Origin of the sequence: Haloarchaeobius marinus (assembly GCF_051207415.1) — an archaeon.
In the GTDB taxonomy this organism is placed as follows: Archaea; Halobacteriota; Halobacteria; order Halobacteriales; family Natrialbaceae; genus Haloarchaeobius.
This window is the reverse complement of record NZ_JBPKGD010000001.1, coordinates 327,234-381,182: the sequence shown is the minus strand read 5'-3', so window position 1 is coordinate 381,182 and position 53,949 is coordinate 327,234. Positions and strand designations below refer to the sequence as shown.

General features: G+C 65.2%; 60 protein-coding genes and 2 pseudogenes (2 of these 62 running past the window's edge). 28 read left to right on the top strand and 34 right to left on the bottom strand.

The window, feature by feature from the left end; genetic code table 11:
* A protein-coding gene (gene lonB / locus ACSC1W_RS02050) for an ATP-dependent protease LonB (protein WP_435344965.1) crosses the window boundary here: on the bottom strand, positions 1-1,870 show its 5' portion. 269 nt of this gene lie to the left of the window's left edge; 1,870 of the gene's 2,139 nt are visible here — the first part of the coding sequence; its start codon is at positions 1,868-1,870; the stop codon falls past the left edge of the window.
* A gap of 269 nt (positions 1,871-2,139) precedes the next feature.
* On the opposite strand from lonB, the gene ACSC1W_RS02045 reads away from it, so the two are divergent.
* From ACSC1W_RS02045 to ACSC1W_RS02035, 3 genes are read left to right on the top strand one after another with little or no spacing between them, the layout of a single operon-like run.
* Positions 2,140-2,661 (top strand): nicotinamide-nucleotide adenylyltransferase, encoded by a 522-nt coding sequence (locus ACSC1W_RS02045; RefSeq protein ID WP_435344963.1) that lies wholly within the window; start codon positions 2,140-2,142, stop codon positions 2,659-2,661.
* A 23-nt stretch (positions 2,662-2,684) separates the two neighbouring features.
* On the top strand, positions 2,685-3,494 hold the full coding sequence (locus ACSC1W_RS02040; protein ID WP_435344961.1) for an SAM hydrolase/SAM-dependent halogenase family protein: 810 nt from the start codon (positions 2,685-2,687) through the stop codon (positions 3,492-3,494).
* Positions 3,488-3,745: a TRIC cation channel family protein gene (locus ACSC1W_RS02035; RefSeq protein WP_435344959.1), complete on the top strand. Its 258-nt coding sequence runs from the start codon at positions 3,488-3,490 to the stop codon at positions 3,743-3,745. Before ACSC1W_RS02040 ends, ACSC1W_RS02035 begins: the two co-directional genes overlap by 7 nt.
* 74 nt (positions 3,746-3,819) lie before the next feature.
* On the opposite strand, the gene thsA is transcribed toward ACSC1W_RS02035, so the two are convergent.
* On the bottom strand, positions 3,820-5,367 hold the full coding sequence (gene thsA, locus ACSC1W_RS02030; RefSeq protein WP_435345993.1) for a thermosome subunit alpha: 1,548 nt from the start codon (positions 5,365-5,367) through the stop codon (positions 3,820-3,822).
* Between the two features lie 266 nt (positions 5,368-5,633).
* On the opposite strand from thsA, the gene ACSC1W_RS02025 reads away from it, so the two are divergent.
* Positions 5,634-6,461 (top strand): amidohydrolase family protein, encoded by an 828-nt coding sequence (locus ACSC1W_RS02025; RefSeq protein WP_435344957.1) that lies wholly within the window; start codon positions 5,634-5,636, stop codon positions 6,459-6,461.
* 67 nt (positions 6,462-6,528) lie between these two features.
* Here the strand turns inward: ACSC1W_RS02025 and tnpA (ACSC1W_RS02020) are convergent.
* Positions 6,529-6,925, bottom strand: a pseudogene (gene tnpA / locus ACSC1W_RS02020) (IS200/IS605 family transposase).
* 55 nt (positions 6,926-6,980) lie between these two features.
* Between tnpA (ACSC1W_RS02020) and ACSC1W_RS02015 the strand changes: the two are divergent.
* The gene (locus ACSC1W_RS02015) at positions 6,981-7,118 is read left to right on the top strand and encodes a plasmid partition protein ParG (protein ID WP_435344955.1); all 138 of its coding nucleotides are present in this window, start codon (positions 6,981-6,983) and stop codon (positions 7,116-7,118) included.
* Positions 7,115-8,389: an RNA-guided endonuclease TnpB family protein gene (locus tag ACSC1W_RS02010; RefSeq protein WP_435344953.1), complete on the top strand. Its 1,275-nt coding sequence runs from the start codon at positions 7,115-7,117 to the stop codon at positions 8,387-8,389. The genes ACSC1W_RS02015 and ACSC1W_RS02010 overlap by 4 nt, the downstream gene beginning before the upstream one ends.
* 36 nt (positions 8,390-8,425) lie before the next feature.
* Here ACSC1W_RS02010 and ACSC1W_RS02005 read toward each other — a convergent pair whose 3' ends face one another.
* Positions 8,426-9,334 carry a glycosyltransferase family 2 protein gene (locus ACSC1W_RS02005; RefSeq protein ID WP_435344951.1) on the bottom strand — a complete coding sequence of 303 codons (909 nt, stop codon included), beginning with the start codon at positions 9,332-9,334 and terminating at the stop codon, positions 8,426-8,428.
* 59 nt (positions 9,335-9,393) lie between these two features.
* Complete coding sequence (locus tag ACSC1W_RS02000; protein WP_435344949.1) at positions 9,394-10,101, bottom strand: class I SAM-dependent methyltransferase; 708 nt, start codon at positions 10,099-10,101, stop codon at positions 9,394-9,396.
* A gap of 93 nt (positions 10,102-10,194) precedes the next feature.
* Between ACSC1W_RS02000 and ACSC1W_RS01995 the strand changes: the two genes are divergently transcribed.
* Positions 10,195-10,353, top strand: a complete 159-nt coding sequence (locus tag ACSC1W_RS01995; protein ID WP_435344947.1) for a hypothetical protein — start codon at positions 10,195-10,197, stop codon at positions 10,351-10,353.
* A 15-nt stretch (positions 10,354-10,368) separates the two neighbouring features.
* On the opposite strand, the gene ACSC1W_RS01990 is transcribed toward ACSC1W_RS01995, so the two are convergent.
* Positions 10,369-10,770: a PPOX class F420-dependent oxidoreductase gene (locus ACSC1W_RS01990; protein WP_435344946.1), complete on the bottom strand. Its 402-nt coding sequence runs from the start codon at positions 10,768-10,770 to the stop codon at positions 10,369-10,371.
* Positions 10,771-10,904: 134 nt separating this feature from the next.
* Here ACSC1W_RS01990 and ACSC1W_RS01985 point away from each other — a divergent pair, with 134 nt between their 5' ends.
* From ACSC1W_RS01985 to ACSC1W_RS01970, 4 genes are all read left to right on the top strand, one after another.
* Entirely contained in the window at positions 10,905-11,186 is a 282-nt protein-coding gene (locus tag ACSC1W_RS01985; protein ID WP_435344944.1) for a helix-turn-helix domain-containing protein, read from the top strand.
* 60 nt (positions 11,187-11,246) lie between these two features.
* The gene (locus tag ACSC1W_RS01980) at positions 11,247-12,032 is read left to right on the top strand and encodes an MBL fold metallo-hydrolase (RefSeq protein ID WP_435344943.1); all 786 of its coding nucleotides are present in this window, start codon (positions 11,247-11,249) and stop codon (positions 12,030-12,032) included.
* Positions 12,033-12,095: 63 nt separating this feature from the next.
* Complete coding sequence (locus ACSC1W_RS01975) at positions 12,096-12,317, top strand: PLDc N-terminal domain-containing protein (protein WP_435344941.1); 222 nt, start codon at positions 12,096-12,098, stop codon at positions 12,315-12,317.
* A gap of 89 nt (positions 12,318-12,406) precedes the next feature.
* On the top strand, positions 12,407-13,069 hold the full coding sequence (locus ACSC1W_RS01970) for a YkgJ family cysteine cluster protein (RefSeq protein ID WP_435344939.1): 663 nt from the start codon (positions 12,407-12,409) through the stop codon (positions 13,067-13,069).
* Positions 13,070-13,074: 5 nt separating this feature from the next.
* On the opposite strand, the gene ACSC1W_RS01965 is transcribed toward ACSC1W_RS01970, so the two are convergent.
* From ACSC1W_RS01965 to ACSC1W_RS01955, 3 genes are all read right to left on the bottom strand, one after another.
* Entirely contained in the window at positions 13,075-13,476 is a 402-nt protein-coding gene (locus ACSC1W_RS01965; RefSeq protein WP_435344937.1) for a TRAM domain-containing protein, read from the bottom strand.
* An 84-nt stretch (positions 13,477-13,560) separates the two neighbouring features.
* On the bottom strand, positions 13,561-15,282 hold the full coding sequence (locus ACSC1W_RS01960; RefSeq protein WP_435344935.1) for a radical SAM protein: 1,722 nt from the start codon (positions 15,280-15,282) through the stop codon (positions 13,561-13,563).
* 120 nt (positions 15,283-15,402) lie between these two features.
* Entirely contained in the window at positions 15,403-17,181 is a 1,779-nt protein-coding gene (locus ACSC1W_RS01955; protein ID WP_435344933.1) for a hypothetical protein, read from the bottom strand.
* Between the two features lie 173 nt (positions 17,182-17,354).
* Between ACSC1W_RS01955 and ACSC1W_RS01950 the strand changes: the two genes are divergently transcribed.
* Both ACSC1W_RS01950 and ACSC1W_RS01945 read left to right on the top strand, forming a co-directional pair.
* Positions 17,355-17,966, top strand: coding sequence for a DUF1326 domain-containing protein (locus ACSC1W_RS01950; protein WP_435344932.1), 612 nt, complete (start codon positions 17,355-17,357; stop codon positions 17,964-17,966).
* A 36-nt stretch (positions 17,967-18,002) separates the two neighbouring features.
* Complete coding sequence (locus ACSC1W_RS01945; protein ID WP_435344930.1) at positions 18,003-18,794, top strand: DUF2182 domain-containing protein; 792 nt, start codon at positions 18,003-18,005, stop codon at positions 18,792-18,794.
* Positions 18,795-18,812: 18 nt separating this feature from the next.
* Here ACSC1W_RS01945 and ACSC1W_RS01940 read toward each other — a convergent pair whose 3' ends face one another.
* Positions 18,813-19,157 (bottom strand): carboxymuconolactone decarboxylase family protein, encoded by a 345-nt coding sequence (locus ACSC1W_RS01940; RefSeq protein ID WP_435344929.1) that lies wholly within the window; start codon positions 19,155-19,157, stop codon positions 18,813-18,815.
* Between the two features lie 121 nt (positions 19,158-19,278).
* Between ACSC1W_RS01940 and ACSC1W_RS01935 the strand changes: the two genes are divergently transcribed.
* Entirely contained in the window at positions 19,279-19,803 is a 525-nt protein-coding gene (locus ACSC1W_RS01935; RefSeq protein WP_435344927.1) for a hypothetical protein, read from the top strand.
* Between the two features lie 19 nt (positions 19,804-19,822).
* On the opposite strand, the gene ACSC1W_RS01930 is transcribed toward ACSC1W_RS01935, so the two are convergent.
* Positions 19,823-21,121, bottom strand: a complete 1,299-nt coding sequence (locus ACSC1W_RS01930; RefSeq protein ID WP_435344925.1) for an MFS transporter — start codon at positions 21,119-21,121, stop codon at positions 19,823-19,825.
* Positions 21,122-21,573: 452 nt separating this feature from the next.
* Between ACSC1W_RS01930 and ACSC1W_RS01925 the strand changes: the two genes are divergently transcribed.
* The 3 genes from ACSC1W_RS01925 (at position 21,574) to phaC (ending at position 25,169) form a co-directional block, all read left to right on the top strand.
* Positions 21,574-22,977: a carotenoid oxygenase family protein gene (locus ACSC1W_RS01925; protein ID WP_435344924.1), complete on the top strand. Its 1,404-nt coding sequence runs from the start codon at positions 21,574-21,576 to the stop codon at positions 22,975-22,977.
* 203 nt (positions 22,978-23,180) lie between these two features.
* Entirely contained in the window at positions 23,181-23,819 is a 639-nt protein-coding gene (locus ACSC1W_RS01920) for a MaoC/PaaZ C-terminal domain-containing protein (RefSeq protein ID WP_435344922.1), read from the top strand.
* 27 nt (positions 23,820-23,846) lie between these two features.
* On the top strand, positions 23,847-25,169 hold the full coding sequence (phaC, locus tag ACSC1W_RS01915) for a class III poly(R)-hydroxyalkanoic acid synthase subunit PhaC (RefSeq protein ID WP_435344921.1): 1,323 nt from the start codon (positions 23,847-23,849) through the stop codon (positions 25,167-25,169).
* 53 nt (positions 25,170-25,222) lie between these two features.
* On the opposite strand, the gene ACSC1W_RS01910 is transcribed toward phaC, so the two are convergent.
* The 9 genes from ACSC1W_RS01910 to ACSC1W_RS01870 all read right to left on the bottom strand — a co-directional run bounded on the left by ACSC1W_RS01910 (position 25,223) and on the right by ACSC1W_RS01870 (position 29,460).
* Complete coding sequence (locus ACSC1W_RS01910; RefSeq protein ID WP_435344919.1) at positions 25,223-25,816, bottom strand: hypothetical protein; 594 nt, start codon at positions 25,814-25,816, stop codon at positions 25,223-25,225.
* A gap of 9 nt (positions 25,817-25,825) precedes the next feature.
* A complete protein-coding gene (locus tag ACSC1W_RS01905; protein WP_435344917.1) occupies positions 25,826-26,197 on the bottom strand; it encodes an SHOCT domain-containing protein in 372 nt (123 codons plus the stop codon).
* 129 nt (positions 26,198-26,326) lie between these two features.
* Positions 26,327-26,554: a hypothetical protein gene (locus ACSC1W_RS01900; RefSeq protein WP_435344916.1), complete on the bottom strand. Its 228-nt coding sequence runs from the start codon at positions 26,552-26,554 to the stop codon at positions 26,327-26,329.
* Between the two features lie 92 nt (positions 26,555-26,646).
* Positions 26,647-26,811, bottom strand: a complete 165-nt coding sequence (locus ACSC1W_RS01895) for a hypothetical protein (RefSeq protein WP_435344914.1) — start codon at positions 26,809-26,811, stop codon at positions 26,647-26,649.
* A 60-nt stretch (positions 26,812-26,871) separates the two neighbouring features.
* Positions 26,872-27,180, bottom strand: coding sequence for a thioredoxin family protein (locus tag ACSC1W_RS01890; protein ID WP_435344913.1), 309 nt, complete (start codon positions 27,178-27,180; stop codon positions 26,872-26,874).
* 132 nt (positions 27,181-27,312) lie between these two features.
* Complete coding sequence (locus tag ACSC1W_RS01885; RefSeq protein WP_435344911.1) at positions 27,313-27,729, bottom strand: DUF302 domain-containing protein; 417 nt, start codon at positions 27,727-27,729, stop codon at positions 27,313-27,315.
* Between the two features lie 87 nt (positions 27,730-27,816).
* Positions 27,817-28,182 (bottom strand): SHOCT domain-containing protein, encoded by a 366-nt coding sequence (locus ACSC1W_RS01880; RefSeq protein WP_435344909.1) that lies wholly within the window; start codon positions 28,180-28,182, stop codon positions 27,817-27,819.
* A gap of 65 nt (positions 28,183-28,247) precedes the next feature.
* Positions 28,248-28,628: a hypothetical protein gene (locus ACSC1W_RS01875; protein WP_435344908.1), complete on the bottom strand. Its 381-nt coding sequence runs from the start codon at positions 28,626-28,628 to the stop codon at positions 28,248-28,250.
* A gap of 223 nt (positions 28,629-28,851) precedes the next feature.
* Positions 28,852-29,460: a DUF7343 domain-containing protein gene (locus ACSC1W_RS01870; protein WP_435344906.1), complete on the bottom strand. Its 609-nt coding sequence runs from the start codon at positions 29,458-29,460 to the stop codon at positions 28,852-28,854.
* A gap of 282 nt (positions 29,461-29,742) precedes the next feature.
* On the opposite strand from ACSC1W_RS01870, the gene ACSC1W_RS01865 reads away from it, so the two are divergent.
* A complete protein-coding gene (locus tag ACSC1W_RS01865) occupies positions 29,743-29,940 on the top strand; it encodes a heavy-metal-associated domain-containing protein (RefSeq protein ID WP_435344904.1) in 198 nt (65 codons plus the stop codon).
* A 34-nt stretch (positions 29,941-29,974) separates the two neighbouring features.
* On the opposite strand, the gene ACSC1W_RS01860 is transcribed toward ACSC1W_RS01865, so the two are convergent.
* Entirely contained in the window at positions 29,975-30,640 is a 666-nt protein-coding gene (locus ACSC1W_RS01860; protein WP_435345992.1) for a protein-L-isoaspartate(D-aspartate) O-methyltransferase, read from the bottom strand.
* 243 nt (positions 30,641-30,883) lie between these two features.
* Between ACSC1W_RS01860 and ACSC1W_RS01855 the strand changes: the two are divergent.
* Together ACSC1W_RS01855 and ACSC1W_RS01850 are read left to right on the top strand one after the other, a co-directional pair.
* Positions 30,884-31,012 (top strand): annotated as a pseudogene (locus ACSC1W_RS01855) (HVO_A0114 family putative DNA-binding protein); the annotation flags it as partial.
* 457 nt (positions 31,013-31,469) lie between these two features.
* Positions 31,470-33,419, top strand: coding sequence for a heavy metal translocating P-type ATPase (locus tag ACSC1W_RS01850; protein ID WP_435345991.1), 1,950 nt, complete (start codon positions 31,470-31,472; stop codon positions 33,417-33,419).
* A gap of 45 nt (positions 33,420-33,464) precedes the next feature.
* On the opposite strand, the gene ACSC1W_RS01845 is transcribed toward ACSC1W_RS01850, so the two are convergent.
* Entirely contained in the window at positions 33,465-34,943 is a 1,479-nt protein-coding gene (locus tag ACSC1W_RS01845) for an AMP phosphorylase (protein ID WP_435344902.1), read from the bottom strand.
* A gap of 145 nt (positions 34,944-35,088) precedes the next feature.
* On the opposite strand from ACSC1W_RS01845, the gene ACSC1W_RS01840 reads away from it, so the two are divergent.
* Complete coding sequence (locus ACSC1W_RS01840) at positions 35,089-35,841, top strand: hypothetical protein (protein WP_435344900.1); 753 nt, start codon at positions 35,089-35,091, stop codon at positions 35,839-35,841.
* Between the two features lie 80 nt (positions 35,842-35,921).
* On the opposite strand, the gene ACSC1W_RS01835 is transcribed toward ACSC1W_RS01840, so the two are convergent.
* Together ACSC1W_RS01835 and ACSC1W_RS01830 are read right to left on the bottom strand one after the other, a co-directional pair.
* On the bottom strand, positions 35,922-36,164 hold the full coding sequence (locus ACSC1W_RS01835; RefSeq protein ID WP_435344898.1) for a HalOD1 output domain-containing protein: 243 nt from the start codon (positions 36,162-36,164) through the stop codon (positions 35,922-35,924).
* Positions 36,165-36,291: 127 nt separating this feature from the next.
* Complete coding sequence (locus ACSC1W_RS01830) at positions 36,292-36,942, bottom strand: helix-turn-helix domain-containing protein (protein ID WP_435344896.1); 651 nt, start codon at positions 36,940-36,942, stop codon at positions 36,292-36,294.
* 238 nt (positions 36,943-37,180) lie between these two features.
* Here ACSC1W_RS01830 and ACSC1W_RS01825 point away from each other — a divergent pair, with 238 nt between their 5' ends.
* Positions 37,181-37,819, top strand: coding sequence for a TMEM175 family protein (locus tag ACSC1W_RS01825; RefSeq protein ID WP_435344894.1), 639 nt, complete (start codon positions 37,181-37,183; stop codon positions 37,817-37,819).
* 227 nt (positions 37,820-38,046) lie between these two features.
* Entirely contained in the window at positions 38,047-39,696 is a 1,650-nt protein-coding gene (locus ACSC1W_RS01820) for an amidohydrolase family protein (protein ID WP_435344893.1), read from the top strand.
* Positions 39,697-39,828: 132 nt separating this feature from the next.
* On the opposite strand, the gene ACSC1W_RS01815 is transcribed toward ACSC1W_RS01820, so the two are convergent.
* The 4 genes from ACSC1W_RS01815 to ACSC1W_RS01800 all read right to left on the bottom strand — a co-directional run bounded on the left by ACSC1W_RS01815 (position 39,829) and on the right by ACSC1W_RS01800 (position 42,852).
* The gene (locus ACSC1W_RS01815) at positions 39,829-40,110 is read right to left on the bottom strand and encodes a hypothetical protein (RefSeq protein ID WP_435344891.1); all 282 of its coding nucleotides are present in this window, start codon (positions 40,108-40,110) and stop codon (positions 39,829-39,831) included.
* A gap of 192 nt (positions 40,111-40,302) precedes the next feature.
* The gene (locus tag ACSC1W_RS01810) at positions 40,303-40,758 is read right to left on the bottom strand and encodes an arsenate-mycothiol transferase ArsC (protein WP_435344889.1); all 456 of its coding nucleotides are present in this window, start codon (positions 40,756-40,758) and stop codon (positions 40,303-40,305) included.
* Between the two features lie 88 nt (positions 40,759-40,846).
* Positions 40,847-41,239, bottom strand: coding sequence for an ArsR/SmtB family transcription factor (locus ACSC1W_RS01805; protein WP_435344887.1), 393 nt, complete (start codon positions 41,237-41,239; stop codon positions 40,847-40,849).
* Positions 41,240-41,511: 272 nt separating this feature from the next.
* Positions 41,512-42,852, bottom strand: coding sequence for a hemolysin family protein (locus ACSC1W_RS01800; protein ID WP_435344885.1), 1,341 nt, complete (start codon positions 42,850-42,852; stop codon positions 41,512-41,514).
* Positions 42,853-43,139: 287 nt separating this feature from the next.
* Here ACSC1W_RS01800 and ACSC1W_RS01795 point away from each other — a divergent pair, with 287 nt between their 5' ends.
* Positions 43,140-44,348, top strand: a complete 1,209-nt coding sequence (locus tag ACSC1W_RS01795; RefSeq protein WP_435344883.1) for a CBS domain-containing protein — start codon at positions 43,140-43,142, stop codon at positions 44,346-44,348.
* 581 nt (positions 44,349-44,929) lie between these two features.
* Here ACSC1W_RS01795 and ACSC1W_RS01790 read toward each other — a convergent pair.
* Positions 44,930-45,262: a DUF5789 family protein gene (locus ACSC1W_RS01790; RefSeq protein WP_435344881.1), complete on the bottom strand. Its 333-nt coding sequence runs from the start codon at positions 45,260-45,262 to the stop codon at positions 44,930-44,932.
* 277 nt (positions 45,263-45,539) lie between these two features.
* Here ACSC1W_RS01790 and ACSC1W_RS01785 point away from each other — a divergent pair, with 277 nt between their 5' ends.
* On the top strand, positions 45,540-46,343 hold the full coding sequence (locus ACSC1W_RS01785) for an HpcH/HpaI aldolase family protein (RefSeq protein ID WP_435344879.1): 804 nt from the start codon (positions 45,540-45,542) through the stop codon (positions 46,341-46,343).
* 199 nt (positions 46,344-46,542) lie between these two features.
* Here the strand turns inward: ACSC1W_RS01785 and ACSC1W_RS01780 are convergent, their stop codons facing one another.
* From ACSC1W_RS01780 to ACSC1W_RS01765, 4 genes are all read right to left on the bottom strand, one after another.
* Entirely contained in the window at positions 46,543-47,523 is a 981-nt protein-coding gene (locus ACSC1W_RS01780; RefSeq protein WP_435344877.1) for a calcium/sodium antiporter, read from the bottom strand.
* A gap of 319 nt (positions 47,524-47,842) precedes the next feature.
* Positions 47,843-49,078: an RNA-guided endonuclease InsQ/TnpB family protein gene (locus ACSC1W_RS01775; RefSeq protein ID WP_435344875.1), complete on the bottom strand. Its 1,236-nt coding sequence runs from the start codon at positions 49,076-49,078 to the stop codon at positions 47,843-47,845.
* 61 nt (positions 49,079-49,139) lie between these two features.
* Complete coding sequence (tnpA, locus tag ACSC1W_RS01770; RefSeq protein ID WP_435344874.1) at positions 49,140-49,523, bottom strand: IS200/IS605 family transposase; 384 nt, start codon at positions 49,521-49,523, stop codon at positions 49,140-49,142.
* Between the two features lie 140 nt (positions 49,524-49,663).
* Positions 49,664-50,914 carry a cation:proton antiporter gene (locus ACSC1W_RS01765; RefSeq protein WP_435344872.1) on the bottom strand — a complete coding sequence of 417 codons (1,251 nt, stop codon included), beginning with the start codon at positions 50,912-50,914 and terminating at the stop codon, positions 49,664-49,666.
* Between the two features lie 348 nt (positions 50,915-51,262).
* On the opposite strand from ACSC1W_RS01765, the gene ACSC1W_RS01760 reads away from it, so the two are divergent.
* Positions 51,263-52,123, top strand: a complete 861-nt coding sequence (locus ACSC1W_RS01760) for an IS5 family transposase (protein ID WP_435344870.1) — start codon at positions 51,263-51,265, stop codon at positions 52,121-52,123.
* A gap of 102 nt (positions 52,124-52,225) precedes the next feature.
* Here the strand turns inward: ACSC1W_RS01760 and ACSC1W_RS01755 are convergent, their stop codons facing one another.
* The gene (locus ACSC1W_RS01755) at positions 52,226-52,513 is read right to left on the bottom strand and encodes a hypothetical protein (protein ID WP_435344868.1); all 288 of its coding nucleotides are present in this window, start codon (positions 52,511-52,513) and stop codon (positions 52,226-52,228) included.
* 26 nt (positions 52,514-52,539) lie between these two features.
* Here ACSC1W_RS01755 and ACSC1W_RS01750 point away from each other — a divergent pair, with 26 nt between their 5' ends.
* On the top strand, positions 52,540-52,968 hold the full coding sequence (locus ACSC1W_RS01750; protein ID WP_435344867.1) for a universal stress protein: 429 nt from the start codon (positions 52,540-52,542) through the stop codon (positions 52,966-52,968).
* Positions 52,969-53,088: 120 nt separating this feature from the next.
* Positions 53,089-53,949: the start of a heavy metal translocating P-type ATPase gene (locus tag ACSC1W_RS01745; RefSeq protein WP_435344865.1), read on the top strand. It continues 1,320 nt past the right edge of the window; only the first 861 of its 2,181 coding nucleotides appear in the window; it begins with the start codon at positions 53,089-53,091; its stop codon lies beyond the right edge, outside the window.

The following is a 53,949-nucleotide window of genomic DNA, read 5'->3' as shown; positions in this document are numbered from 1 at the left end:
CGACGGGGAGCACGTCGCCGCGGACCGACAGCGAGCCGGTCATGGCCATGCTCTGGTCGACGGGGATGTCCTCCAGCGCGCTGATGACGGCGGTCGCGACCGTGATGGACGCGGAGTCGCCGTCGACGCCCTGCTGGCCGGCCTGGACGAACTGGATGTGGATGTCCTTCTCGGAGATGTCCTCGTCCGAGAACTTCTTGATGATGGCGGAGACGTTCTGCACGGCCTCCTCGGCCATCTCCTGAAGCTTCCCGGTGGCGATGACCTGGCCAGGACCTTGCGAGGGTGCGACCTCGGCCATGACGGGCAGGACGATACCGGAGTCCTCGCCCATGACCGCGAGGCCGTTGACGCGGCCGACGACGTCGCCGCTGGCGACGGTCAGCTCGTAGTCCTTGCGGCGCTCGATGTAGTCGTCCGCGAGCTGCTGTTCGATGGAGCGGCTGCGGCGCTTGGCGCGCAGGACGTCCTCGCGGGTGGTGTACTCCTTGTCCTCGGCGCGGGCGATGTCGCCCGAGACGCGGACCAGCCCACCGAGGTTGCGCAGTTCGAGGGTGAGGTGACCCTTGCGACCCGCACGGCGGCGGGCCTCGAGGATGACCTCCTCGACGGCGTCCCGCGTGAAGTGGGGCAGGCGGCCGTCCTTGTCGACCTCCTGTGCGATGAACCGGGCGTACTTCCGGCGCATCTCGGGGGTGTCCTCGATGGTGTCGTCCATGTACACCTCGTACCCGTAGCCCTTGATACGGCTGCGGAGCGCGGGGTGCATGTTCTCCATCGCGTCGAGGTTCCCGGCCGCGACCATGATGAAGTCACAGGGGACCGGTTCGGTCTGGACCATCGCGCCCGAGGAGCGCTCGGACTGGCCGGTGATGCCGAACTCGCCCTCCTGGATGGCCGTCATCAGCTTCTGCTGACTGCGGATGTCGAGCGTGTTTATCTCGTCGATGAACAGCACGCCCTTGTTGGCCTTGTGGATGGCGCCGGGTTCGACGCGGTCGTGGCTCGGCGTCTCCATGCCGCCGGACTGGAACGGGTCGTGGCGGACGTCGCCGAGCAGTGCGCCGGCGTGTGCGCCCGTCGCGTCCTCGAACGGCGCGGTCTGCTGGTCGGAGTTGTTCACGATGAGGTTCGGAATCATCGAGTCGGTCGACCGGCCGGAGTAGCGGAACGCGATGTAGACGATACCGGCCGCGAGGATGCCGAGCAGGAGACTGCGGGTGACGACCGCGTACACGAGGACCACGGCCATGATGATGAGCATCAGGAACGAGCGCATCTGGTTGCGCTTCCGGGCCTCGTCCTTGTACGCCTCGATTATCTGGTCGCCCTTGCCGGCGGGGACGGTCCGGACCTTCGGTTCGTTCCCGTCGTCGGGGTTGTGGTAGACGAGGATGTCCTGGAGGTCCTCCTGGGGGAGGAGTTGCGACATCGCCTTCGCCAGCATCGACTTCCCGGTCCCCGGGGAGCCGATCATCATCACGTGACGGCGCTGTTTGGCCGCCTTCTTGACGATGTCGCGGGCGTCGTCCTGTCCGATGACCTGGTCGACGAGGCGGTCGGGGACCTCTATCTCCTCGGTCGACTCGATCATCAGGCCACCGAGGAGGTCGTCTTCGGCGACGTCCTCGTCTATCTCGGCACCGATGTCGACCTCGACGTCGCTCCCCAGGCGTTCGATGTCGCCACCGCCCGACGCGTCGTCGTCGGCGTCGTCCGGTCCGGAGGGCCCGTCGATGACGGTCGGGTCCGGGTGCTCGTCGTGCGGCACGTCCGGAATCACCGACTCGTTCGACTCGGAATCCCCGTCCTCGACGGTCTCCTCGACCGGCGGGGGGCTTCCGTCGTTGGTATCACTGTCGTTGCTCATAGAACGGTTTGCTACCTGAATTCTGGTGTCTCGCACTGATATACTTTTTCGGTCCCCGCACTCTCTGAGGGCGCGAATTCGCGGGGTTCAACGTTTCTCCTCCATGATAGTTCTCTCGTCACTTCTAGCGGATTCCGTGTGATATACTTTCCCCCCGTTTGCGCACGAGACGTCCAGGCGATGCCGGGATAACCCCGGCGCCTTCCGGCGGTATCCGGGGCGTCGCCGGATTAGCCACCCTTATACGCGACTGGCCCGACGGCTTTCGCATGGTTCGGGGATTCTACATCGGTCGGTTCCAGCCCTACCACGACGGCCATCACAGCATGGTCGAGACCATCGCCGAGGAGGTGGACGAACTCGTCCTGGGCATCGGTAGCGCTGGCAACTCCCACACCAGTCACGACCCCTTCACCGCCGGCGAGCGCATCATGATGATAACGAAGTCGCTCGTCGACTACGACCTGGTCACCTACGCCGTCCCCATCGAGGACCTCGACCGCAACTCCGTCTGGGTGAGTCACGTCCAGAGCATGTCCCCGTCCTTCGACGTGGCCTACTCCAACAACCCGCTGGTCATCCGCCTCTTCGAGGAGGCAGGCATCGAGGTCCGGCAGTCGCCGATGTTCAACCGCGAGGTGCTGGAGGGGACGGAGGTCCGCGAGCGCATGATAGCGGGCGAGGACTGGGAGGCGCTGGTGCCGGACGCCTGCGTCGAGGTCATCCGGGAGATCGACGGTGTCGAACGCATCCAGATGGTCGCCGACAGCGACTCCAACGGCAGCGTCTGAGCCCCCGGAGGTGGAACACCACGATGATAACGCTGGCCTCTGACTTCGGGTCGCCGTACCCGGCGGCGATGCGGGGCGTGATACTCGCCCGGAGCGACGCCCGAATCGTCGACGTGGCCCACGACCTCCCCCGTCACGACGTGCGAGCGGCCGCCTTCTGGCTCCGGGAGGTGCTCCCGTACTTCCCACCGGCCGTCCACTGCGCGGTCGTCGACCCCGGCGTCGGCACGGACCGCGACGCCGTCGTCGTCCGCGTCGGCGAACACGCCCTGGTCGCACCGGACAACGGCGTCGCGCTCCCGGTCGCGCGTCGACTGGCCGGGGTCGACCCCGGTACCGACCTCGGTGCGGCCGGCGACGTCGCCGACGCACCCCCGGTCGCGGCGTTCGTCGTCGACGACGAGGACGCCGCCTCCAGCACGTTCCACGGCCGGGACGTGTTCGCCCCGGCGGCGGCACGCGTCCACGAGGCTGGCGTCGACGCGCTCGCCGGCCTCGACCGACTGGAACCGACCGACGCCGCCTCGCTCGTCGACTGTTCGCTCCCCGAGGCGTCGGTGACGGACGGGGCGGCCGAGGGCGAGGTGCTGGTCGTCGACGACTTCGGGAACGTCGTCACGAACGTGCCCGGTGCGTTCCTCGACGGGGTGGACGAGGTGACCGTCGACGGCGAGCGCGTCCCCGTCGGCGAGACGTTCGCGGCAGTGGCCGAGGGCGACCGTCTCGTCACCGTCGGAAGCCACGGCTACGTCGAGTGCGACGTGAACCGCGGACGGGGCGACGCGGCGTTCGGACTGGACCCGGGAGACGCGGTCGTGATACGTCGATGCTGACGCCCTTCGCGGCGATGAACGCCGTCGGGACCGTCGCGTTCGGCGTCGCCGGCGCGTCGAAGGGCGTCGACAGCGACCTCGACTACCTCGGCGTGACGGTCCTCGGCGTGGTGACGGCGCTGGGCGGCGGCATCACCCGCGACCTGCTCGTCGGTCGCGTCCCCTCGGCGCTCACGTCCGAGACGGACGTGTTGCTCGCGCTCAGGCTGGCGGCGATGCGCTGGAACTGGTCGATTCCGAGCGTCGCCTGACCGGTGCGCCGTCCGGCCCCCTGGCTCCGCGCGTGGTCTCTCATGAAGAAGTGGAAGCAGTCGACCGGCGGGTCTCAGTCCGCGGCGATGATGTCGTCGATGCGGAGGATCATCGTCGCGGCCTCGGTCGCGGACTCGACGGCCTCTCGCTTGACGTCGGCGGGGTCGACCACGCCGTAGGTGAGGGGGTCGTCGACGGTCCCGGTCTCGCCCTCGCTGATGACACCGACGGTCTCGCCGTCCTCGTAGCGCGACCGCAGGGAAACGAGCACGTCGATGGGGTCCATGCCGGTGTTCTCGGCCAGCGTGCGCGGGATGACGTCGACGGCGTCCGCGAACGCCTCGACGGCGAGTTGCTTGCGGCCCTCGATGCCGGACGCGGCGTCGCGGACCGCGTCGGCGATGGCGATCTCTGTCGCGCCGGCGCCGGGGACGACCTCCCCGGATTCGACGGCGACGGTCACGACGTCGAGTGCGTCCTCGAGCGCGCGTTCGAGTTCGTCGACCACGTGTTCGGTGCCGCCACGGACGAAGACGGTGACGGCCTCGGCGGCCGCACCGCCCTCGACGAAGGTGAGTTCTTCGTCGCCGACGCGGCGGACGTCGACGTGCTCGGCGAAGCCGAAGTCGTCGTCCTCCAGGTCGTCGAGCGCGCCTGCGCGACGCGCACCGGTCGCGGTGGCGATGGCGCGGGCGTCGCTGTCGGAGAGGCCGTCGAAGGCGAGGATGCCCTCGTCGGCGAGCATGGCGGCGACCCGCCCGTCGATGTCGTCGGTGGCGAACACCACGTCCACGTCGGCGTCGGCGAGCGTCTTCGCGTAGCCCCGGAGTTCCTCCTCCTCGGCGTCCATCGCGGCGGTCAGTTGCTCGACGGAGTCGATGCGATACTCGGCGGAGACGTCGGCGGTGCGGACGTCGAGTTCCATGTCGAGGACGAGGATGTCGGCGTCCGTGACGTGGCGAGGCATCTCGTCGTGGACCGGTTCCTCGTCGATGACGATGCCCTCGACCAGTTCGGTCGCGTTCGAGGACGCGCCGACCTTCGTGAAGATGCGGACGTCGTCGCGGTTCACGACGCCGGCCTCGGTCTCGACGTGCCGGATGGCCGAGACGACCGTCTGGGCCAGCTGGTCGGCGGTGAGCCCGCCGGTTCCCTTGCCGGTCATGCTGGACTCGGCGACCTGTCCGAGCGTCTCGTCGTCGACCGCGACGTCGAGGACGGCGTCGTCGATGGCGTCGAGCGCGATGGCCGCCGCCTCGTGGTAGCCCTCGACGATGGTGGTCGGGTGGACGTCGTTTTCGAGCATGTCCTCCGCACGTGCGAGCAGGTGCCCGGCGAGGACGGCCGCCGTCGTCGTGCCGTCGCCGACGGCGTCCTCCTGTGTCTCTGCCACCTCGACGAGCATCTGTGCCGCGGGGTGTTCGATGTCCATCTCGGTCAGGATGGTCGCGCCGTCGTTCGTGATGACGACGTCGCCCGTCGAGTCGACGAGCATCTTGTCCATGCCACGCGGCCCGAGCGTCGTCCGTACCGCCTCTGCGACCGCCTTGCCGGCCGATATGTTCGAGGACTGTGCGTCGCTGCCCTGTGTGCGCTGCGTGTCCTCGGAGAGGATGAACATCGGTCGGGAACCCATGCCGCGCTGTCCGAAGTTGGATGATGCCATGCTGTGAAACCTCCCGTATAGATTGTTTCCAGTTCTATATAATAATTGCTTTGCCACACCGTCGCTTGCTTGCGATTCGCTCGGGCGTGGCCGGTCTCTCGGACGACGGGGGCAGGACGGGCACGTGTCCGACCCGGGGACTCCGGGCAGGGCGTCCCGGTCACCGGGACGGTGTGGTGGGACCGGTATCTCGAAATAGGAGGCGAATCAACGGGCACCCGATGCTGGAACTGGAACACCGGTTTCGCGTCGTCGACGTGCACGTCCAGCTCGACACAGTCGAGTACGAGACGACGCGCGGCCGCGCCGTCTCCCCGGAGGACGTAGAGCGGGAGATGCGTCAGGCCGGGGTCGTCCGTTCGGTCGTGTCCCCACCGCCGCGTGCCGACGAGGGTGGCTACCTCACCGCCAACAACGCGGTTGCGCGTCACAGCGTCGGACGGCCGTTCGTCGCGTTCGCACGGCTCTCCGGCCCGCGGGACCCGGGCACGAGCAGGACGGCACGGCTCCGGAACATCGCGTCCTTCCGCGAGGAGTACCACACGGAACCGGCCGACGTCGAACAGTACGCCTACGACGACCGGTTCTACGGGTTCGTCCTCGACCCGCTGGCCGACGGCCTCCCGGGCGACGCCGTCGTCGACGCACTCGCGGACGTCGGGCTTCCGGTCCTCGTCCGGGGTGGCCGGGAGTTCACGCCGGAGATGGCCGAACGGACCATCCTCGGTCGGGGGTTCCCCGTCATCGTCGCACACTTCGGGGGGTACCCGCTCGACCCGGAGACGACCGACCGGACCATCGACATGCTCGACGAGTACGACCGGATGTACGTCGACACGAGTTTCGTCCAGTTCCGCGAACCGATGGAGCGGGCGCTCCTCGAACACCCCGACCGCGTCCTGTTCGGGTCGGGCGCGCCCGACGTCCACCCGAACGTGGGCGTGATGGAGGTGCTGACGCTCGACCTCTCGGAGGACATGCTCCGCCGTGCCTTCTCGAAGAACGCCTGTCGCGTCATCCAGGAACTCTCGCCTGAACGGATCTACTGAGAATCTACAGACGGAGCAGGCCGAGTGCCTCGGGGCTTGACTCCGAGGGTGAAGGCCGTGCGCTCCGCTAAACGTGTTCCGTTCGTTCAATATATTGTTCAATCGTGTCGGTCGAAACGTCGCCTGCCGTCCCGACGTAGTATGACTCTTCCCAGAGCCCACCGCCCCACAGATATTCCTCCAAGTACGGCTCGTGCTGTTCCCACATCTCGTGCCGTGATACTCTTGACGGTCCGCACAATTTCGCCCGGTGCGTGCTTCGGATGGGCGGAGAGAAACAGATGTACGTGGTCGGGAGAGGTGTGCAACGACAGTATCTCGTAGCCGTACTTCTCGCATACGTCGCGGAAACTCTCTTCCAGCGAGTCCTCGATTGGTTCGAGAATCGCCTGGCGGTACTTCGGACACCACACGAAGTGGTAGGTGACGTTGTACACCGTGTGGTTCGACCGCTTCTCGCCCATACAGACAGTACGTGGGCAACAATTAAGTATTTCAGTATCTAAGTAAGGATGTGCGATGACAAAACGACTGTCCGTGGACTTCGAGGACGACGTGTACAAGGAGTTCTCGAAGAAATGCATCGAGGTTGACGAAACCAAGTCCGACGTAGTGCGCGGACTCGTCAACGACTGGCTCACCGAATCCGAAGAATGACCGACTCACAGGCTCTCGTCAAGACGCTGGACCTCCAACTCGACATCCAGAGTGACAACGAGAGTCTGCTGTACAACGCCACGCTCGAAGCCCGCTCGGTGTACAACGAAACCATCCGACTCGCCAAAGAAGGTGTGGACTGGAATACGATTCCCGACCGCGTGGCCGACGACGCCACCCTCGTGAAGAACACGATTCAGCGCGTCGTCGCCAAGGCTCTCGGAGCGATGGAGAACTACTACGAGTACGAAGACTTCGGCCAGCCGAGTCACACCAAGGACGGCGCGTACCCGCTTCGTGCGAACTACGAGGAGGGGTACAACCTGTCGCTCACCGACGACGGTGACGTGGCGTTCCGTATCAGCGCGAAGCCGTACAAGCACGTCAAGGGAGTTCTCAAAGGGAGTGACGCCCACCTCGACATTCTCAAGACTGCTCTCACAAGCGACGAGTGGAAGATTGGGACAGCAGAATCCCTGTTCCACAACGAGAACCCTGAGTTGCACGTCAACGTCACAAACACCGAACAGACCGTTCGAGACAAGCACGACTCACGGACGGTCGTCGGTGTGGATGTGAACGAGGACAACGTGGCTCTCACCGCTCTGTCCGAGAACGGTGTCGAGGACACGTTGGTTATCGACTTCCCCGAAATCAAGTTCGAGCGCCACCGTTACTTCACGATGCGAAAGCGCGTGCAGAACGCGGGGAAGGACAGCATCCACGACACGCTCGAAGGGCGCGAAGAACGGTTTATCCGCGACCGACTCCACAAGGTGAGTCGGCACATCGTGGAGTGGAGCCGTCAGTTCGAGAAGCCGTGCATCGTCTTTGAAGACCTCAACGAGATGCGCGACAGTATCGACTACGGTACGCGGATGAATCGGCGCTTGCACCATCTCCCGTTCCGCGCTCTTCAGTTCTATACGTCGTACAAGGCGTCGTTCGGGGGCATCCCGACCGCGTGGATTGACCCTGCGTACACGAGCCAACGGTGTCCGATGTGTGGACATACGGAGCGTGCGAACCGCACCAAGAAGCGGTTCAAATGTCGGTCGTGTTCCCATCAAGACCACAGCGACCGTGGTGCAAGCGTCAATATCGCCGTGAAAGGCATCAAGAACCTCGATTGGAATGTGCCTGCTCTCAACAGCCTTCCCCAAGTGCGGACGGTGCGACGGCAGGCATCGGTGGCCGTGGACGCCCCGACCGTGACCCACCCGACCGTTCGAGGCTATCAGGCCGATGGTCACGTGGGAGTGTCCGACTAAACTACGGGAAGCCTCGGGGCTCGACCCCGAGGCGGTTCACTGGCCGAGTTCGTACCGGCAGACGGCCCGGTCCTCGCGCGTCGAGATGCCGTTCGGATTCCTGCGCAACGTCCTGTCTTCGGTGCGGGCGGTGATGCCGTCTTTCACGCCGAGCACCATGCCCTTCGCCACCGAGCGACCGCTCCCGAGCCACGACGACGGCTTCCGGGCGCCCGACAGGACGTCGCGGAGCGAACTCGTCCCGTCGGAGAGCGCGTCGAAGAGCGTTCGACGGGCGACCGTCGGTCGGACGCCGTAGTTCTTGACCAGTCGGTACGCCAGCGACCGGTACTTCCACGCCCAGTCCTCGGGCGCCCGACCGCCGTCGGTCTCGTACTCGCCGCGGACGCACATCTCGCCGTTCCAGGTGACGTCGTACTGCATCGCGGCGAGGCGATGTGACGCGTCGCGCGCGCCGCCGGTCTGCAGGAACTCGTCGAACCCGTCGAGGGAGTCCAGCACGCGCCGACGCAGTGCGACGTTGCCGCCGTTGAAGTACGTGACCGAGCGGCCGGCGATGGTCCGCGTCTCCTTCTCTTCGGTCGTCATGCCCGCGGGCACGGTCCGGTGGGTCGGCCCGGTGACGACGTCGGCCCCGTCGTCGAACGCCGTGGCGACGGCGTTGAACCACGACTCCTCGACTGCGAGGTCGTAACTGACGAACGCGACGACGTCGCCGGTCGCGACTTCGGCGCCCGCGTTCCGTGCGACGTTGACGTTGCGCTCGCTGATCTCGACGAGCACGTCGACGTCCGCCCTGTCCCGGACCATACCGGTCGTTCCGTCCGAAGACGGGCCGTTGACGACAATCACCTCCGCCGACGGGGCGACCGCCGCCAGCGCGTCGAGCGAGGTGTGAAGTTCCTCCCGCCCGTTCAGGGTCGGGACGACCACCGAGAGGTCCATACTCCCCTCATATCGTTCTGGTAGTTAAAAACAGGTGTGACGGCGACGTAACCTGTATTCTATTCTACCTTCGCATTCCAGTAAGAAACCGACGCGAGCCCGTCTAGCCCCGGACTTCGGACGATCTTCGTGTCGATAGACCGAAGGGTACCGGCCATGGTCCCCGGAATCTGGCGGTAGAAGCCGTACGGGAGCACGAAGTCGTGTTCGTCGCCGGCGAGGCGGAGGCCGGCCTGCCCGAGGAGCGATTCGACCTCCGACCGGGAGTAGAGCCGCGAACCCATGGGGAGCGCCCAGTTGTAGATGCTCCGCGTCGAGAACCGGTTGAACGTGTCGAAGAACACCTGGTCCTTCGAGACGCGACGCATCTCCGAGAGGAACGACGCCGGCGTGTCCGCGAGGTGGAAGAAGCGCATCGCCACCACCGCGTCGAAGTGGTCGTCGGGGAACGGGAGTCGCGCGGCGTCACCGCGCATGAACTCCAGGTGGTCCTCGACGCCCGCAGCACGGGCCTTCTTCCGACCCTGCTGAAGCATCTCTGCGGAGATGTCCAGTCCGACGATGTCGGCACCACGCTCGGCCAACATGACCGTGAACCGGCCGGTTCCGCAGGCGATCTCGAGCACGTCCTTTCCGTCGACCGGGCCGAGGGCGTCGAGGACGGCCTGCTTCTCTCGGCGGTCGATGAGTCGACCGCCGCGAGAGAAACGCTTTTCCTCGTACTCCTCGGCGACTTCGGCGGTCTGGTACCACTCCTGGCCCTTCACACTGTGCGTTGCTACTCCCTCGGTGGGATAAAACGGTATTGGAGTCGTCTCGTCAGCACAACGCTATTGACCCACGTTACCGTACGACACGGTATGCCGACCTGCAGGCACTGCGGACTCGAGGTTCCGGCGGACGAACTCGTCAGGCACGTCCGCGAGACCCGGACCGTCGTCCACTGCCCGAAGTGCAACTGCGTCCTCGGCCAGTACCGGGACCCCAGCGCGCCCGAGTGGCGGGGCGAGACGGAGTAACCGGGGCCGGCGCCGTCAGGCCGCCACGACGTGGTCCGGCCTGATGCGGACGACGACCCGTTCTCCCTCCTCGTCGCCGAGGTTCGGGTACTCGTCGACGCCCATGTACCGCTTCGCCATCTCGTGGATGTGTTCTATCGCGCCCTCCGTCGTGACCGCGTCGACCCGGCCGCGGACCGAGAGGAACCTGTAGGGGTCGTCGGGGTCCGACAGTTCGATGCCGACCTTCGGGTCGCGCGAGACGTTCCGTTCCTTCACCCGCCCACGGGCAGTGTTGACGAGCAGGTGACCGGTCTCCTCGTCGTAGTCGACCCAGACGGGCGTGACGTGTGGCGTCCCGTCCGGCATCAGCGTCGCGAAGTGTGCGAAGGTCCGCTTCTCGAACAGGTCTCGGTGGGACTCGGGGACTTCGTCCATGGGGGCAGTACGCCCGGGCGTCCGAAAACGATTGTGTCACGGCCACCCGTGGTATATATACACTTAATATTATCTCATCTATACCGAACACCATATAGCCAACCCTTAACACTGGGTCGTGGGTGAGGCTACGTATGAGCATGAGTACCGCGGACGACAACCCGGACGATGCCGAAGACACCCTCTCAGACGCGGAGTACCGCGAGCGCCTCCGCGAACTCCCGCCAAGCGCGAAACTCGTCTCGAAGGTCCTCGAGACCGACTCGCCCCTCTCGCAGGGCCAGCTCGCCGAGGAGTCGCTGCTCCCCGACCGCACGGTCCGGTACGCGCTCAACCGCCTCGAGGACGCGGGCCTCGTGAACTCGCGCTACAGCTTCCAGGACGCCCGGAAGCAGGTCTACTTCCTGAACTGCTGACGGCGAGGGGTCGACCAGCCACCGACTCGACTTTTGTCGCTCCGGCCATAGTGTGAGACCGTGAGCGCCGTCACTCGCATCTCCGTCCCAGTCGCCACGCGCGCACCGACCGGTCAGACGAACGCCTACCTCCTCGGCGACGACCCAGCCGTCCTCGTCGACCCGGCCGCGCGGACCGACGAACTCGACGCCGCCGTCGCCGACCGGTCGGTCCGTCACGTCGTCGTCACCCACACCCACCCCGACCACGTCGGTGCGGTCGCGTCCTACGCCGAGGAGACCGGCGCGACGGTCTGGGCGCGCTACGGCCGCGAGGACCGGTTCGCCGCCGCGACCGGCGTCGCTCCCGACCGAACGTTCCGGGACGGGACCGCTCTCCCGGGCGTCGACGTCGCCGTTCGCGACACGCCGGGGCACGCCCCGGACCACGTCGCGTTCGAGACGCCCGACGGCGTCGTCTGTGGCGACCTCGCCGTCGCGTCGGGGAGCGTCGTCGTCGGGGCACCCGAGGGCGACCTCCGGGCCTACCTCACGAGTCTCCGTCGCGTCCACGCCAGGGACCCGTCCCGACTCTTCCCCGGACACGGTCCCGTCGTGGACGACCCCTGCGCGACCTGCGCGCGCCTGCTCCGGCACCGCCTCGACCGCGAGTCCAGCGTCCTGTCGGCCGTCGAGGACGGCCACGAGACCCTCGACGCTGTCGTCGACGCCGCCTACGACAAGGACCTGACCGGCGTCCGCGACCTCGCTACCGTCACCGTCGAGGCGCACCTCGAGAAACTGGCCGTCGAGGGGCAGGTCCGGTGGGACGGCCGGCGGGCGACGCCCACGGACGGGCGCGAGTGACCCGTCCGACGCGCCGGTAGACAGAACAGAAAACTTATACGTTCGACGGCGCTTGTCGGCACGATGGCAGGAGAAGCAATCGTCGCGGTGTTCGCCCTGTTGTTCGCCCTCGTCATCCTCGTCGTCCCCATCGTCTGGGTGTATCAGGATGCACACACGAACAGTTCGCACAGTCCCGCGCTCTGGGCTCTGATACTCTTCTTCGCCGGGCCACTCATCGGGTTGATCCTCTACTTCATCTTCGGCCGGGACCGGCGAGGCGGTGGCGGTCACCCCCACTACTGACCGGCAGGCGCACCGCCGACCGGCAACCTCACTGCTGAACCGCAGGCGCAAGCGTTTCACGCCTGCGCCCCCGACGTATCGACGACCGGATGGAGTCGCTCGAGACCGAACTCGACCGCGCCCGCGCACTCGACGAGGCCGACCTGGCCGACGCCATCGAGACCATCGGCTTCGAGTGCACGCGCTGTGGCGCCTGTTGTACCGCCGAAGCCGACGACCCGCACACCGCGACCGTGTTCCCTGGCGAGGTCCGCGACCTGCAGGACGCGACCGACTACGACTTCCGCGACGTGGCCCGGCCGATGCCCTACGGCCTCACCGAGACCGACGACGGCGAGACGACGGGCGAGACGTTCGAGTGGGCGCTCCAGACCGACGGCTGTGGGGACTGCACCTTCTACACCGAGGACGCCGACGGCGTCGGCGCCTGTACCGCCCACGAGGACCGGCCGCTGGTCTGTCGGACCTACCCCTTCAGCGTCGCCCTCGGCGGCACGACCCAGCCGATGGGCGAGGCCGTCGACGAGGAGGGCATGGTGCGTGCACACGAGTGCGAGGGCCTCGGGCGCGACATCTCCCGGGCGGACGCCGAGGACCTGGCCGCGGCGCTCAAGACGCGGGCGGTTCGAGAGCTAGAGGAGGCCATCGCGGTCCGGGACGCCTACGAACCGGTCTCGCCCGACGCGGGCGAGGTCGTCGTCCACGACTCCGAGGGCCAGAAACGGCCCGACGGGTCGCCGTACGACGGGTAGCCGGCTCAGAACGTGTCCTCGATTATCTCCCCGACCGCGAAGTTCGACTTGACCTCCGTGACCTCGATCTTGACGCGTTCGCCGACCTCTGCTCCCGGGACGATGATGACGTAGCCACGCTCGACGCGGGCGATGCCGTCGCCCTGCTTGCCGATGTCTTCGATCTCGACGTAGCGCGTCTCGCCGACCTCGACCGGCGGTTGCGGTTCCGACGGCGTCGTCTCGGTCTCCTGGGGGCGCTCCTCCGCCCCCTCGCGCTCCCGTTCGATGAGTGCCACCCTGTACGTGTCCCCCGGTTCCACCGACCCTGTCTCGACCTCCTGTCGCGGTACTTCGACGACGTAGGAACCGTCTTGCACTTCGACTTCCGCACTGAACAGACACAGCAGTTTATCAGATATTTCCACAGTGAGCCTCCACCCGACTACTGGGCTGGCGTCGTCTTAGAATTACCGCCGTCGACCCGGATGAAAGGGCACGGCCCCCGGGGCTCAGTCTGCGCCGGACTCCGACGTCGCCGTCACGTACTTCCCGAGGTCGACGTCGGCGGGGACGTCGGCGTGGGAGGCGTAGGGACGGCCGACGACGATGTCGCCCGCTGTGCCCGTGCCGATGCCCGGGATGGCGGTGAGTTCGTCCATCGACGCCTCGTTGACGTCGAGTGGATACGGGACGCCCGTCACCGACCGGTAGCCGTGCCCGACGATGGCCACGTCGAGGGTCCGGCCGAGTTCGCGCTCGCCGGGGAGGCCGACGAGCAGCGGGTAGGTGCCCAGTTGCCGGCCGAACGTTGTCCCGTTCTCGTGGTACTCCAGGTGGACGTTCGGGAGGACGGTCCCGGGCGGGGCGAGGCGTCGCAACATCGGGTTGTCGATCTCCTCGCGCACCTCCCGCTTGTAGCGCTTGAACAGCGACTTGTGCTCGTGGGCGATGTGTGCGCCCTCGCTGTTCATGTCCGTTCCGGCGAACGTCATCACCTGGCGGATGTTCACCCGACGGAGCATCAGGCCCTCGTCGTAGACGCGCTGGAGGAACGCCCTGTTGTGCTCGTAGGTCTCCTCGCGTTCGTCCTTCAGGCCGTGGAGGAGGTTGATACCGGGGAGCAACTTCGGTAGCCGTCGCGGCGCGTCCGGGCCGGTCGAGGGGCCGGACCCCGGTTCGTCGCCCGGGCGCCAGCCACCCTCCTCGTTGACGATGCGGACCGCCTCGAAGCACTCCTCGGCGGTGACGTTGAGGTTGTTCGCCTCCTGTACGACGGGGTCGGCCGACTCCAGGCCGAACGCGGCGGTGTCACCGGGCGTGTTGTGTTCGGCGATGACGCGGATGCCCTCGCGGGCCAGTTCCGGCCACTCGACGACGGTGATGGGGTTCATGTTGTCGAGGTGGAGCGTGCCGATGTCCGGGGCGACCTCCCGGATACCACCGTAGAGGGCGCGAAGCGCGTCCGGGTTCGGCTTCTCGCCGTCGCCGCCGTAGGCGAGGATGTCCGCCTGCCGGCCCAGTCGGAAGTGACGAGCACCGCGCTCGTAGAGCCGTTCGACCTCGCTCACGACGGACTCCGGCGCACGGAACGACGGGTTGCCGTACAGTGGTTCGGTACAGAACGAGCACCGGTACGGACAGCCTCTCGAGGTCTCCATCTCGCAGATGAGGTACTCGGGGTGGTTCGGGTGCTGTTCTACGACGAACGCGCCCGCCGCCGCCCAGCGGTCTATCTCCTCGTTGTCGCGCATCCGGTTGTCGAACCCCTCGAGGCCGCTCTCGACGAGGTCGTAGGCCGCCGCCTCGACGTCGCCCTTCGCCACGAAGTCGTAGTCCAGGTCGTCGCGCTCGGTCTCGGTCGCGCCGGCGTTCTCGTCGCCCACGCCGAACTTGACGGGGCCGCCCATCAGCGTCGTCCCGTTCGCCGTCCAGGCTATCTCGCGAACTTCGTCGGGTTCGGCGGGGTCGCCACCGACGTAGCTCCCGGGGACGGTCATCCCGCCGAGGTAGCAGACGAGATTGGCCTCGGCGACGTCGCTCCACAGCATCCGGTCGTCACGGAGTTCGTCGATGGTGTGGTAGGTGATGCGTTCGCGGGGGACCCCGGCGTCGACGAGCGCCCCGGCCGTGTACCGGGGGTACGTCGAGATGTACGGCGGCACCCCGAAGTGCGCCGGTTCGTCGACGTAGCCGTCGACGATGGTCACGGAGAGCGTCTCGGGGTCGGTCATGGAGCGAGATTGCGTCTCGACGGCCAAGAACCTGACTACACGCGGTCGGGCGTCGCGGCTCTCCTCGGGTCGAGTCGACGGTACGACCGTGTTCGAGGGGCCACGGCCGTCCCGTCTCGGTCAGGTGCGCCGGGCGGCGACCCACCCGAGCACGAGCACGCCGAGTAGCGCGCCGCCCACGCCGAGGGGGCCGAAGCCGGGCGACGACCGGCCGTCGACCGTCGTCGCCGTCGAGCCGGTCGTCCCGGTCCCTGACTTTGGTTCGTCGGTCGTCGTCGGTGCGGTCGTCGTTCCCTCGACCTCCGCCCCGTCGTCGACGCCGTCGCCGTCCGTGTCGGGGTCCGTCGGGTCGGTGTCGTACTCGGCGACCTCCGAGCCGTCGTCGAGCCCGTCGCCGTCCGTGTCGACCACGGTCGGGTCTGCGCCGACGTCGACCTCGGTGGCGTCCGGGAGGCCGTCACCGTCGGTGTCCGGGTCGTTCGGGTCGGTGCCGAGTTCCCGGACCTCGCGGGCGTCGTCGAGGCCGTCGTCGTCCGTATCCGCGGTGAACAGGCCGGACCCGGCGCGTTTCTCCTCGTCGTCCGTCAGGCCGTCGTCGTCGCTGTCGCGGGTTACGTCCTCGGGCGTCCGGTACAGCGACGGGTCGTCGGGCACGGGTGGGACGGCCTCGGTCCTGGCGTACTCGTCCAGCCAGTCGCCCAGGTCCTCGCCGCCGACGGCCTGCACGTAGTCGCGGAACTCGTAGTAGGTGACCTCGTCGCGCTCGACGTTCACCCGGTAGAACACGTCCGCGAGGGTGTAGTTGCCGCCGGAGCGCTCGCGTATCTCGGCGTCGAGCGCGGCGAGGACGCGACCGCCCTTGGTGTACGGTGCGGTGTCGGCCGTCCATTGCAGGTCGTTCGTCAGGACCGACCCCGCGTCCCGGTCGGTCGCCATCGCCCGGTGGAACGCTTCGAAGTCGACGGCGCCCTCGCGGTAGGTGAGCAACGCGGCGTAGTACTGCGCGCTGGCCTCGGTGAACCACTCCATCTCGGCGTTCGGGCTGAAGCGCTGGCGCGTGTGGAGGTACTCGTGGACCCAGACGTTGCTCACGTGTTCGGCCCGCATGTCCTCGTGGACCCAGAGGTCGGTCGGCCCGCCCTGGAGGCCCCCGCGCCGGATGGGGTCGGGGGCCACGAAGATTCGCACGTCGCGGTCGCCGCCAGCCACGTACAGTTCGTCGGCCGCGTGCGAGAGCGTCCCGAAGACCGTCTCGGGGCCGTCCTCGACCGTCGCGGCGTCGGGCACGACGAGCGTGAGGGTCCGGCCGTGGGCGCTGTGCTCGTAGCGCTCGTGGTCGCCGAGGAAGGCGAACTGCGTGCCGAACACGGCGTCGGACGTGGCACGCGTCTCGGTCTCGAACAGGCTCTCTCGCTCCCACGTGCCGTGCCAGCTATCGGTCGCGTCGCTGTAGTAACTGGCCTCGACGCCGTACGGGACGAGCGCCCAGTCGCCGGCGTCGTAGAAGTCGATGCCCCCGAACTGGGGGTTCCTCCGGTCCGCGGGCACCCTGACCGTCATGCTCGGCGTCGTCGTCTCCTCGTCCCAGCGGTAGTCCCACGTCAGTTTCGGTGCCTCGACGAAGCCGGTCTGGTCGAGCACGGTCGCACCGGCGGGCGTCGCGACGCCGAGCGTCTGGACGTCCGACCCGAGTTCGAACGAGACGGTGACCCGGACCGAGTCGGTGCGGTCGGGGGTCAGGTCGACGTCGACGACGCGGGTCACGCCAGCCGTCGCGTCGGAGTCGGGGGCGACCGACGCGCCCGCCTGGGGCGACTGGACGCCACCGACGACGCCGACCGGGAGCGTCGCCACGACGAGCACCAGTGCGACGACGACCGGGAATCGTCCTGGTTGCATCTCCTGGCCCGTTCGAGGAAGAGACGAATAGGGCTTGCCTTCCCCTGAAACGATTGTGACGACCGGGGCGCGTCCTGAAACCGAATCAGAACCAGTTAGCGAGGCCTTTCGGCGTGCTCGTCACGTTAGATATCTTTATCGTGTAGTGTGTTGTCATCTACCACTAGAGTCCGATGACAAACGAATGGACCATCAAAGGCGACTACGTAGAGGCGTGCAACTGCGACGTGACCTGCCAGTGCCTCTGGCTCGAACCACCCGACGACGACGTCTGTACGGTCTCGTTCGCGTGGCACATCGACGACGGTCACTACGGCGACGTGGACCTGGGCGGACTCAACATGGGGTTGCTCGTCCGTACCGAGGAGGGCGTCATCTTCGACCCGGACGTGGCGTGGCACGTCGTGCTCATCGTCGACGAGACGGCCACCGACGACCAGCGGGCCGCACTCGAAGAGATCGGGCTGGGTCGAGCCGGCGGCATCTTCGCGGCCGCTGCAGACACCCACGTCGAGAGCGCCGAGGTGGTGACCGCCCCGTTCTCGTTCACCCGGGACGGGTCGGACCTCTCGGTCGCTGCCGGAGACATCGTCGCCATGGACGTCGTCGGGAAGCCCGGCTTCGACGACACACTCGGAACGGTCGCACCACATCCGTTCACGAAGGACAGGAAGATGTCCACCGGGAAGTCCACCACCGCCACCGTCTCCTACAACGACGAGTTCTCGTGGGACGTCTCGGAGAACAACGCGTTCCTCGGTGACTTCGAGCTGGCGAACGCCTGACTGTGACGGGACGGTAACCAACCAACTCGACCAGTCATGCGTACACAGTTCAGAGACCGGTTCACCGCCCGGCGCATCCCGTTCGTCGCACTCGTCACCTACGTGGTCGCGCTGTCCGCCTGGGCGGCGATCGTCGGTCGCTGGCTCCCGATGCCCGGTGGAGCGATGGGCATGCAGATGCAGATGTCCGACCCGGGGGTGCCGGAGGCGATGGCCCTCTCGAACGGGCTGACCGGCATCGCCCTCTACATGGGCATGTGGGCCGCGATGATGATCGCGATGATGTACCCGACGTCGGTGCCCCTCTTTCGGCTGTACTACCGGACGCTCGACGGAACGACGACGACCGGGAAGGCTGCGCGGGTCGGGGCGTTCATGGGGACGTACGCGCTCGTCTGGACGCTGACGGGGGTGGTCCCCCTCGTAGTCAACGCCGTGTTGCCCATCGCCACCCTCGCGACCGAGTACACCGGACTCCTGATGGGCGGGACGCTGCTTCTCCTCGCGAGCTATCAGCTCTCCTCGTACAAGTACCGGTGTCTGCGGCACTGCAGGTCCCCCCTCGGGTTCCTCATGGGTCACCACCGGCCGGGCGTCCGGGGTGCCGTCGAGATGAGCTGGCAGTTCAGCGTCTTCTGCGTCGGGTGCTGCTGGGCGCTGTTCGCGTTCATGGTCGTCGTTGGCTCGATGAACATCGTCTGGATGGCCCTCATCACGGTGGCGCTCTCGCTCGAACGGACCGTCTCGTGGGGCGAGCAGCTGGCACGGGCGGTCGGGGTCGTCGCTGGAATCGCCGGCGTCAGCGTCGTCCTGGTCTCGCTGCTGTGAGGCCCCCCGATGCCGCCGTCACTCCTCGCGCTCGACCTCGAGCGCCAGGAGCGTCTCGTACGCGACGATGGCGTACGTCATCGCCGGCCCGCCACCCATGACGACGGCGATCTTGAGCGCGTCGACGACCTCCTCGTGGCTGGCACCGGCCTCCAGTGCGGCGTCGGTGTGCCAGAGGATGCAGTGGTCACACCGGGTGACGACGCCGATGGCGAGCGACATCAGTTCCTTCGTCCGGTGGTCGATGGCAGACGTCGCTTCGGCGGACTCGACGTAGCCGACGAACTGTTCGAGCTCGGGCGCCTCTTCCACCAGTTCTCCGAGCGTCTGCTTGAAGTCGGCCAGCTCCTCGGTTCGCGTCATGTGCTACCATACAGCTTCCAGGCACAACCCTCTGTGGGGACAGTCCCAGCTCCGGGGACGGAAGCCTCGCCGCCATCGGCCGTGACGTAGACGTACCCCCGGTTCGAACCAGTCCCGCGAGATGGACCCGACCGACGACGTACGCGTCACGCTCGAACTCGACGAGGAGTACCGCCGCGAACTCGCGGCCGGGAACGCCCTCGCCGAGACGACGTTCGCTATCAGGGTCGACGGGACGTATCTGGTCGGTGGTCCGGTCGGCGAACAGTCCGAGCCCGTCCTCCTCTACCTCACGAAGGTCCTCGACGGCCTCGACGAGGTGCTCGACGGCACGGAGCGGTGGTTCGGGTGTCTGTCACTGCCGGGCGGACTCAGGGTGACGCCGACCGACGGTGCCGTCAGCCTCTGGTTCGGGTACGCCGAGGGCTTCAACCCCGACGTTCCCGAGGCAGGCCTGCCCGTGAGCCAGGACGCCTGCGTCCGAGCGCTCCTCGGGGCGGGCCGGGACCTCCACGACGTCGTTCGTCGCGTCGAGACCCCGGTCCTGCACGAGAGTCGGTACGTGAATCGGTTCGAACGGACGCTCGCGTCGGCGGACCGGCGGTACGGCGGTCGGGCGGCGTCGGACGATTCCGGACGCAGGTGAGCGACGCCGTCGCCGAACGTCACTCCCCGTCCCGACCGGGCGACGCCGCCACGTCGAAGTCGGTCGGGTCGGCGTCCGCGACTGCCGGAAGGTTCCGGAGTCGAGGGCGCACGAGGAAGTACAGCCCCGTGAACCCGAAGCCGAACGCGGCCAGTGCCATCGTGGTCGTCGTCCCCAGCAGTTCGGCGACGACGCCGCCGACGAGCGAACCGAACGGCAGCGTGGCCCCCGAGGCAGTGCCCTTGATGGTGGAGACGCGCCCGAGGAGGTCGCGGGGGAAGACGGTCTGGTTCAGCGTCGACGTGAGAACGCCGTTCACGCCTGCGGGCACCCACGCGAGTCCGAAGAGGACGACCGCGAGCGCTGGCGAAGACACGGAGGCAGCGGCGAGCCAGCAACACGCGGCCACCGAGTTGGACACCAGCGTCAGTCGACCGTACGCGACGCCCTCCAGAGAGGGGGCGACGAGCGACCCGACGAGGCGACCGATGCCGAGCGCCCCGAGCAGCAGGCCGTAGATGGCAGGGCCACCGAGCGCGCTGCCGAACGCCGGCAGGATCGCGAGCGTCACGCCGACCGCGAGGTTGACGACCGCCGTGAGGAGCACCAGTTCGACGAAGACGGTTCCGCGAAGCACGTCGATACCCGTCCGCAGGTCGGCGACGTACGAGTCGAGCAGCGACTCGACAGTCGTCCCGGTTCCCCCGTCCGTGGCGGTGGACGTCGGCACCGCGATGCCGCCGAACAGCAGGGCGGCGAGGGCGAACGTGACCGAGTCGAACAGGAACAGCGCCGTGGTCCCGAACACGGCGACGAACACGCCTCCGAGCGCGTCGAACACCATGTCCAGTCCGAGCGTGACGGACGCGAGCGCGGAGTTGGCACTCGACAGTCGCTCGTCGTCGACGATGCGGGGGACGAGCGTCGCCTGCATCGGGGACATCAGTAGCGTCGCGAGCATCAGCACCGGGAGTATCGCGAACAGGACGCCGACGCTCAGCCGTCCGGTCACCGCGGCGAGCGGGAGGGCGAGGACGACGACGCCCTGGACGACCTGTGACCCGACGAGGACGGGCCTGAGCGGGAGCCGGTCGACGACCGGCCCGGCGAGTATCTGTAGCAACCACGGGAGCAACAGCACCGCGTTGGCGATTCCCGTGAGGACGGTCGAGCCGCTGAGTTCGAAGACGAGCCACAGGACGGCGACGGTGTAGAGGCTGTCCCCGGCGTTCGTCACGAACTGGCCGGCGAAGAACCGCCGGAAGTTCCGGTTGCGCCAGAGCGTGGACTCGCCATCACCCCGGGAAGCGGTGGTCATCGACGACCACCCCCGGTGTCCGTCGCCACTGCTTCGAGCCGTCGGTTCGGTTGCGAGCGATTCGTCTGTCCGTCGGGGGGCGATACGAGGTCGGACGAGCCCCGGACGTGTACCGGTGGCTCGGTAGATATCGGCATGTGCGTGTGTGTTCGGTGGGTGCACTGCGGCTACGAGACGTAGCGAGGCGAATCCGAGTGCTGCAGCTATCGGGCCCCTCGCGCGGCGGGCGGCGCGAGCGGGTCGTACACCGGACGACACGCGAACCGGCGAGTCATAGAACGGTTCACCCGGGACGTCGGCGAACCGAGATATAGATGTACCGGTCTCGTCACGAACGGGTCAGGAAGCGTGGCAGGGGCACGAGGAAACGAACCGAGTTCCGGAGCGCCCGGTGGAAACGCCACGTCCGCGGGGTGGGGAGGTTGAAGCCGGTTCGGGCCGAACACGTGGGTGTGACCGCATCCGGCGTCGGCTTCGACTCGCTGACCACCGAAGTCCACGACCACCGCCCGACCGTCGAGGGCACCGTCCCCGACTGGCTCTCGGGGACGCTGGTTCGCAACGGCCCCGGCCGCTTCGAGGCCGGCGGTCGTCGCGTCAACCACTGGTTCGACGGGCTGGCGATGCTACGCCGCTACGCCTTCGAGGACGGTCGGCTCCGCTACTCGAACCGGTTCCTCCGGACCGACGCCTACGAGGAGGCGATGGACGGTCGTCTGACAGGCCAGTTCGGCACGGACACGCGTGGGTGGCGGCGCGTCCTCGACGTCCTGACCACGCTGGGACTCCCCGAACCGACTGACAACGCGAACGTCCACGTCGCCTACATCGACGACGAGTACGTCGCACTCACCGAGGCCCCGCGCCGCGTCGCCTTCGACCTCGAGACGCTGGAGACTCGGGGCCACTTCGCGTTCGACGACGACCTGCCCGAACACATCACGGCCGCCCACCTCGTCGACGACCCCCACCGTGAGGAACTGGTCGGCTTCACCACCCAGTTCGGGCTGACGCCACAGTACCACCTCTACCGTGTCCCGTACGGGAGTCGTACCCGCGAGGTCATCGCCTCCATCGACGCGAACGGACCGGCGTACGTCCACGACTGCAGCGTCACCGCCGACCACGTCGTCGTCGTGGAGTCGCCGCTCGTCCTCTCGGTACTGCAGGCGGTGAACCCGTTCTCCCGGGGTGCGGTCGACATGCTCGACTGGCAGCCAGAGCGCGGGACGCGCGTGCTCGTGGTCGACCGCGATACCGGGGCGGTCGTGGCCGACCCGACGCTCGAACCGGCGTTCACGTTCCACCACGTCAACGCCTACGTCGACGGCGGGACGGTCGTCCTCGACCTGGTCGAGTTCCCGGACGGCGACATCGTCGACTCGATGTCGCTGTCCGAACTCGACGGCGGCGGCCTCCCGGCCGTGCCCGACGCCCACCTGCTGCGGTACCGCATCGACCTCGACGCGAACACGGTCGACAGGACGCGACTCTACGACGGCGGGATGGAACTGCCACGCGTCGCCCGCCCGGTCGTCGGCCGCCGACACCGCTACGCGTACGGCCAGTCGACCGACCGCGCCGGCGCGAACGGACTCGTCAAGGTGGACTGCGAGACGGGGACCGCCAGGGAGTGGTGGAAGCGCTCGGTCTACGTCGAGGAACCGGTCCCCGTCCTGCGTCCCGGTGCCGAGGACGAGGACGACGGCGTCGTCCTCGCGACGGCGCTGGACAGCGACCGCGAGCAGACGGTGCTCCTGGTCTTCGACGCAGAGACGCTCGACGTCGAGGCACAGGCGTCCCTCCCACACGCGGAGCCGTTCGGGTTCCACGGTCGCTTCTTCCCGAGCGTCTAGGCGTCGGGCGAGGTCGTCGAACTTCTCGGGCGTGACGGGATGGGTATCGTCGCAGGTCGGCGAACCGTGGCCGACGGCCGCCCCTTTGCTAGTGAGTACCATGCACACGTTGATGGTGAACCACGACGTACTCCTCAGAACGGCTATCGAACAGAGTCCCGACCGAAGAACGATGTCACCCAGGAGAGCGTCCGACTGCACCGATGCCAGTTGACCCCGTGTGCGGGATGGAGATTCCGACCGACGCCGCCGAGGCGACTGCCGAGTACGAGGGGGAGTCGTACTACTTCTGTTCGACGGACTGCGAGGACCTGTTCGCGAGCGCACCGCAGAAGTACGTCGACACCCCACACCCGCACCTCGTCGAAGCGGGCGGAGTCCGCCTGCCTCGGCTCCCGTACGGCCGGGCCAGGGGAACGTTCGACCTCTCGATTTCGGACCCCACGGCGCTCGAAGAGGGTGACAGCGTCAGCTTCACGAAGACGATAACCGAAGACGACGTCCGGAAGTTCGCCGAGGCGACGAGCGACACGAACGCCCTGCACCTCAACGACGCGTTCGCCGAGAAGACCCGGTTCGGTCACCGCATCGTCCACGGGACGCTCGTCTCGGGACTCATCAGCGCCGCACTCGCGTGTTTCCCTGGACTCACGATATACCTCTCGCAGGACCTCGACTTCCGGCGGCCGGTCGACGTCGGCGATTCGCTGACTGCACGGTGCAAGATCGTCGACGAACTCGAAGACGAGCGGTATCGACTCACGACGCGCATCGAGAACGCCGCTGGCGAAATCGTCCTCGACGGGACGGCGACGGTGTTGATCGACCCCCTCCCCGAGTGAGTCGTTCGGACAGGCGACCCGAGGAACATGAACCCGTTCACAGCACCCCTGGACCTCCAGCGACGAACGTTCACACGAGGAGCGGACGTACTCGAGAAGACGCGACTCCTTCCGGAGCGAATCGACGACCTCGTGTCGGTCGAGGTCGGAGGGACGCCGAGCGACGTCGTCTACTCCGAGAACAAACTCGACCTCCTGCACTACGAGCCCGTCACGGACGACCCACACGGCGTCCCGCTCCTCGTCGTCTACGCGCTGATCAACCGGCCCTACATCCTCGACCTCCAGCCCGACAAGAGCGTGGTTCGACGGTTCCTCGAAGACGGCTTCGACGTCTACCTCGTCGACTGGGGTGAACCGTCGCGGCTCGACGCGTCCCTGACCCTCGGCGATTACGTGAATCGATACGTCGACAACTGCGTCGACGTCGTCCGAGAGCGAACCGGCACCGACGCGGTCGACGTGCTCGGCTACTGCATGGGTGGGACGATGAGTACGATGTACGCGGCGCTGCACCCGGAGAAGGTCGACGCACTCGGGCTCATGGCGACGGGACTGTGTTTCGACGGGACGGGCGGTATCCTCGAACGCTGGGGGAGCGAGGCGTTCTTCGACCCGGAATCGCTCACGGACGCCTACGGGAACGTCCCCGCGGAGTTCCTCGCGGCGGGCTTCGCGCAACTGAACCCGGTCGAGACGAGCATCGGGAAGTACACCATCCTGCTCGACAACCTCGACGACGGGGCGGCCGTCCAGAACTTCGGCCGGATGGAGCGCTGGGTCCGTGACGGGGTCGACGTCGCGGGGGAAGCCTACCGGCAGTTCGTCGAGGACGTCTACCAGGCGAACGCACTCTACCGGAACGAGCTCGTGCTGGACGGCGAGCGCGTCGACGTCGAGAACATCACGATGCCGGTACTACAGATCGTTGGCTCGTTCGACCACCTCGTCCCGCCGGAAGCGAGCAAGCCGTTCACCGACGTCATCCCGAGCGAGGACACCGACGTCTACGAGTTCCCGACCGGTCACGTCGGGATGGCCGTCTCGGACAAAGCCCACGCCGAGCTGTGGCCCCGCGTCGCAGCGTGGTTCCGCGAACGGTCCGTGGCGCCGACCGAGAACTCGGCTGCCGTCGAGACCGACGAGGATGCAGGGCGAGCCGGCCGAGAACGGTCGTTACAGACGCTCGATGGCGTCGGCCCAGCGTTCGAGGAGCGTCTCCGTGAGGCGGGTATCACGACGGTGGGGCAACTCGCCGGGGCGGAGCCGGCGGTTCTCGCCGATAGACTCGACATCGGCGAATCCCGGGTTGCGTCCTGGGTCGAACAGGCGAGAGAACGGGTCAGCTGATTCGACGGGTCGCTGGAAGCTGAACTGGTGTCCCCTCCGAGCGACCAGCACCGTTACGAAACGACGATTCCACCGTCGAGGTCCATGTAGGCGTGTCCGTAGCCACAGTCGGTGAGACAACTGAGCGTGTAGTCGCCGCGACGTGTCGCACGGAGCCGTCGAACGACGGGGCTGGTGCCACTCCGGGGGAGTGCAACGGGATGCAGCATCATGCCGCCACCCATGTGGAACTGGCCGGACGGCATGATCGCGAGACTGTGGTCGGGGAACCGCTCGTTTGCGTCCTCCAGCAGTTCGTGGAGGTCGTCGTTCGGCGGGGGTGGGATGCGTTCCTCGTTGCGTTCTTCGAGCGCCTCGTGGTCGGGGAGTGCCCGGCGAATCGCCGGTGGAAGGGACTGGACGGCCCGACTCGCGCTGGTGTTGAACGCGACGACCTCGAGCACGTCGCCACGTCGCAGGCTGACCCGAGTTCGCTCCGCGCCGGAGTCGTCGAACACGACGAAGCCCCAGTGGTACGCACCGACGTAGACCGTCCTGTCGACGTCGTCGTCGCTTCCCGGGAGATTCCCGAAGACGCATCCCGAGAGGCTCGCGGTGCCGGCTCCGAGCGCCGCCAGGAACGCACGCCTGTGGGCCGTCTGGGACATGGTCGTGGACTACTGGGACTCCTCGCGGCTGAGTCTCGCACGACGTTCCTCGAACTCCTCGTCGGAGAGGTCGCCGCGAGCGTACGCCATCCGGAGTTCCTCGAGCGCCCGGTCGGCGCTCGTCGACGACCCGCCACTGCCTGCGAGCCCGCGATAGAGGAGGTATCCGAGGCCGACAAGCACGACGAGAAAGACGAGCAGCATCACGAAGCCGAAGAGTGGCGAGAAGCTACTGGCCATCCCGCCACCCCACCACCAGCCCATCATCCCCATCATCGGCAACATGACGAGCATCATCAACAGCGGGAACAGGACGATCACGGCGAGTATCAGCAGGACGATGCGGACCAATCCGTCGTCGGAGGTACCGTCGGTGGACATCGTGAACCACTCGGACGTTCGGAGACTGACTCCATAAAGCTGGTTGGCTGTTGGTGCTGTGCGAGTGATGGACGCTGATTCGGAGAACCGTCGGTTCGATGCGCTCCGCGGGCCACGAATCGAGTGCGGTCAGCAGCAGTCGGGGTCGTCGGGCGACCACTGGCACGCGTCGCCCGTCGTCAGGCCGTTCTCGTCGACGTACGTCGAGAGACACGCGTAGTTGCAGAAGTACGTCGGCGACCCGCAGTCGTCGGTACAGTCGCGTACGCAGATGGGGTCGTGGTCGAAGATCATCGACCCGCAGTACGCACACGTCTCGTCGGCGTCGGGGACTTCGACGGTCGTGGTCGGAGCCATGTCTGTACTACTGGCGAGCGCCGGGAAAGAAGTTTGCCTGTCGAACGACTGGCCGCTCCGACGTGAGCCGGGCGGTTCGTGGGACCGGACCGCTAGAACTCCATCGCGCCGATCATCGGTTCGCCCACGCACTTCGGACAGACGTCCGTCCCGTACGCGTCCATACAGTCGCGGTGGCAGCAACACCCGCAGTGCTCACAGACGAACACCTCGTCGTCGCGGTCACACTTCGCGTCGCAGATGTAGCACCGGACCATCGTCCTTCGAACCTACGCTGGCTGTCGGCTTAAACCCGGCCTGTGCGTTCTGGCAGTCGGTCACCCGCGAACGAAGTCGACTATGCGCTGGGTGAACCCCGACGACTGCTGGTTCGCGTCTTCGATGGCCACCTCCAGGTCGGCCCGGTCGACGACCCCGACGAACTCGGCGGTCCGGTCGCCGTTCGCGTAGACGAGCGTCGTCGGCGTCTTCCGGACGCCGTACTCCTCGGCCGTCTCCAGGTCGGTCTGGATGTCGACCTCACGGAACTCGACCTCCGGGAACTCGGCTTCGAGTCCGTCGTTCTTCTCTCGCTGTGTCGCGCACGCTCCACACGTCTCCTGCGTGAAGAGGATGACTTCGGTCACAGTTCGTGGTACGGCCTTGTCTTTTAACCACATTTCTGTTCACTACCAAAGGCTGTGGCCGCCTCGACGATTGGATTCGAAAGCAGGGACGGTCGTCGTACTCTCGAGTCGGTGCGGCGAGACCCTCGCGACTCAGTCGTCCGACGCGGATTCGAGTTCGTCGGTGACGGTCGAGAGCGCGCGCTCGAAGCGGTCGTGGACCTCCGACCCGATGGATTCCAGCGCCGGGTTGTCTGTGATGCCCACGAGCCGTTCCGGGTCGACCGCACTCACCACGACCTCTCCGTCGTCCGTCTCGTACACGACGACGTTACACGGGAGGAGGGCACCGAGTTCGACCTCCTCCGTGAGCCCCTCGTGGGCCAGTGGCGGGTTGCACGCGCCGAGGATCCGGTACTGCTGGAAGTCCGCATCGATTTTCTTCTCGAACGTCGCCTGGACGTCGATGTCACAGAGGATGCCGAACCCCTCGTCCTCGAGCGCCGCGACCGTCGTGTCGACGACGTCGTCGAAGTCAGCGGTCACGGAAACTGGTATTGTGTACTCCATACAATTCTCTTGTCTCGCGGACGTCCTTAACGGTGCCGTTCGACCGGGACCGTCACCGGGTCGGGCGGGAACGCGGTGCCGGTTCGCTCACCCCGCCCGTTCGAGGCGGTCCCGTCGTCGTTCGAACTCCTCGTCCGAGAGGTCCCCCCGGGCGTAGCGCTCGCGGAGGACCGACAGCGGTCGTCCGTCGCCCTCGTTCCCGTCGGCGCCACGTGCGAGGAGCGAGTAGGCGAGGTAGACCGGGACCCCGATCAGGAGCCCCATCCAGAGGAGGCCCCAGAGGCCCATCGTCCCGCCGAAGAGCCCCAAGCCACCGCCACCACCCATCACGCCGCCACCGAAGCTTCCCCCGTCGTGGGCAGCAGCGGTCCCGGTGGCGACGACGAGCAGGGGGATGGCGAGCGTCGCTATTCGGCGAGCAGTGCGTCCGAGGGTGTCGGTGATGAGAGTCATGATTCGAGTTGTCTCGTGGGGTCGTTCGTCAGGGCGATCGCGGACGTGGTGTCACGGGAGGGGAGTCAGCACCCCTGCCCGTACGGTCCACCACCGTGGCCGTCGTAGCCGCCACCGTGGCCGTCGTAGCCGCCACCGTGACCGTCGTAGCCGTGACCGTCGTGGCCATCGTCGTAGCCGTGCCCGTGACCGTCAGCCACGTCGCGGCCCATCTCGTCGATGGACGCTCCCATGTGCGACTCCATCCACTCGATGGCACCCGGGCCCACGTGGTCGGTCACGTGCCCGTCCATCCAGTCGGCCCAGTCGGCTACGGTGCCGTCGTACGGGGGCGCGTCGTCAGCAGTCGATTCGTCGCCGTGTGCGCTGACCACGGGCGCGGCGAACGCGAGTCCGAGGACCGCGAGCGCCACGAGCAGCCAGCGTCCGAGTTCGAAGTTGGTCATCGTTTTTCTCCTCAGGTAGTCGTAGGACGGGTCGGGAGTTATCCGCGTGGGTGTGAACTCACGCAGGAGAACGTTCGAGAACGTGTATAGAGCGTTCTAATCGTTTCTCTCGTACGAGACCGTTCACGACGGCCGAATCCGAGACGTCTCACCGTTCCAGAATCGGTGGTCAGCCGATTGCAGGGCTCTCGACTCCGGTTCCGAGAGATTCCTGCATCTGCGGCTAGTGGCCCTGGTTCTGGCGTAGTTCGTCGCTCGGGTATATCCGATACGTCCGCCCCTGGCGCTCGCGATACAGCAGGCCGCGTTTCTCGAGCGCGCTCACCGTCTGGCTCACCTTGCTCTTCGAGAAGTCAGAGCGGTCGCGCAACTCTATCTGCGTGATGCCGGGGGAGGAGAGCACCGGTTCGAGAACCCGGCGTTCGTCGTCCGGGAGGAGGTCGAGTACGCGGGCCCGGGGCTGTGCTTCCGGGGTGATCGGTTCCTCCGGTGCGTCGTCGACGGTCGGTGTGTCGCCCTCCGGTGCGTCGTCGACGTCCCTGTCGGTCGAACCCGGCGTCTCGGTCGTCGGTCGACCACGCGCAGGCGTTCCGGTGAGGTCGTCACGGACGGCGAGATAGAGCCCACCGACGACTCCAGCGACGAGCAGCGTCCCGAGGACGTACCAGAGCGGATTCGTCCCGTGGACAGTGCCCATCGACGTCCCCATCATCGACCCCATCTGGTCCAGGGCCCGCTGCTGCTGGTACGCTTGCAAGCTGAGCGCACCGCCAACGACGAGGACGGTGGCGACGACGAGACCGGCGACGGCGTCTGCCTGCCGTCGGTTCATCTGCCCCACCCCGGTCCGGCGTGTAGCCAGGTCATACCTCCTTCTTTGGTCGACGCCCCCGTACCAGTTTTGATTCCCCCCTCGCCGCGGTTCCTGTGCCCCCGGGCAGCCGCTTCCCAGAGAACCGGGCGTACCACACCTGCTGCGTGCCGAGGACGGCGGAACCCGAATAGACGACGGTATCGTGGACGAGGCGGCTTCGATTCCAAAGGACTGTGCCCGTATCAGCCGGCCGTTCGAAGGAGAAACCCGCAAAAGAGAGGCGACCATATGACCAACCGTATGACGACTACGATCACCGTCGAGGGAATGAGCTGTGGTCACTGCGAGCAGACCGTCGAGGAGGCACTTCGGGACGTGAGCGGCGTGACCGAGGCGACCGCGGACCGGGACGCCGAACGGGCGAGCATCGACGGCGACGCAGAAGCCGAAGCACTCGTCCGGGCCGTCGAAGACGCCGGGTACACTGCGCACGCCTGACTGGTTCGCTCTGGGGTGTCACCGGTGGGAGCGCCTATTCCTCGTCGGCGAACCCGTGTTCGCCGACCAGCGGGACGAATCGAACGCCGCCGTACCTCCAGCGTTCGACCCTGCCGTCGAGTTTCGTCACGAGGAACAGCTCGTGCGGTCCGTCGCGACGACCGAGGGGAATCACCATGCGGCCGTCTTCCGCCAGCTGGTCCAGGAGTGGAGGTGGCACGTCCCGGGACGCTGCGGTCACGTTGATACGGTCGAAGGGCGGATGGCGGGGCAACCCCTGTGACCCGTCGGCGACGACGACCGACACGTCGCCGTACCCGGTCCGGACGAGCGCGTCTCGGGCTGCTTTCGCGAGGTCGGGGAACCGCTCTATAGTGAAGACGTTCTCGGGGCCGACGATCTCGGCGAGCACGGCCGCATGGTAGCCGCTTCCGGTCCCGACCTCCAGTACGGTCAGTCCCGGCCGCAGTTCGAGCAGTTCCGTCATCTGTGCCACGAGGTGGGGTGCGGTGACGACCTGTTCGTGGCCGATGGCGAGCGGTTCGTCCTCGTAGGCACGGTCCCTGACTGCGTCGGGGACGAACTCGTGACGGGGAACGGTCTCCATGGCCTTCGTGACCCTGGTCGAGTAGAGGTGACCGCGTTCCCGGAGGTGGTCGACCAGTCGACTGCGGGCCCGTTCGGTCTCTGCGGTGTCCATGCTGGACGTTCGGTTGCAGCAGTGCTGGTTCGATTCGACCGGGTGTTCGACGAACGGCGTTCCAGCGAATCGGCCGGCGATGTCGACGCATCGACGGGTCGCCCGGTCTGCTCGTCGTTCGAAGGGGGTTGCTACCGACACACGGAGAGACGCGCGGGAGATGCTTAAACACGGGAGCTGGTGGCGCGTTTCACCTGGAGACCCGTGGACTGGCCCACCAGGGTAACGCCCGAGTTCCCTGACATCGAAGAGCTCGAGGAAGGAGGCCCCGGTGGGGCGATACAACCGGTCGTCCCGTTCGACAGAATCGAGACGCACGTCGACTACCCCCTTCTCGACGACGTCGACGCAACCAGTTCGCCCGCAAGCGCAGACCAGCCACTCGTTTCGCTCCAGTCTACCGACCGTTCGCAACCGCACCGCACCCATCATGATGGATGGTACCGAAACACGACCTATGGACGAACATCCAGCCCACGCGGATGCGGACGGGCAGTCGCCGGAACCGCGCTCCCGACGCCAGTCCGTTGGAACGGCCCAGTGCTGTCGCATCTGCCAGCTAGAGGCAGGTGTCGAGCGACGAGAGACCGTCACTCAGGCGGCTGACCAGCACGACCCGCCACCACCCCACGAGGAACACGAGCAAGCGGGACCACCAGCGACAGACACGACGGGGACGGACGAGCACGTTCACGAACACCACGACCACGGCGCTGGCCCCCCGAGTCCCGACCACGGCGACGGACACGAAGACCACGGCGCGCACGTCGACCACGGCGACGGACACGAAGACCACGGCGCACACGTCGACCACTCGGGGCACGAGCAGATGTTCCGCCGGCGGTTCTGGGTCTCGCTCGTCCTCTCGATACCGGTCATCTTCTTCAGCGAGTTCGTCCAGGACGTCTTCGGCTACACCGCGCCGACGTTCCCCGGAAGCGTCTGGATCACGCCGGTCCTCTCGGTGATTATCTTCGCGTACGGTGGTCTGCCGTTCCTCTCGATGGCCCGCACCGAACTGGAAAATCGCGAGCCGGGGATGATGATGCTCATCTCGCTGGCCATCACCGTCGCGTTCGTCTACTCCATCGCAAGCCTGTTCGTCGAGGGGACGACGCCCTTCTTCTGGGAACTCGTCACGCTGATCGACGTCATGCTGCTCGGGCACTGGATGGAGATGCGCTCGGTCCGCCAGGCGTCCGGGGCGCTCGACGAACTGGCGAAACTCATGCCCGACACCGCCGAGCGCGTCACCGAGACCGGGGACACGGAGGAGGTCCGCGTCTCCGAGCTCGCAGAGGGCGACGTCGTGCTCGTCCGCCCGGGTGCGTCCGTTCCCGCGGACGGCGAGGTCGCCGAGGGCGAGTCCTCGGTCGACGAGTCGATGATCACGGGCGAGTCCCGGCCCGTCGACAAGGAACCCGGTTCGGAGGTCGTCGCCGGGACGGTCAACCAGGACGGCAGCCTGCGCGTCCGGGTCACGAAGACCGGTGACGAGACGACGCTGGCGGGTATCATGCGACTCGTCGAGGAGGCCCAGCAGTCGAAGTCCCGCACGCAGTTGCTCGCCGACCGCGCGGCGGGCTGGCTGTTCTACATCGCGCTCGCCGTCGCGGGAATCACGGCCGTCGCGTGGGTCGTCGCGACCGGGTTCGACATCGGCGTCGTCGAGCGTGTGGTCACAGTCCTCGTCATCGCCTGCCCGCACGCGCTGGGGCTCGCCGTCCCGCTGGTCGTCGCCATCAACACGTCCACCGCCGCACAGAACGGGATGCTCATCCGCGACCGCATCGCGATGGAGGAGGCCCGGAACCTGGACACGGTGATGTTCGACAAGACCGGGACGCTCACCAGAGGCGAACAGGGCGTCGTCGGCGTCGAGACAGCCGACGACTGGGACGAAGAGCGAGCGCTCGAGATCGCCGCCGGCGTCGAAGGGGACTCCGAGCACATGATCGCTCGCGCCATCCGGACCGCCGCCGAGGAACGGGGCGTCCAGCGAGCCAGCGTCTCGAACTTCGAGAACCTCCGTGGCCTCGGCGTCAGAGCCACCGTCGACGGCGACACGGTCCACCTCGGCGGGCCGAACCTGGTCGAGAAACTCGACGTCGAGCGACCCGACGAGATACGCAGGTTCGCAGACGACGCGGGCGCGAACGCCCAGACCGTCGTCTACCTCGTCCGTGACGAATCCGAGGTCGTCGCCGCGTTCGCGCTCGCCGACGTCGTCCGGCCGGAGAGCAGGCAGGCCATCGAGGCACTGCACGCGATGGGCATCGAGGTGGCGATGCTGACCGGCGACTCCGAGGACGTCGCGAGGGCCGTCGCCGACGAACTCGGCATCGACCAGTACTTCGCGGAGGTACTCCCCGAGGAGAAGGACACGAAGGTCGAAGCGCTCCAGTCCGAGGGGAGACTGGTCGCGATGGTCGGCGACGGCGTCAACGACGCCCCCGCCCTCGCCAGGGCCGACGTCGGCATCGCCATCGGCTCCGGGACGGACGTCGCCATCGAGTCGGGCGACATCATCCTCGTCGACAACAACCCGATAGATGTGGTGCGACTCGTCCGACTCTCGAAGGCGAGCTACCGGAAGATGCAGGAGAACCTCGTGTGGGCCACCGGCTACAACGTCGTCGCGCTCCCGCTCGCCGCGGGGATACTCGCTCCCATCGGCATCCTCCTCTCGCCGGCTGTCGGCGCCGTATTCATGTCCGCGAGTACGGTCATCGTCGCCGTCAACGCCCGACGACTCGGTGGGGTCGACCTCTCGACCTGACGACCCTCGTCGGGGGGAGACGCTTCCATCCGAATCCCCCAGTATTCACAGCTGCTCGACGAGCGTCTCGTCGGGCGGGAGAATTCGAACGGGGTCCGCCGTTGCGAGAAACGATTCCGCCTGGTCCAGTTTCTCTCCCTTCTCGGCGTACATCGTGAGGAGCGTGTCGCCCGTGTGCAGCGTGTCACCGGCTCGACAGTGGAGCAACACGCCTGCCCCGGGATCTTTCGGCGCTCCCGCCCGTCTCGCGAGTTCGTTCACCTGCCGATTGTCGACGTGTGTGACCGTGCCGTCGCGGCTGGCCGAGAGCGTCGACTCGTGTGGTCCGGGGTGGAGGTCCCCGGCGGCGACGTCGGCGTCCCCGTTCTGTGCACCGATGATCTCTCTGAACTTCGAGAGCGCCTGGCCCGTTTCGAGGATGTGCGACGCGCTCTCCTCGGTGCCAGTCGCGTCGAGGAGCATCTGTGCGAGGCGTTCGCTCTTCGACCGCAGGTCGTGCGGACCGTCCCCCTCCAGCACGGCGAGGACGTCACGGGCTTCGAGCACCGGTCCGATACCGTTCCCGATGGGCTGTTCGCCGCGCGTGATGGCACATTCGACGTCCATCCCGAGGTTCCTCCCGACGCGGCTGAAGTCTTCGGCGATCTCGCGCGCGTCGGAGAGGCTCTCGACCTTCGACCCCTCGCCGTAGGGGATGTCGATGACGACGTGCGTCGCGCCAGCGCTCTTCTTCTTCGAGAGCACCGACGCGATGACCTGCCCCGGTGGGTCGAGCGAGAGCGGCGTCAACGCCCGGATGATCTTGTCGTCGACGGGCGACAGATTCATCGCGCCGCCCCAGACCATACAGCCGTTCGTCCGGTCGACGATCTCCCGTATCTCGCCGATGGTGAAGTCGACGTCACAGAAGACCTCCATCGTGTCCGCCGTCCCTGCTGCTGAGGTCACCGCACGGGACGACGTCTTCGGGATGGTGAGCCCTGCCGCAGCGACGATGGGTATCACGATCGGCGTGACCCGGTTGCCGGCGACACCGCCGATCGAGTGTTTGTCCACGATGGGACTCCGTCCCCACTCGATCGATTTGCCGACGTTCACCATACACTCGGTGAGACACATTATCTCCTCGCGAGAGAGGCCGTTCGCGTACACCCCGGAGACGAACGCGCTCAACTCGACGTCGTTCAGGCGGTCCTGGTTGATGTCGCGGACGATGGCACCGATCTCGTCCATCTCGAGTTCGACGTCGTTGAGTTTCTTCGAGAGGTGGCCGACTGAGTCCGGTTTCGACGCGATAGAGACCTCGACGTCCCCGGTGATGTGCCCGAGTGGCCGAGTCACGCCGAGCGAGCCCGGCTGGACGAGTTCGTCCGTGATCTCCACGATTCCGGTCGAGACCTGGTCGGCGTGTCGAATCCGAATCCTGTCGAGGGGATGCAGCCCCAGTTCACCCGCGTCCCGCGAGTTGAACAGGACGGTGGGCGTCCGGGTCCCGATGTCGATCTCCTCGGCGGTGAGTTCCATGTTCCGGTCTTCGCGCGCCGTCGGTATAGACCGATGGCCCTGTCGAGCACGGACACGTTCGTCGAGTATCCAGTCTGTGCGTTCGTTCCGAGCACCTGTCCGATACTGCACAAAACACTTGCCGTCGGTTGGACAATCGGCAGCCATGAACCGTCGGACCCTCCTGACCACCGTCGCTGGTGGAACGCTCTCGCTCGCCGGCTGTACGACCCAGATAGACCCGGGCGGGAGCGACGAGACTACCCGACCGCCGGAGAACTGCCCGACGACCCAGGGGCTCGACGTCGAGTGGCCCACGGAACTCGACGCGTCGACCGTCGAGTCGTTCGTCGAGTCGTACGAACACGCGTACTACCGGGACGTCGTCGTCGAGTACGAACCTGAGTCGCGACTCGACTCCTACGAGCTGAGCGGGGACGCCACCTCGCCGACGGACGTCAGGGACGGCTGGGAACTCTCGTACTCCGGCAGTGGCGGTGTCTACAGGCCGACCCTCTCGCTTTCCGCACGCACCGCAACCCTACCCGACGGGGCCGACGTGGTCCCGGTGAGCGAGGTCGACGACGAGGTCCTGACCGAGGTGCTCGACGAGGCTGCCGAAACGGGGACGGCCGACCATCACGTCGACCAGCCCGGTGAGACGGTCGACCGGTACGTCGACCTGCTCGCGTCGCTCTCCGACGACTTCGAGCCGCTCTCGGACACGGGCCACGGCGACTCCCTCTACGTCGACGTCGACGGCACGCCGGTCGAACTCACCGCGGAGGCGGACAGCTTCCACGGGGACTACTGGTGGACCGCGTGGTACTACGTCGACGACCAGGTCGTCCGGCGCACGACAGACGAGGCCACGGACCCGCAGGACGGAACCCTGCTCGAGTGCCGACCGTCCGGGTGACGTCCGCCGCCCTGCAGGGCGGTGAAGCTACTCGTCCCCTACCGACGAGTACTCCATCAGAATCGAAACCGTGCGCTGGACTACGTAGCCGTGGCACTCGGTTCCGCGACCTCGAACGTGCCGTCGGACTTGGCACGGATACGGTATCCGGCGTACTCGAACCGTATCTCGACCGGTGGGCCATCTGAACCACGCAAGAGGGATTCGAGCGCATCGGTATCGATCGCCTCGTACAGCGGCGGCTGGAGCTGAGACGCGGGAATCTCCTCGTGATCGGCGACTCGCTCGACGATCTCGATCAGTCGTGATTCACTGTCTTCCATCGGGGGAGCGTATCACTGCCAGGTGTGTAGGAATTGTTCTTACCCAGGTAACATCGTCCGGTCGAACGCGAGTCGCTACGTTCGGCGGGAAACACTCGCGTCGCGTGAATCCCAGCGCGATAGCGTCTCACTCACTCCCGGATTCGAGGACCGTCGTCGAGACGAGCGTCCGGAGGCCGCGCCTGAGCCGACCGGCGAACGCCTGGCGGGAGATACCGACCGCCTCTGCTAGCGTTTCGAGCTTGACGTCACGAGGTTCGTTGAAGTACCCCCGGTCGTACGCGAGTTGCACGGCCTCGAGTTGCGAACTCGTCAGTCGCTCGGTTCGAGGTCTCGAATCCACGTCGTGTATCCTGACAAGGGTCGTGGGGACCCCCATGTCTTCGAGATGCTCGTGGAGTTCGGCGAGCGGCTCTCGACTCGCCGCACGGAACTCGAACCACCAGCGTTCGGCGGTTCCTTCTACAGACAGGGCCGCGATGTCGGCGTCAGCGATCTCCACGACGACGTCCCTGAACCTCCGGTTCCACACCACCCGGTAGAGCGATCCCGCCCCTTCCTGCGTGTCGAGCACCTCGATGTGCTCGACGGCTCCCTCCGCCTGCGTGGCCGGAATCACTTCGTCCGGGTCTGCACCCTGCACCCAGATGAACGGCATCACGGAATTTGCCATGGGGACGATCCGATCGACCTCGACGCGAACGTCGGGGAGCGTACTGAACGCCCGGCCGATTCGGAATCCACGTGCGGGAATCTCGAATTCGGCGTATACGACCATACATCACTATTGGTGGGACGAACCAAAGGATTCGTCCCCGGTGCGAACACGGGCCGGTCTGTCGTCTGGGCTCTTCTCTGGGCCGAGGGCACCGGTCCGGAAGCGGGCCCCTGACTGGTCGAACGGGCCTCGTCGAAGCCCTTGCCGAGAAACGTCGACACCGGTTCCCCTTCTTCCAGTCGCCCCAGTATCCGTCTCGTCGCCAATCTCCATGGCAGTGGAACCCGTAGCGGACCTCATGGCACTCCCTTTCAGACGCGAATCTGAGGAGACCGACCGGTTGCTCGCGCTCTCCGACGGGGTCATCGCCATCGCCATCACGCTGCTCGTCCTGGACATCACCGTCCCAGATGTCCCGGCAGGTACGCCCCCGTCGGTCGTCGCGGAGCTCGTCTTCGAGCAGTGGCACGAGTACTTCGGATACGTACTGAGCTTCCTGGTCATCGGACTCTACTGGATGCTTCACCGACGCATCTTCGTCCACATCGAGGCCCACGACCGGGGGGTAATCTGGCTTAACCTCCTCTTTCTGCTCCTCGTGGCGTTCGTCCCCTACGGGACGAGCGTCTTCAGCACGTATCCGAACCGCTTCGGCGTCTCCTTCATCGCTGCCGTCCTCGCACTCACCGGCTTCTCCCTCGCCGCCCTCTGGATCTACGCGTCCTGGAAGCAACTCATCGAGGACGGAATCGCCTCCCGCGCCGTCGGGATCCAGGCCGCGCGCTTTCTGGCCTCACCGATCGTGTTCACCGGCTCGATCGCCGTGGCGAGCGTCGACCCAGTCTGGGCGATGCTCACCTGGGTCCTCCTGATTCCGATCAACGGCACCCTGAACTCGCGGGTCGTCGAGAGCCTCGAGGACGAGGCGAGGGCCTAGGCCGGGGGCGTCACCGGTGGGTGACCGGCCGCCGCCCGATCCGGGCGTCGAAAACCCGGTCGCCGGACCCGTCGGGGTAAGCGCCCGTTAGTTGGGGTCGAAATTGGACAACCGGCAGTACGGGATAATTACGACGGTTTTGGTTTCATAACAAAGTCTGAGGCAGTCGATTCGACGGGCAACCGGGGGCGCTACACTCACTGAATGGACCCTTCGGTCGAACAAACATGACTACGCAACACTACGACCTCGTCATCTCCGGTGGACGAGTCATCGATCCAGAGACGATGCTCGACGCAGTCAAGAACGTCGGCGTGAGCGATGGCCGTATCGAGGCGATAACCACCGACGACATCTCCGGTGACGAGACCATCGACGCCACCGGGCTCGTCGTCGCCCCCGGCTTCATCGACACGCACTTCCACGCGGTCGATCCGTTCGCCACGAAGCTGGCACTCCGCGACGGGACGACGACCGGCATGGACCTCGAACTCGGCGCGCTCCACGTCGGTGACTGGTACGAGCAGAAGGCTACGGGCGGCTGGCAGGTGAACTACGGCACGACCGCCAGCCTCAACTTCGCCCGGTTGGCCGTCCACGACCCCGAGGTCGACATCGAGGAACCGATCGACTTCTCGAACGGACCGAGCTACCTCAACGAGTCCGCAGAAGACGGCGTCCAGGGCTGGTCCGTCACCCGGAGCGACGTCGAACAGATGAACCAGGTCATGGAGCTACTGGACGAAGACCTCCGCCAGGGTGCCCTCGGGGTCGGCGTCGGCGCGGCGTACATGGCCCGTGGAATGACGAGTTACGAGCAGTTCGAGGCCCAGCGGACGGCCGCACGCTACGACAGGCTAACGTCGGTCCACACCCGATACCACCTGAGCAGCCAGACGCCGACGGAGGCACCGATCGGCCTCGACGAGGTGCTCACCAACGCGATGCTGCTCGACGCGCCACTGATCCTCTGTCACGACAACGACTACGGCTGGTGGGAGAACGAGGAGAAGTTGCGGCTAGCTCGCGAGAAGGGCTACAACGTGTGGGGAGAGCACTATCCGTACGACGCCGGGTCGACAGTGGTGAGCGCCGACTTTCTCCGCCCCGAGGTCTGGGAAGAGACGTACGGGAACGTCTACGAGGAGACGATCTACGACCCAGTGAGAGACTCGTTCCTCGACAAGGAAGCGTACGAGAACCTGGTGGAGGAGGATCCTGGCCATACCATCGTCGTGTTCTTTCCTACGCGAAACCGGTGGATGTCGTACTGGTTGCAGATACCGCACATGACCGTGGCCACCGACGCGATGGCCGGCGTGGGAGACGACGGTGAACTGCTGCCGTGGGACGCCGACTACGAGTCGTACGCGGGCCACCCGCGCACGGCAGGAGCGATGGCCAAGACGCTACGGCTCGGTCGAGAGCACGATGTCCCACTCATGTTCTCGCTCGCCCAGTTGAGCTACTGGACTGCGAAGCACCTCGGGGACGCCGGCATCGACGACATGAAAGAGCGGGGTCGCGTCCAGGTGGGGGCCGTCGCCGATCTGACGCTGTTCGACCCGGAGACAGTGACCGACAATTCCACCTACAAACACGGGGAGAACGGCCTGCCATCTACCGGCATCCCGTACGTCGTCGTAAACGGGACCGTCGTCGTAGAGGATTCCGAGGTACTCCCGGTCAAACCTGGCCAGCCGATTCGGTATCCGATAGAAGACGAGGGACGGTTCGTGCCGATCGATACCCGCGAGTGGATCGAGGAGCACACCATCGGTGCCGGGGCGATGCCGCGGACGGACGACACCGGGGCGGGCACGGTGATGCCGGAAGACGAAGATATCGAACTCCCTAATTCGACTCGTGAGGAGTAGGTTCGAGAACCACCAGTGAGGCGTACGCTCCGACCGAGTTCGACCGGATCGCAATCGAACGACGCCACTGTACATCGGGTGTGCGAGTCTCTCGACTCTCCAGAACGGTTGTCGTAGAAGCGGACAGCTATTCTACGGGGACGACCCGACGAAGAACGCCCCGTACACCGACATCGCGAGCAGGAAGGCACCGACCATCAGGAGGACGACCCCACCGAATCGGAACGTCCATTCCCGATGTTCGGCCGTGTCCTCGTAGTACTCGGGCTGCTCCGAGGGTGGGGCCGAGCTCACCGCCTCTGCGTACCGCCGCTGGAACGCCAGCGCCGTCTCGACGCGAAACGCGAACACGTACCCGAGACCCAGCAGCAGCAGCGCGACAGCAGCCAGAACGACCATTTCGAGTGACACCATCTCACTGTCCAGATTGTACTCGGGATGCCAGTTTGAATCCCCCGGTATCTGTGAGGGGAACGCAGAGAGAAGTGGCCTCGCGGGATACGGCGACCGGCCATCGTCTGACCGGTTCGCGCAGGCTATCCGATACAGCTACCGTGACCGACTCGGTCACCGTCAGAACCGGCGTGCTGCATAGTGGGACTGGATTCAGCAGCAGGACAATCCGTCGGTCTGGAGTTCGTCAAACAGCTCCGCGACGCGGTGCCGAATCTCGTCACGGATCTCTGCGACCTCGTCCGCCGGTTTCCCGTCGGGGTCGGGCAAGTCCCAGTCGCGGTTCTCGCCCGCCCAGCCGGCCGGACAGACGTCGTCCGCAGAACACCCCATCGTGATCACGTAGTCACTCCCCTGGATCTCCCCGAACGTCACCTCGCGTGGCGTCCGGTCGCCGAGGTCGATACCGTCGTCGGCCATCGTTTCGACGACTTCGGGGTGGACGTGGGCGGCCGGTCGTGTCCCGCCCGTGACGACCTCGAAGCGGTCGTCGACGCCTCGGGTTTCGAGTTCGTGCTGCGCGAACGCGTAGGCCATCTGGGAGCGACCGGCGTTCTGCACACACACGAAGGCGATTCGGGTCGGGTCTGAGTCGGTGGATTCTGTCACTGTTCTGTCTGTGGGTAGTCGGTGGCGGCGACACTGCTGCTCCCCGTGGTGTCCGGGACGAGTCGGTTCTCGGTGGCGAGGTCGGGGTTCACTCGTCGCGCACGTCGCGGTCGGCGGTCTCGACGAGGGCGTCTGCGAGCGAGGTAGCGGTGTAGTATCGCCAGTTCCCGTCTTTGCGACGGGTGACGAGTCCGGCATCGACGAGGTCGGAGAGGGCGTGGCTGATGGCGCTCTCGCTCACGTCGACGAGCGGTTCGAGTTCGCAGACGCAGAGTTCGTCGTCCGCGACAGCGAGCGCGCGGGTGAGTCGATAGCGTGTTTCGTCGCCGAGGACGGCAAAGACGGCGCGGGCGTCGTCTTCAGCGAACGCGCGCTCTGCGAGGCTGTCGAGTTCGGTGAGACGTTCCTCGACGTCGGACTGGCAGCACTCCTCCAGCTGGTCGGCGAGGAGGTGTCGAATACGGTCTGCCGTCGTCGCCATCACCGTCGATTGAACTAGCGTTCAGATAGTGTTTTCGGCTTGAATCACTGTTCAGATAGCCTGTTCAGCGGTGACCGATACGTGCTGTGTATGCAGCACCGCTACTGGAACCACTCTCTGATTCGAGGGTTTCAACGAACCCAAATGGAATCTACCGCGCTTCAAGAGAGACCACGAAACCCATCGATCGACCTCCTCCCTCGCCGGAAGACGCGAGATTCCCACCACGGGAGTTCGGGCCGAGCGTGTGCTCGACCTGACGGTTTCAAGACTCACTCCTCAGTCGTCTCCGTCTGGGATGTCTCGGGTGGCTGGATCACGAGGCGTTCGATTCGCGCGTTGTCGATAGCGTCGACGAGGAGGACGTATCCCTGCTGGTCGGTTCGGTCACCGACCTCGGGTTCTCGTCCGAGCTGGCTGAAGACGAATCCGCCGATCGTCTCGACCTGGTCGGTCTCGAATTTGGCGCCGAGCCGTTCGTTCACGTCTTGGACGGGAACGCCACCGTCGACTACGTACGTTCCGTCGTCTCGCTGCTTGATAGCGGGGCCCTGCGGTGCAGTGTCGAATTCGTCTCGAATGTCGCCGACGATCTCCTCGAGGATGTCCTCGATGGTCACGATCCCCTCGAACGCACCCCACTCGTCGATGACGACGGCGATCTGTCCACCACCGTACGTCTGAAACTCTGCGAGGATTGCGTCGATCCGCCGCGTCTCCGGGACTACCAGGACGTCGCGTGCGAGGTCACGTGCCGTGGTCGAGTCGTGATCTGCTTCGGTTTCGCTCGCCTGGAGGATATCCTTCGCGTGGACGAACCCAACTGGCTGGTTTCCGTCTTCGTCGAGAACGATGTAGCGAGTGTAGGTCCCGCTGGCGGCAACCGTACGCAGTTCTGAAAGCGTCATCGAGGCGGACACGGTTTCGACGTCGGGGCGTGGAACCATGATCTCCCGGGCGAGCGTGTCGCCGAGTTCGAAGACGCTCTCGATCATCTCGACCTCGTCGAGGTCGACGTGTCCCGTTTCCTCCGCGCGCGTGAGAATCATCAGGATCTCTTCCTCGGAATGTGTTTCTTTGCTTTCGGACGCTGGCGAGACGCCGACCAGGCTAGTGAAGTAGTTGGCAGTGCCGTTGAAGACGACGAGGCCGGGCAGGAACAGGTAGTAACAGAACTTCATGAACGGCGCAACGAGGAGCGCCACCCGTTCGGCCTCCTGGATGGCGAAGGTTTTCGGTGCGAGTTCGCCGAAGACGACGTGGAGGAAGGTGATGAAACCGAATCCTAGCGCGAACGCCACGAGATGAATGACGCCTGCAGGTAACAGTGCCCCGAGAACCGGTTCGATGAGCGCTGCGACAGCTGGCTCACCGATCCACCCGAGGCCGAGTGAGGAGAGCGTAATCCCGAGCTGGCTGACGGCGAGATAGCCGTCGAGGTTCTCGATGGCATCCTGTACTAGCCCCGCACCGGGTTTCCCGCGGTCGACGAGCGCGTTCACCCGGGTCGGCCGGATTTTCACGAACGCGAATTCTGCGGCGACGAATACCCCGTTCATGACGACGAGGAAGAACGCGAGGAACAATCCACCGATAGATATCAACTCTACCATACACCGGTATTGGCGTGTGAGGGCCTTGTAGGGGGTGGCTGCTGTCGCGCCTACTTGGCGCACGTCCCAGTCGGGTTTCTGTCGCGTCACAGGCCCCAGAAGAACGCGATGCCGGCCGTCGTGACGACGGTCAGGAGGAACTGGAGCGGCGCACCGACGCGAGCGAAGTCGGTGAACTTGTAGCCGCCGGGGCCGTAGACCACGAGGTTCGTCCGGTAGCCGACCGGGCTGAATCAGGGGTGGAACAAGCATAACCGTCCAGCGTCCCTCCTAGTAGAGAGTAACACATGGATATCTCAGAGATCCTTTCAACAAAATTCACGGAGTTCGACATCGGAACCCCTCTCTCGAAAGTCGCCGGGGCATTCGAGAATCAGGAACTCGATGCCGTCATCGTGACGGACGGCGACGAGTATCGCGGCGTCGTCAGTCGCCGACAGCTGGCGTCCTCGTCCAACCAGCCGTCTGCGAAGGTCGGCTCACAGATCCAGCACGTCCCGACGGTCGACCGCACCGAGGACGTCCGCGAGGTTGCGCGACTCATGATCGGGAGCGACGCCAAAACGCTCCCCGTACTCCGCGATGACCGTGTCGTCGGTGTGGTGACTGGCGATGCCGTGCTCGAGGCTGTCCGTCCGTTTCTCGACGCGGCGACCGTCGACGACGCGTACACGGCGGAGTTAATCAGTGCGGCCCCCGAAACCTCGATCGGGAAAGCGCTCAACATGCTTCGAGAAGCCGGGACCGCCCATCTCCCGGTCGTCGACGGGGAGGAGCTCGCGGGAATGTTGAGCCTGTACGACGTCATCGAGTTCACGACGCGGGGCGGCAGCAAGAGCCAGGGTGGGTCGTCGGGCGGCTTCGGTGGCCGTGGCGGTGGTAGGCAGAACCGTGGTGGATTCGGCGGGCGCGAGGGCGATGCCGACCGGATGCTCGATCTTCCGGTACGGAACCTGATGTCCGACGCAGTCGTGACCGTCGAGCGGAGCGCGCCACTCGACGAGGTCGTCGAGACGATGTTCGAGCGGGAGATCTCCTCGCTCGTCGTCACGGCCGACGACACCGACGAGCCGATCGGTATCATCACGAAAACGGACGTCATCGAGGCGCTCACCTGGGAGCGCGATGACCGGAACGCCGTGCAGGTGTTCGGGCTCGACCTGCTGGAGGGGATGAACTACGACGACGTCGCCGCCCTGATCGAGAGCATGACCTCGAAGTACGCTGAGATGAACGTTATCAAGGCCAGCATCGAACTGCAGGAGCACAAGGAACAAAATCGAGGTGTGCCGCTGATACTGGCACGAATCCGACTGGTCACCGACCGCGGCTACTTCACGGCCGATGGGGAGGGCTACGGTGCCTCTCACGCCCTTCGGCTTGCCGCGAACGCGGTCGAACGTCAGCTGCTCAAGGGGAAGACCTACGGTAACTCGAAGAAGCATCCCGACACTGACGAGCAGGCACAGCTCTACGGCTGGTGGCTTGGCGGTTGACATCACCCCCGCCCTACAGGGCGAGGATTCCCCGAAGGGGATATTCAGGTTGCGCGTTTCCTCGGTTCTCGAGTTACGCTTTCGCGTGGAACGTCGAAGGTCGCCGTCCAGTTGTGACCACGGACGTGCTTTTCAGCGCGTACAGCCCTGTCGATGGGACCTTCCGCCCCGCATACAGCGGGCGTCAACACCGTGGAAAGACGTTCCACGAGCAATCGGGCGGAACCCGATGACGACGGCTGGCTACTCAGCCCGCGAGGTAGCACGGGTCGCGTCAGCCGAACTGCTACGCCGTCCATGGTTCACCCTCCCGTTGTGCGAGATTCCCTGAAACGTTCAGGTCGGCGTGGCGTCCCCGACCGCACTCCAGTCTACAACCAGGCGAGTACCCGTTGCTGGCTCACACACTCGGTAGAGATGCTCGAAAATGACTACCTCCTGCGTGACGACGAGACGTTCGGCTTCTTCGCCGACGACGAATCCGAGAACTCCTACGAGTCACGCGACGAGGAGTGAGCCGAACGTCCTGCCGCAGGGACCCGACCGGTAGTGGACCGAAGTGGATACCGAGACGACAGCGGTTATCGATGTATCAGTCCCAGTAACCGGCTTCGAACATCATCGGCGGAGTCGTACGTTTGATTCTCGGTGGGGGCAAGCACTTCTTCGAGGGACTTCGTCCCTCCCTGCGTTTCGATCTCATAGTCGCCACAGGCCTCGACCAATTCATCCGTCGTGGTTGGATAGTCTTGGGCTTCGAGTGCCTCGTCGAGGTCACCAAGCCTTCCACCAGGGCCACCGCTCATCGCTCGGGATTCACGGGCGCGGTCGCGCACATCCTCTCGCTTTCGCTCTGGCTGTTTTCGCTGTTCGTCGTCTGGGTTCTCGTTTCGGTTCCGTTCGTCGTCTGACATCCTCTGTGTAATAAGCGCCCATTTCGCATAACTGTGTGGACGCCCGTTGGTGTGAGCTCCTCGCCTACGTGGTGGTGGGGGTGGCAGCCTCGTCGGACCTACTCGATATCCTTCAGCTTTCGAGATGAACGACGATCCGTCACTTCGTCAGTCGGTGAGAACCGTTCTTCGTTACGGGGCTCTGATGTCCCTCGGTGCCGCACTTGCCATGAGTGGTGAACGGAGTCTCCATCACCTGTGCGGTAGATGTTTCCCGTCCGCGCCAGAAGATACATCGATGGACCATCCAGCGTCGACGAACGACCTCGCAGCCACGTTAGAGAGCGGAGGCGTTGCGCTCGGCCTGCTCGACAACACGTACAGTCCCACGCTCGTGGAGTTTTACGGTGAACTCGACCTGGATTTCGTCTGGATCGATCTCGAACATGGGGGGCCGGATCCGTGGGACGCGAGTCGGATGGAGGACCTCCTACGCGCAGCCGAACGGACGGACCTCGAACTGCTCGTCCGACTCCCCGACACGGACCCAACGCTGGTCCGGAAGGCGCTCGATCTCGGGGCCAGGAACGTCTTTCTGCCACGCGTGGAGACGGCGACGGAGGTCCGTGAGGCGGTCAAATCCGCCCGGTTCCGCTACGACGGGAATCCGGGCGATCGGGGACTTGGGTCGCCCCGGGCCCGGCGCTGGGGGCTCGCCGACGACTACATCGCCACCGAGGATCGGGAAACGATGGTCGGTGTGACCATTGAAACCGAGGCGTCCGTCGAGAATCTCGACGCAATCCTGGACGTCCCGGAACTGGGATTCGTCTTCATCGGCCCGCTCGACCTCTCGGTGTCGCTCGGCTGTCCCGGCGAAATCGACCATCCGGACGTGCAGGAAGCCGTCGAGACGGTTCGGTCGAACGCCGTCGATGCAGGTGTTCCCGTCGGCGGTCTCGGATTCGGCATGGACGATGTCAACGAGAAAGCGACGAACGGCTACCAGATGCTGAACCTCGGCAGCACGACCGGGGCGCTCCAGCAGACCGTCACCGGCTGGTTCGACGCCTACGAGGGTGAACGACCAGCGAGCGAGTGAGAACGGTCACACCGAGACCAGTCACGATGGATTGAACCGACCTGCCGTTCTCCACTAGTTCGGTGGATCCTCCGTTAACTCCGCTTCTGGTGCATTCTTCATTACAACAGACCGCATCGGGGTAGGACTTCCTGGTTCAACGACGTGCTCTGCAGGAACTGTGGTTCCCGCAGGACCGCTCATGGCAGCCGAGCGTCTCTTATCCGACCAGCCCCAGCAGTCCCAGGACCCACCGTCCGACCTCCGAGGCAGCGAACAACGCTCCCTCCGGCCGCGAGAGCTGTCGGCCCGTCCACAGCGCCGCGACCATGACCACGGTGACGACGATGAGCCATGCGACGGACTCGAGCGCGACAGACCCGAGCGACAGCGGACGGATGACTGCCCCCACGCCTAACACACCGAGCACGTTGAAGACGTTGCTCCCGACGACGTTCCCGACGGACACGCCGAGCCGTCCTTGCCGCATCGCCACCAGCGAGACGGCGAACTCCGGTGTCGAGGTGCCTGCAGCGACGATGGTGCCGCCGATGACTGAGTCGGGGATGCCCGCTGTTTGTGCCAGCGTGGAGGCTGCCCCCACCATCAGGTCGCCGCTCACCACGACCACGGCGAGCCCCATCACCAGCAGGACCGCATCGCGCCCACGGAAGGTCACACGTTCGGTCAGTGCCGTCGGTATGCCCTCTTTCTCGGGAGCGCAATCCGTGTCCGAGGGGTCGGCACCGGTCCGGAGTAGGTACGCCGTGTAGGTGACGAACGAGACGACGAGCACGGCACCCTCGACACCGAACACCGTGCGGTCGAACATGACTGCGGCACCGAGGAGTGTGCTTGCGACCAGAACCACACCGTCGCGGTGGACCAGCGACCGCTCGATCGGAATAATCCGGACCAGCGAGACGACACCAAGTATGAACGCGAGGTTGTAGATGTTCGACCCGACGACGTTGCCGACTGCGATCGCCCCCAGATTGGCCAGTGCCGCGTCAGCAGTGACCACCAGCTCCGGAGTGGAGGTGCCGGCGGCGACGATGGTGAGGCCAATAGTGAGTTCCGACAGCCCGAGCCGACGGGCCAGCCGGACCACGGAATCGACGAGGAGACGGGCCCCGATCCAGAGCCCCGCGACTGTCGCAACGAGAATACCGACCTGGACAGCGGTTCCGCCGCCCACCATCGCGTGTCGTGAGAGATGTCCACAGATAGCCCCATAAAACCAGTCGCCGACCGGGTCGTGAGCCCGCCGCGAAAACACGGCACCTTCTCCCGTAACGGGGCCACTGCACGGTGAGAGCCCATCGACGAGATCACCGCTACCGAACGGAACGACGAAACCCGAGGCCTGGTCAGCGTCGGCCCATGTCCCTACAATTGACAATTCCGTGACTGAAGTCGATGTCCAACACGACGGGTAGCGATGACGATTGACCTCCTCCCGCGCCCAAAGTCGCGGGAATCCCACCATGGGATTTCAGGCCGAGCGCGGCCCTACGGTTTCAAGACGCATACGTTCCAAGCGTCTCTTGCTGGGTGTCAGCATCGGCTTGGCTGTCTTGTGGGACGGTCAAACGTCCCCCTTCCGCAGCCGAGTCATCGCCACTCGTGTCTTCTCTTGAATGGCTCTCTCCGCTGAGGTAGCGGTCTGCAATATTGAGCGCGGCGTTCACGTCCGCCTGGTACTCCGAAACCCAACACCCCGAGTTGGAACACTTGAACGTTGCTTGGTCAGGACGGTAGCCCTGTTCTCCACAACAGTGGCACGTCTTCGAGGTGTACGCGGGATTCACCGTCTCCACGCGAATCCCCTTCTCAGCCGCCTTGTAGCGAATCTGACCGTACATCTTGGCGAACCCCCATCCGTGAAGACGGCGGTTCATGAACGCGCCGTAGTCCATGTTCTCACGGATATGCGTCAAGTCTTCCAGAACCAACACGGGGTTCTCGAACTGGTCGGCGTAGGCGACGACCTCCGACGTGACCGTGTGGAGAACGTGGTCGATGTGTCGCCACAACTCGTCGCCGTAGGACTCTGCGATACGTTCGCTTCCGCGTTGCTGAAGGCGTCGAGTCGCCGTGAAATACGTCTCGCGGAGTTGTCGAACCGTCTTGCCTTCGTCGTTCCAGAGGTCGGGTGCAGTCGGGGAGCCGCGCTCGTCACGGTGACACACCGTTACCAAAGAGGCTTCCCCGATGTCTACCCCAATCGGCGTCTCCGCCGAACTGGTTTCTCGGTCCTCCACGTCTCGCGTGGCGACGATGTGGAAGTACCACTCGCCGTCACGGTCGAACAGCCGACACTCACCCATCTTCGCGTCTCCCGCGTGCAACGCTTCCAACCACTCTCGTTGTTCGGGGTTCGGTTGTGCGGGGAGCCAGAGGTGGTAGTCGTCGTGGTGTGGGATTTTGACGTACCACTCAATGGCGTTCTGTGGTTTGTGGTCGAGTTTCGGGCCTTCGTTCGTGAACCGAACGGGGTGGTCGTCGTGAAGCTCTTTCGCGTCGTAGCTCCCACCACAGAGTTGCGGGACGTACTTCTTGAGCGCGTTCTTCGCGTACCCGCTCAGGTCGTAGGTGACCACCACGTCGTTGGCCGCCGACTGTGTGGTGCAGTTGGCGTTGAACGCATCTTCGAGCGCCTGCTGGTACGCCTGTTTCGTCTCACAGAGTTTCCGATGCTTGTGGGCGTTCGGTTCCACGAGCTTCAGTTCGAGCGTCTTCGTGAGCTCGGTCACGATTCGTCCGCCTCGTGACGTCCCGAGAACCGCGTCGTGGTTCTCGTGTGCCAAACAGAGCTCATGAGGTCTGTTGACGCTGGATGTAGTTCGTGACCGTCTCGCTGGAGACGTGTCCTGCTGTGCCTGCGTAGTAGCCTCTCGCCCACCCGATTTTCTCGCCGTCGTGGTCGGCGTAGCGATGGTTGTACTTCCGCGAACTGATGCCTTTGAACCAGTTGGCGAGGAGAGACGGGGCGTGTTTCGGTGGGCTACTGACGAACAGGTGGATGTGGTCGGGTTGGACGGTGAGGTCGATGATCTCCAAGCCCTTCTCGTCGGCTATTTCGTGGAGGATGTCTCGCACACGGGTCGCAACGTCACCGACGAGTACCGATTGACGGTACTTCGGTACCCACACTATGTGGTAGTTGAGGTTATACGTTGCGTGTCGTGTGGTCTTCATCCGCACTACACACTATTCCCGTCCAGTCTGTTAAACTATCGTACACGGTGGGAAATCCAGCCGTGCCATCGTCGGTGGTGTGTACGCTAGTGTCCGCTCGACCCGCGCCTGAAGACGCAGGTATGCGCTCGCACTATGTATCACGTCGTCCCTGAGGGTACGTCGTTCGGAAGGTGCGCGAGCGCACGACGGAGCAGTGGCGGCGTTACAACAGACGTGACGATGGCGACGAGTACGATGACGGCATAGATGGTGGGCGTGAGGATTCCGATCGTCAAACCGAGGGCTGCCACGACGAGTTCCATTGCGCCGCGAGCGTTGAGTCCGATGGCAAGACAGATGACTTCTACTCGGGTGAGGTTCGTGAACGTCGCTCCGAGTACCACGCCAAGTGCCTTTCCGAGCACGGCAACGGCGAGTGTGACGCCTGCGACCAGTAGCGTATCTAGCGTGAACAGTCCACTCAGGTCAACCTGTAACCCGGCCGTCGCAAAGAAGATGGGCGCGAACAGTCCGAGTGTCACCATCTGGAACACTCGTTCGGTCTCCGCATCGAGTCGGTTTCTCACGAGAACGCCCGCAAAGAACGCGCCAAGAACGGCTTCCAATCCGAGTGCGAGCGAGGCACCCGCCATCCCAAGCCCGACGACGATGACGATCGAAAACCCGGTCAACACCGGCGATCGAACGCATGTGGTGACATCGTAGAGCGTATCGAGGATTCGCGGTCCGAGAACGACAGCGACCCCGACGAACACAGCGAGGACGACGAGTGTTCGACCGACCCCAAACAGATCTATCTGCCCCTCACGAGCGATGTCAGAAACTATCGTGAGCGCAACCCATCCCGATGCATCGATAACGACAGCGACGGTAAGGGTAAGTTGGCCCACTGTTCGGTCCATCGCGTCGAGGTCGATAAGCACACGTACGGCGACGGGGACCGCCGAGATGCTCAGCGCCGTCGCCAAGAACAGCGCGAACGGCAGTCGCTGCTCGGGAGTGACGAGAAACCTCGCGGGGAGAGCCCATCCCAGGGCGAATCCCAAAAGGAACGGTACGACGGAGGCTCCGGTAGCAAGCGCGATCGTCGGTCGAATATAGCGGCGTACCGTCTGAACGTCAACTTCCGTTCCGGCCAATACGAGGAGGAAAACGAGCCCGAGCGACGCGAGGGCTGCCAGCCGATCGGGAACCGGGACAACGATAGCCGTGACGGGCGGAGCCACGAAACCGAGAATCGAGGGGCCAAGCACCAACCCGGTGAGGAGCTCACCGACGACCGGTGCAAACCCGAGTCGATCAGCGACGATTCCAAGCGTATGTGCAACGGTCAAGACGAGTGTCACCCCGGCGAGAAAAGGAAGTAACAAGTCCGACTCGACGGCCATGAGTGTATTTACTCTCCGTTGGGCAATCAATTACCAGGGATGTCGCCAGGGAATCATCGAATGGACCGTCAGCAAACCCCGTTACTCGTCCGTCTTCTTCGCCAAGTCCGAATGTGTTGCCCGCAACACCCACCGTTTCTGATGGGGTCGCTACCGGTCCTGGCTCGTCACCCTCGAAATGGGCCTGGTATCTCCGAGGTCTGTTGGAGTCCTCGACTGACGACACAAACGCCGTGCTGCATACAGAGGTCGGGCCCTGTTTAGACGCTCCTGACCAACCGGGAGCAATCGTCACTAGTAACTTCTAGTGTCCTAGCAATACTCGCTACTTGTCGAATCTACTAGGAAGTGAAGCGGGACGGGTTCGGTGTGCAAACCAAGACCGCCCGCTTCGCGAAGACAGTCGTAACGTTCGCCCAAAAAGCCGTCGCTGGCGAGCCCGCTCCGGCATACCGCCCCGGTCAAGAGGGGTATGCCGATTGGGTGATTCTGGCGATTCAGGGGTTCAAAGAGTATCTCGGCCACGATTACCGGAAGCTGATGGACGTGCTGCGAGAAATGCCGCGCGTCGCGAACTCACTCGATTTGACGGTCGAGACGCTGCCGCACTTCTCGACGGTGTGTGCGCGGAAGCAAGCGATTCCGATGACGCGGTGGCGAGCGATCCTCGACGCATCGGTCGAACTGTACGAACTCGGCGATGTTCAGGCAATCGACGCAACCGGCGTGGATCGGGTCCAGGCGAGCCAGCACTACGCGAAACGGACGGACTACACGTTCGAGGCGGTGAAGACCACGCTACTCATCGATTGTGAAACTAGTGCGATTCTAGATATACACTGTTCGATGAAACAACCGCACGATACCCAGATCGGCTGGCAAGTGCTGGTGCAGAATCTCGACGTCTTAAGCACTGTCGCGGCGGATAGGGGCTACGATTGGGAGGAACTTCGCACACGGTTACGTGCGGAACGTGTCACACCACTGATTCCGAAACGAGATCCCGGGATGCTGGGATGGGCGAGAAACTTGCTCATTCATGATCGGGCGTATCATCAACGCTCGAACGCTGAATCAGTGTTTTTCGGTCTCCGGCGCAGATACGGAGATACGCTCTGGGCGAGAACGTGGTTCGGTCAGTTCCGTGAACTTGTCATGAAATCGGCGGTCCGAAACATCGAACGCGCCTTAGAGGGTTCAAACCGATGAAATCACGCGTCTAAACAAGGCCCAGAGGGTCTATACAGTGATCCGATTCGATGTATTCAGTCGATATCGACTGAAGCAGTTCGTAGATTTCCTGCAGGTCTGTCAGTGCTGTTCGGTTACTCGGGCGACGTATCCGCCGACCGCTCTACCGAGCATCCTCAGTCCGACGAGATAGGGAGTGAGTACGATGGCGATACCTGCGAGGGAGTAGTCGAGGACCCCGACCAGAGGTCCGCCGGGAAACTGCCCTGAACCGTCCCAGACGGGGTAATTCCGAACAGCGAACCAGCCGACAACGAGGACTGTCGTTACTCCGCCGACGAGCGCACCGCTCAACGAGCACACCGCTTTTTGAGTCCCGCCACGCGATCTGCGGAGCAGTACGTTCATCTCGATGCACCACGAACCGTTTTCGCATGCCTGCCAACGTTCTCGTCGCGTTCGACGGCTCTCCGCTTTCAAAGCGCGCGCTCACATACGCTATCGAGACCTTCCCGGACGCACCCATCACTTCGATTTACGTCATCAATCCGGTGGACTCGGTTATCGACGTGGAGGCTGGTGGCTTACCAGTCGCCGAGGACTGGTACGAGAATGCTAAAGAAGAAGCAACCAGAATCCACACGACGGCCACTGACCTCGCAGCGGAACAGAATATCGAACTCGATACCGTCACGGAAGTCGGTAAACCGGCACGAGCGATCCTCGAATACGCTGACGACCACGACATCGACCAGATCGTCATGGGCAGCCACGGCCGCTCGGGGATCGACCGTACGCTCCTCGGGAGCGTTGCCGAGACAGTCACCCGTCGATCACGAATCCCGGTGACGATCGTCAGCTGAGTCGTTCGGACCAGAAGGACAGGACGGCGTTCCAGAGTGTAAAAGCCCGTATGCGGTCAGACGAAGACACAGTAACAGACCTGCGATGCAAAATCAACATACGCTGTATGGAGAGATCGCGTGACCGTTACAGAATCACCTCCGCTATCGACGTGTACCGTACAAATCGAACGACGAGGCGGTCGTGGCGAAGCGGGCGCGCGAGCACTCGAACGACACCTCCGTCACACACTCGGCGTCCACGACGTCGACGTCTCGTTCCGAACGGGGAGCGTTCGGATCACCTACGACGAGAGCGTCACCTCCGAGGAGACGCTCAGACACGCAGTACGCGACCGTGATGTCTCGATTCAGGACGAGCCCGACACGGCACCCGACGAGGTGACCTCTCGCTCGGAACTCAGACGGGAAGCGGTGTTCGTCGGTCTGACGCTGCTCGGCATGGTGACCGGCCTGGCGACAGGGTGGCTCGACGGCCCGCCACTCCTCATGTGGATCGGCTACGGCGTCGCGTACGTCTTCGGCGGCTGGTACGGACTCAAGGGAGCCATCGAGACGCTCCGCCACCGCGCGGTCGATATCGACCTGTTGATGATCGTCGCCGCGCTCGGCGCACTCTCGATCGGGGCCCCGTTCGAAGGCGCGATGCTCCTCTTCCTGTTCTCGCTGTCGAACACGCTCCAGCACTACGCTATCGGCCGTTCGCGCCGGGCGATCGAGTCACTCGTCGAGATGCGACCGGACGAAGCGCAGATCCTGCGCGACGGCGAGGAAGTCACTGTCCCCATCGACGACGTCGCCGTCGGTGACGTGTTCGTCGTCCGCCCCGGCGACAAAATCCCACTCGACGGCGTCGTCACGTCCGGCGAGGGAACCGTAGATCAAGCCTCGCTCACCGGCGAGTCCGTCCCCGTGCCAAAGGAACCCGGCGGCGAGGTGTTCGGCGGAACGATCAACGAGAGCGGCAGCCTCGAAATCGAA

What these genes read in the sequence shown, in the direction of transcription:
- ACSC1W_RS01755 (WP_435344868.1), bottom strand. Translation starts at nt 52,513, where the DNA reads ATGAACGTACTGCTCCGCAGATCGCGTGGCGGGACTCAAAAAGCGGTG.
- ACSC1W_RS01835 (WP_435344898.1), bottom strand. Translation starts at nt 36,164, where the DNA reads ATGGAAGACAGTGAATCACGACTGATCGAGATCGTCGAGCGAGTCGCC.
- tnpA (WP_435344874.1), bottom strand. Translation starts at nt 49,523, where the DNA reads ATGAAGACCACACGACACGCAACGTATAACCTCAACTACCACATAGTG.
- ACSC1W_RS02010 (WP_435344953.1), top strand. Translation starts at nt 7,115, where the DNA reads ATGACCGACTCACAGGCTCTCGTCAAGACGCTGGACCTCCAACTCGAC.
- ACSC1W_RS01885 (WP_435344911.1), bottom strand. Translation starts at nt 27,729, where the DNA reads ATGGAGTACACAATACCAGTTTCCGTGACCGCTGACTTCGACGACGTC.
- ACSC1W_RS02025 (WP_435344957.1), top strand. Translation starts at nt 5,634, where the DNA reads ATGCTGGAACTGGAACACCGGTTTCGCGTCGTCGACGTGCACGTCCAG.
- ACSC1W_RS01935 (WP_435344927.1), top strand. Translation starts at nt 19,279, where the DNA reads ATGGACCCGACCGACGACGTACGCGTCACGCTCGAACTCGACGAGGAG.
- thsA (WP_435345993.1), bottom strand. Translation starts at nt 5,367, where the DNA reads ATGTTCATCCTCTCCGAGGACACGCAGCGCACACAGGGCAGCGACGCA.
- ACSC1W_RS01930 (WP_435344925.1), bottom strand. Translation starts at nt 21,121, where the DNA reads ATGACCACCGCTTCCCGGGGTGATGGCGAGTCCACGCTCTGGCGCAAC.
- ACSC1W_RS02005 (WP_435344951.1), bottom strand. Translation starts at nt 9,334, where the DNA reads ATGGACCTCTCGGTGGTCGTCCCGACCCTGAACGGGCGGGAGGAACTT.
- ACSC1W_RS01765 (WP_435344872.1), bottom strand. Translation starts at nt 50,914, where the DNA reads ATGGCCGTCGAGTCGGACTTGTTACTTCCTTTTCTCGCCGGGGTGACA.
- ACSC1W_RS01875 (WP_435344908.1), bottom strand. Translation starts at nt 28,628, where the DNA reads ATGACCAACTTCGAACTCGGACGCTGGCTGCTCGTGGCGCTCGCGGTC.
- ACSC1W_RS01845 (WP_435344902.1), bottom strand. Translation starts at nt 34,943, where the DNA reads ATGGAACTCACCGCCGAGGAGATCGACATCGGGACCCGGACGCCCACC.
- ACSC1W_RS01750 (WP_435344867.1), top strand. Translation starts at nt 52,540, where the DNA reads ATGCCTGCCAACGTTCTCGTCGCGTTCGACGGCTCTCCGCTTTCAAAG.
- ACSC1W_RS01880 (WP_435344909.1), bottom strand. Translation starts at nt 28,182, where the DNA reads ATGACTCTCATCACCGACACCCTCGGACGCACTGCTCGCCGAATAGCG.
- ACSC1W_RS02035 (WP_435344959.1), top strand. Translation starts at nt 3,488, where the DNA reads ATGCTGACGCCCTTCGCGGCGATGAACGCCGTCGGGACCGTCGCGTTC.
- ACSC1W_RS01785 (WP_435344879.1), top strand. Translation starts at nt 45,540, where the DNA reads ATGGACCATCCAGCGTCGACGAACGACCTCGCAGCCACGTTAGAGAGC.
- ACSC1W_RS02045 (WP_435344963.1), top strand. Translation starts at nt 2,140, where the DNA reads ATGGTTCGGGGATTCTACATCGGTCGGTTCCAGCCCTACCACGACGGC.
- ACSC1W_RS01795 (WP_435344883.1), top strand. Translation starts at nt 43,140, where the DNA reads ATGGATATCTCAGAGATCCTTTCAACAAAATTCACGGAGTTCGACATC.
- ACSC1W_RS01820 (WP_435344893.1), top strand. Translation starts at nt 38,047, where the DNA reads ATGACTACGCAACACTACGACCTCGTCATCTCCGGTGGACGAGTCATC.
- ACSC1W_RS01905 (WP_435344917.1), bottom strand. Translation starts at nt 26,197, where the DNA reads ATGTCCACCGACGGTACCTCCGACGACGGATTGGTCCGCATCGTCCTG.
- ACSC1W_RS02040 (WP_435344961.1), top strand. Translation starts at nt 2,685, where the DNA reads ATGATAACGCTGGCCTCTGACTTCGGGTCGCCGTACCCGGCGGCGATG.
- ACSC1W_RS01850 (WP_435345991.1), top strand. Translation starts at nt 31,470, where the DNA reads ATGTTCCGCCGGCGGTTCTGGGTCTCGCTCGTCCTCTCGATACCGGTC.
- ACSC1W_RS01995 (WP_435344947.1), top strand. Translation starts at nt 10,195, where the DNA reads ATGCCGACCTGCAGGCACTGCGGACTCGAGGTTCCGGCGGACGAACTC.
- ACSC1W_RS01960 (WP_435344935.1), bottom strand. Translation starts at nt 15,282, where the DNA reads ATGACCGACCCCGAGACGCTCTCCGTGACCATCGTCGACGGCTACGTC.
- ACSC1W_RS01900 (WP_435344916.1), bottom strand. Translation starts at nt 26,554, where the DNA reads ATGGCTCCGACCACGACCGTCGAAGTCCCCGACGCCGACGAGACGTGT.
- ACSC1W_RS01990 (WP_435344946.1), bottom strand. Translation starts at nt 10,770, where the DNA reads ATGGACGAAGTCCCCGAGTCCCACCGAGACCTGTTCGAGAAGCGGACC.
- ACSC1W_RS01975 (WP_435344941.1), top strand. Translation starts at nt 12,096, where the DNA reads ATGGCAGGAGAAGCAATCGTCGCGGTGTTCGCCCTGTTGTTCGCCCTC.
- ACSC1W_RS01870 (WP_435344906.1), bottom strand. Translation starts at nt 29,460, where the DNA reads ATGAACCGACGGCAGGCAGACGCCGTCGCCGGTCTCGTCGTCGCCACC.
- ACSC1W_RS01920 (WP_435344922.1), top strand. Translation starts at nt 23,181, where the DNA reads ATGCCAGTTGACCCCGTGTGCGGGATGGAGATTCCGACCGACGCCGCC.
- ACSC1W_RS01950 (WP_435344932.1), top strand. Translation starts at nt 17,355, where the DNA reads ATGACAAACGAATGGACCATCAAAGGCGACTACGTAGAGGCGTGCAAC.
- ACSC1W_RS01955 (WP_435344933.1), bottom strand. Translation starts at nt 17,181, where the DNA reads ATGCAACCAGGACGATTCCCGGTCGTCGTCGCACTGGTGCTCGTCGTG.
- ACSC1W_RS01805 (WP_435344887.1), bottom strand. Translation starts at nt 41,239, where the DNA reads ATGGCGACGACGGCAGACCGTATTCGACACCTCCTCGCCGACCAGCTG.
- ACSC1W_RS01815 (WP_435344891.1), bottom strand. Translation starts at nt 40,110, where the DNA reads ATGGTGTCACTCGAAATGGTCGTTCTGGCTGCTGTCGCGCTGCTGCTG.
- ACSC1W_RS01825 (WP_435344894.1), top strand. Translation starts at nt 37,181, where the DNA reads ATGGCACTCCCTTTCAGACGCGAATCTGAGGAGACCGACCGGTTGCTC.
- phaC (WP_435344921.1), top strand. Translation starts at nt 23,847, where the DNA reads ATGAACCCGTTCACAGCACCCCTGGACCTCCAGCGACGAACGTTCACA.
- ACSC1W_RS01895 (WP_435344914.1), bottom strand. Translation starts at nt 26,811, where the DNA reads ATGGTCCGGTGCTACATCTGCGACGCGAAGTGTGACCGCGACGACGAG.
- ACSC1W_RS01945 (WP_435344930.1), top strand. Translation starts at nt 18,003, where the DNA reads ATGCGTACACAGTTCAGAGACCGGTTCACCGCCCGGCGCATCCCGTTC.
- ACSC1W_RS01780 (WP_435344877.1), bottom strand. Translation starts at nt 47,523, where the DNA reads ATGGTGGGCGGCGGAACCGCTGTCCAGGTCGGTATTCTCGTTGCGACA.
- ACSC1W_RS01790 (WP_435344881.1), bottom strand. Translation starts at nt 45,262, where the DNA reads ATGTCAGACGACGAACGGAACCGAAACGAGAACCCAGACGACGAACAG.
- ACSC1W_RS01940 (WP_435344929.1), bottom strand. Translation starts at nt 19,157, where the DNA reads ATGACGCGAACCGAGGAGCTGGCCGACTTCAAGCAGACGCTCGGAGAA.
- ACSC1W_RS01910 (WP_435344919.1), bottom strand. Translation starts at nt 25,816, where the DNA reads ATGTCCCAGACGGCCCACAGGCGTGCGTTCCTGGCGGCGCTCGGAGCC.
- ACSC1W_RS01830 (WP_435344896.1), bottom strand. Translation starts at nt 36,942, where the DNA reads ATGGTCGTATACGCCGAATTCGAGATTCCCGCACGTGGATTCCGAATC.
- ACSC1W_RS01985 (WP_435344944.1), top strand. Translation starts at nt 10,905, where the DNA reads ATGAGCATGAGTACCGCGGACGACAACCCGGACGATGCCGAAGACACC.
- ACSC1W_RS01800 (WP_435344885.1), bottom strand. Translation starts at nt 42,852, where the DNA reads ATGGTAGAGTTGATATCTATCGGTGGATTGTTCCTCGCGTTCTTCCTC.
- ACSC1W_RS02015 (WP_435344955.1), top strand. Translation starts at nt 6,981, where the DNA reads ATGACAAAACGACTGTCCGTGGACTTCGAGGACGACGTGTACAAGGAG.
- ACSC1W_RS01865 (WP_435344904.1), top strand. Translation starts at nt 29,743, where the DNA reads ATGACGACTACGATCACCGTCGAGGGAATGAGCTGTGGTCACTGCGAG.
- ACSC1W_RS01970 (WP_435344939.1), top strand. Translation starts at nt 12,407, where the DNA reads ATGGAGTCGCTCGAGACCGAACTCGACCGCGCCCGCGCACTCGACGAG.
- ACSC1W_RS01840 (WP_435344900.1), top strand. Translation starts at nt 35,089, where the DNA reads ATGAACCGTCGGACCCTCCTGACCACCGTCGCTGGTGGAACGCTCTCG.
- ACSC1W_RS01860 (WP_435345992.1), bottom strand. Translation starts at nt 30,640, where the DNA reads ATGGACACCGCAGAGACCGAACGGGCCCGCAGTCGACTGGTCGACCAC.